This window comes from Williamsia maris, assembly GCF_024171815.1.
GTDB lineage: Bacteria > Actinomycetota > Actinomycetes > Mycobacteriales > Mycobacteriaceae > Williamsia_A > Williamsia_A maris.
Map to the genome: position 1 here is coordinate 970947 of NZ_JAMTCJ010000003.1, position 56507 is coordinate 1027453.

Sequence of the window (56507 nt, forward strand, 5' to 3'; positions counted from 1 at the left end):
GGAGCCGCTACGACGAGGTCGTGGGCATGTTCGAGGCGTTCGCCAACTCCCTCGCGGTGGGTGACGCACTCGACCCGGCCACCCAGATCGGCCCGATGGCCAGTGCGCGCCAACGTGATCGCGTCGAGGGCTACATCGCGAAGGGCAGCGGCGACGGTGCGCGACTCGTGACCGGCGGCGGTCGGCCGAGCGACCTCGACAAGGGCTGGTTCGTGCAGCCGACGATCTTCGCCGACGTCGACAACCACCACACCATCGCGCAGGAGGAGATCTTCGGTCCGGTGCTGTCGGTCATCCCCTACGGCGAGGAGTCCGAGGCGATCTCGTTGGCCAACGACACCGACTTCGGGCTCGGGGGCTCGGTGTGGACGGCCGACGACGACCACGGACTCGAGGTCGCACGCAAGATCCGCACCGGGACCATCGGCGTCAACCGCTACATGGTCGATCCCTCCGCGCCGTTCGGCGGCGTCAAGGACAGCGGAATCGGCCGTGAACTCGGGCCCGACGCCATGCACGCCTACCAGGCGATCAAGTCCATCTACCGCTGACCGCACCCACCGACCGTCAACCGATGTACCGATAAGGGAGGACTTCGACGATGAAGACCAAAGCAGCAGTACTTTTCGACGCGGGTAAGCCGTTCGAGATCCTGGAACTCGACCTCGACAAGCCCAAGGCCGGTGAGGTGCTGATCAAGTTCACCGCGGCCGGGTTGTGTCACTCCGATCTCCATCTCACCGACGGTGATCTGCCGCCCCGCTTCCCGATGGTCGGCGGCCACGAGGGCGCAGGCATCATCGAGGAGGTCGGTGAGGGCGTCACCAAGGTGAAGCCGGGCGATCACGTGGTGTGCAGTTTCATCCCGAACTGCGGAACGTGCCGCTACTGCTCGACCGGACGACAGTCCCTGTGTGACGTGGGCGCCACCATCCTGGACGGGTGCCTGCCGGACGGGACCTACCGATTCCACGCCGGCGGTGAGGATTTCGGTGGGATGTGCATGCTCGGGACGTTCTCCGAACGCGCGGTGATCTCGCAGTACTCGGTGGTCAAGGTCGACGACTGGTTGCCGCTGGAGAAGGCCGTGCTCGTCGGCTGTGGCGTTCCCACCGGATGGGGTTCGGCGGTGTACTCCGGGAACGTCCGCGCCGGCGACATCGTCGTCATCTACGGCATCGGCGGAATCGGCATCAACTCCGTACAGGGCGCGATCCACGCCGGCGCCAAGTACGTCGTGGTCGTCGACCCGATCGCCTTCAAACGCGACACCGCCATCGAGTTCGGCGCCTCGCACGCCTTCGCCTCGGCCGCCGAGGCCCAGGAGAAGATCACCGAACTCAGCTGGGGTCAGGGCGCCGACTGCGCGATCGTGACCGTCGGAACCGTGGACGAGGACGTCGTCTCGGCGGCCATCGGCGCCGTCGGCAAGGGCGGCATCGTGGTCCTCACCGGACTGTCGAACCCCGCGAACTTCACGGTGCACTGGCCCGGGATCGACCTGACGCTGAACGAGAAGACCATCAAGGGCAGTCTCTTCGGGTCGGCCAACCCGCAGTACGACATCGTCCGACTGCTCCGTCTGTACGACGCGGGTCAGCTCAAGCTCGACGAGCTGGTCACCTCTACGTACACCCTCGAGCAGGTCAACGAGGGATACCAGGACCTCCGCGACGGCAAGAACATCCGCGGCGTCATCCTCCACGACGACTGACGCGTACCGCAGGGTGGATGTGTCCCGGATCGCCGACTCGGCGGTCCGGGACACACTCATACCTGACACCTGTCCAGACAGTATTCTTGACACTTGTGCGGATCAGCGGTTCCATGGCTTGTGTGACCTACGACACGATCATCCGCAACGGCCGGTGGTTCGACGGGACCGGCGGCCCCTCGGGCATCCGGGACATCGGCATCAGCGACGGCCGCATCGCGTCGATCAGCACGACCCCCCTCGACGATTCCGGTTGCGACCGGGTCATCGATGCCGCCGGCAAGTGGGTACTGCCCGGCATGGTCGACATCCACACCCACTACGACGTGGAGATACTCGCCGGACCGTCGCTGTCGGAGTCGTTGCGCCACGGGGTCACCACGATCATGGTCGGGTCCTGTTCGCTGTCGACGATCCACGTCGACGGCACCGACGCGGGTGACCTGTTCGGCCGCGTCGAGGCGATCCCGCGCGAACACGTCATCGACGCCGTCGACCGGCACAAGACCTGGGTGAACTGCGAGGAGTACATCTCCGCGCTCGAGGCCCGCCCCCTCGGGCCGAACGTCGCGGCCTTCATCGGCCACTCGGACATGCGCGCCGCGACCATGGGTCTCGATCGCGCGACCCGAAAGGACCAGCGGCCCAACGCCCACGAGCAGACCCAGATGGAACGCTGGCTCAACGACGCGCTCGACGCCGGCTTCATCGGTATGTCGTCCCAGCAGCTGCTGTTCGACAAGCTCGACGGCGACATCTGCCGGTCCCGCACCCTCCCCTCGACCTACGCCAGGCCGCGTGAGCTGCGTCGCCTGAAGTCGTTGCTGCGCAACCGCGATCGTGTGCTGCAGTCGGGGCCGGACCTGAAGAACCCACTGAACGTCGCCTCGCAACTGGTGCAGTCGTTGGGGATCGGCCGGCGCCCACTCAAGACGAGCCTGCTCTCCGCGGCCGACATCAAGGCCAACCCGCAGGCGATCCGCATCATCGGCCCCCTCGCCCGACTGATCAACCGGCTGGGCGGCAACTTCCGGTGGCAGCATCTACCGGTCCCGTTCGAGGTCTACGCCGACGGCATCGATCTGGTGATCTTCGAGGAGTTCGGTTCGGGCGCCGCCGCATTGCACCTGAGCGACGAGATGGCGCGCAACGAACTGCTCCGCGACGAGGGCTACCGTCGCCGTTTCCGGAAGGACTACGAGAGCAGGTTCGGGACCAGGGTGTGGCACCGCGACTTCTTCGACGCCGAGATCGTCGCGTGCCCGGACCCCGCGGTGATCGGCAAGTCGTTCGGCCAGGTCGGCGTCGATCGCGGCGGCGTCCATCCCGTCGACGCGTTCCTCGACCTCGCCCTGGAACACGGGAAGGCGCTGCGGTGGCGCACGACGATCTCCAACCACCGCCCCGAACTGCTCCGGAAGATGGCCGCCGAACCGGGTATCCAGATGGGGTTCTCCGACGCCGGGGCGCATCTGCGCAACATGGCGTTCTACAACTTCGGGCTCCGGTTGCTGCGGCATGTGCGCGACGCCGAGCTCGCGGGTACGCCGTTCCTGTCGATGGAGCAGGCGGTGCACCGGCTCACCGGCGAGCTCGCCGACTGGTACCGGATCGACGCGGGCCATTTGCGGGTCGGTGACCGCGCGGATCTCTTCATCCTGGATCCGGACCGGCTCGACGACTCGCTGGACAGCTACCACGAGGAGGTCGTCGCCCAGTACGGCGATCTGTCACGCATGGTCAACCGCAACGACCCGACCGTCGAGGCCGTGTTCGTGGGCGGTGAACCGGTGTTCGTCGGCGGCGAACCGACCGAGGTACTCGGCCGCCGACGCACCGGCCGCTTCCTGCGCGCCGACGCCACGCCGGCCGCCTCCACCTCGACGAGAGCGGTCAGCAATGTCGGTTGACGACACGGTCCTGGGCCTCTGGAACGCGCTGTCGCAACGGGATTGGGAGGCCGTCAAGACCTACCTGTCCGACGACTGCATCTACATCGACATGCCCGTCGGGCCCACCCTGGCCGCCCGGGGACCCGACGACATCGTCAAGCGCCTGAAGGTGGGTCTCGAGGCGTTGGCGAAGTACGAGAACCATCCGGGCCTGGTGGTGAGCAACGGCTCCGACGTGATGTTCGAGCACTCCGAGTCGTGGGCGTGGGTCACCGGCGAGGCCGCGGAGCTGCCGTTCGTGTCGGTGCACCGGGTCGTCGACGGTCGGGTCACCCTGTGGAAGGACTACTGGGACTTCAACGCCATCCTCGGCAGTGCGCCCTCGTCGTGGATGGACGACTTCGCCGGCGCGGACGTCTCCTGGGTTTTCGACGCCACCGACCACATCTGAGAGGCCTATGGTCGAGGGATGGCACGTACACAGCTCACCCCGGGACCTGACCACCCCATCACCGTGACCCCCACCGGGCACCGCGTGACGGTGTCCGTCGGCGGTGTCACGGTCGCGGAGACCGATGCGGCGTTGACGCTGCAGGAGTCGTCGTATCCCGCGGTCCAGTACATCCCGATCGGCGACGTCGACCCCGCGTCGCTGCAGTCGTCGGACACCACGACGTACTGCCCGTACAAGGGCGATGCGTCGTACTACGACCTCTCGGTCCGCGGGACCACACAGTCCGACACCGTCTGGGTCTACACCGAGCCCTACGGCGCGGTCGCCGACATCAAGGACCACGTCGCCTTCTACCCGGATCGCGTCGAGATCACCGTCGCCGACTGACCGTCATCACCTCCGCGCGACCGGTCGGACATCGGTTGCGGGAAGGTTCGACGGCGCCATGGCGTTTGTGAGAACTGGCGCGCTCGGTACCCGGGCGCGGCCATATCCGTCGACCCAGACTTCGGGGGACCTCCATGAGTCAGACGGTCATCGTCACCGGACGCGAACGGTCGTCGAGCCAGGACGGCAGACGAGACGCGACATGGCTGATCGCCGTGTCCGCGGCGCTGTGGGGTCTCGACGGCCTGCTGCGCAAGCCGCTCACGTCCGACCTCGCCGCCGGCACGATCGTGTTGTGGGAGCACATCATCCCGATCGTCGTGCTCGCACCGTTCCTGCCGTCCGCGATCCGTGCTTTCCTGCGGCTCGGTCTGCGCGACAAGGCCGCGGTGGCGGTCATCGGCGTCGGGTCGTCGGCCGTGGCGACGGCGCTGTTCACCCGGGCGTTCGCGATCGCCGGGAGCAGCGGCGACTTCATCACCCCACTCGTGCTGCAGAAGCTGCAGCCGGTCCTCGCCATCGCCCTGGCGGTGCTGATCCTCGGCGAGCGCCTGCGTCCCCGCTTCGGGCTCTATGTGCTCCCCGCCCTCGTCGGCACCTGGCTGCTCGCCTTCGCCGACCCGCTGCACCTGAGTGCGTCCGAACTCGAGCCGGCGATGCTGGCGCTCGGAGCCGCCGCGCTGTGGGCCGCCGGCACCGTCCTCGGACGGATGGTGTCGCCGTCGCTGACACCCCGCGACCTCACCACCCTGCGGCTCGGGTTCGGCACGATCGGTGCCCTCGGCGTCGTCGGGGTGACCGGCGCGCCCGTGCTGCCGACGTGGGACGACGCGGTGGGTCTCGTCCTGCTGGCCCTCATCCCGGGGCTGCTCGCGCTGACGCTGTACTACCGTGCACTGCAGTCGACCCCGGCGTCCCGAGCGACGTTGGCCGAGCTGGCCTTCCCGGCCACCGCCGCCGTCGTCGGAGCGCTCGTGCTGGGCACCAGCCTGACCTGGTCGCAGTGGACGGGTCTCGGGGTCGTCGCCTTGACTGTCACCGCGATGGGCATCCGCGAGGCCCGCGCTTCGCACTGAGGCCACCTCGCGGTCGAGACCGTCAGCACCTGACTCAGGCCGGATCGGGGCCCTTCCGGGCGCGCCACACCGACACCGAGTCCTTCGTCGACCGGACGATGTCTCCGCCCGCGGCGGACACAGAGGTGTATCCATCAACCCCATCGCCCGGCGAGTCCACGGACCACACGATCCGTCCGGTGACGGTGTCGACCGAGTTCATCCCGGCGATGTCACCGAACACGAAATAGCGGCCGTCGGTGATGCCGGTGCGGACATAGAACGCGCCCGGCAACGGTGTCGTCCACGCGCGCCGACCGGTGCGCGCGTCCATACCGATCAGGTTTCCGTCCAGGGACGCCGCGATCAGGTTGTCGCCGACGACGGCGGGCGCGATGCCACCCGTCGATTTGCCCCAGTCGAGCACCTGGTCGCGCCACAGAAGCGCACCGGTGATCGGGTCGAACACACCGTCCCCCATCACGATGGGAACGAACGGCGCCCCGAGGACCTGAGGTTGCGCCGAGCCGCCCGGCAGGCTGAGGTCCTGGGACCGAACAACCGATCCGTTGTCGTCGAGCAGACGCTCGATCCCCTGGGGATAGGTCTCCGAGCGGAAAAGGGTGTCGCTGATCGAGGTGACGATGCCGTCGGCGGCGAAGCGCCGCACCCCGGTGTCGAGGGAGTACACCGCCGAGGCGAACCCGATGTTCTGGTCGGCGGTCGCCCGGGCGATGAACACCTTCCGGTCGGGCACCACGTCGGTGATCGACTCCCCAGGGCCGGCGTCGGTGATGGTCCGAACGGTCGCGGTCGGCGCAGCGAGGATGCCCGTGGCCAGGACGAGCGCCGTCGACGGACCGGACTCCCGGGTGCCGCTCACATAGGTCGCGTCGCCGGCCACTTCGACTCCCGAGACGGTGAAGTCCGGAGCGGCCTCACCATGAACACGCCCGGTCATGGTGTCGACGACGATCACCCGCGTCGGCGACCAGCAGGCGATCGACTTCCCGATGCGGGTTGCCGTGCAGTTCTTCACCGGACCTACCGGGCGCTTCCACGTCGGCGAGCCGTCGCTCCTGTCGATCCCGACGAGTGTCACGTCGGCGACGATGTTGAACTCGCGTGGTGGCCCCACGGCCGCGATGAGGTCCCCGGACGAGTCGAGCAGCATCCCGGACCCGTTCGTGCTGGTGTCCGGGGTCGAGACGGGCAGAAGGACCTCACCCGGACTGCTCGTCAACCTCGCCAAGTCGAGTGTCCAGAGCGGGGTCGGTCGGACGCCGAATCCGAGTGAGCGCTCGCGGTCGCTTCTGGAGCGGTCGTCATGGTTGCGACCGAGCACGAAGGTGGTCGCACCCGCGGCAATGGCCAATAGTGCGACGAGCCCGACGACCATGGCTCTCCTGGTTCTCGACGACAGTGTCGGGACTCGGGTCACGACACCGGCTCTTTCCGGGCACGCCACACCGAGATGTTGCCGCGTAGTCCGTTGACGAGGATGTCGCCGTCGCCCGTCCCAGAGATGCCGGGCGGTGTCGATTCCACGGTCGGCAGCCGGACGTTCCACAGCACCCGGCCGTCGGAGACACGCACCGAGTGCATGCCGGTGTTGTCGCCGACTATCAGGTGCGTGCCGTCGGTTGCGGTGTCACTCACGAAATAGGCGTTGGGCCAGGGCGTGGTCCACAGACGACGTCCGGTGCGTACCTCGAGGCCGACGAGCGCGCGTTCGACGGGCGAGGCGACCACCAGAACACTCCCGACCACGGCCCGGGTCGTGCTCTGCGGGCTTGTGTTCCATTCCAGGACCGGATCACTCCAGAGGCGGGCTCCGGTGTCCGGGTCGTGAACAGCGGTCCCCACAATCGTCGGAACGAACGATGCATCCGTGGTGATCGGGGACGCAAAGGCGTTGGTGGCCGCACCCGGCAGGGTCGTCACGCGCGAGCCGTCGCCCCGCAACAAGAACTTGGTCCGCCGGGCGAAACTGTCCGCCAGGAACATGCCGTTCCCGACGAACCGCAGATCGCCGTCCGCGCTGAACCGAGCCGCACCGCTGTCGAGGTCGTAAGCGGTGTTGATGTACTGCGGCACCCCACCGACGGTGTCGGACACGGTGAAGGCGTTGCTCGACGGCCGGATCTCGGCCACACGGGCATCGGTTCCGCGCACCTCGATGGTGCGCCGGAACCGCTCGACCGAGGAACCCACGGGGGCGGCGGTGAAGATCAACGTCCGCCGCTTTCCGGCGTCCTTCAGACCGTCGACGAACGCAGTGCCGTCGATGATGTCGACGTAGGAGATCGAGAAGTCGGTCTCTTCGGTTCGCAGCACCCGTCCGTTCGAGGTGTCGACGAATGCGATCCGACGGTCCGTCCAACATCCGACGACTGTCGCGGCGACGCGGTCGGTGCAGTGGTCGACCCGCCCCACCGGACTTCGCCAGTCCACTGACCCGTTCTGGCGGTCGATGCCGACCAGCGTGACGTCGCCGACCTTCGGTCCGGTGGAGAGATCCGGCTGTTCCGGTCGAGCCACCGCTGCGATGATATGTGTGGGCGAATCCATGACGGAACCGAATCCGTATGTCTGGTCCAACGTCTCGGGCGCGCTCAGCAGAACCGCACCCGGCTCGTCCGTCAAGCGCTTGACGTCGAGTGTCCAGAGCGGGGTCGGTCGAACGCCGAAGCCGAGCGATCGCATCCGGTCGGCCTCGCGGGACTGGTCGTGGTCGCGCCCGACCTTCCACGTGATGGTGGCCGAGGCAATTGTCGCCACCGCGACCAGAAGGATCACAAGCCCACGTTTGCTGTTCACAGATAGGGACGGCACCGGGGCAACCTATCCCGGGATCCCCCGGAAAGTTCGCACAAGTAGCAAACCCGGCGCGAAAACCGTTTGCCGAGCGGTGGACCGTCGCCCGAGACTGGTCGGCGATGACCCTCACCGCCACAGAGATCGAGACCTTCGTCCGCGACGGGTACGTCGCCGTCCGAGGCGCGGTGGACCGCGCGTCGATCGAGGAGTGCCGCAGGCAACTGTGGGATCTCATGCCCGAGGACCCATCTGATCCGAGCACCTGGACCGAGCCCGTGCGACGGATCGACAGCCCGGTCACCGCGCCCTTCATGAGAGCCGCGCAGTCTTCCGCTCTCACCGAGGCCTACGACCAACTCGTCGGACCGAGCCGCTGGCGGCAGCGGGTCGAGCTCGGGAACGTCGCGATTCGCTTCCCCACCGGCGGCGAGTCGAACGACACCGGATGGCACATCGACGCAAGCTATCTGCCGCCCGGAGCGAGCCGCTACTTCGTCAACGTCTCGTCGCGCGACCGCGGGTTGCTGATGTTGTTCCTGCTCTCCGACGTCAGCGCGGACGACGCTCCGACACGTCTCAAAGTCGGATCACACCAGGATGTCCCGCGATTCCTGGCGCCCCGTGGTGACGACGGGGTCGACATGTTCGAACTGTGCGGCGTGATGGACGCCGACGGCGCCCTCGACTCCCCCGACCGCGCAGAAGCACTGGCCACCGGCATCGCGGGCGACGTTTTCCTCTGCCATCCGTTCCTCGTCCACGCCGCGCAGTCGCATCGCGGCAGACAGCCGCGGTTTCTGTCCCAGCCCGGCCTGATGCTCACCGATCAGTTCGATCTGGGTAACCCTCGGAGTCCCGTGGAACGGGCCATCGTCGCGTCACTGTGATCGCCACCGTCCAATTGGCGTCGCTACGTGCCCAACCAGGGTCGTCACGTGCCCAACTGGCGTGGTTACGTGCCCAACTGGCGGAACAGGGACGGGTCAGTTCAGGGCTGCAGCAAGTACTTCCGACCACGTGGCGACGACCTGCTTGCGACGGGCGGAGTCGTCGGACAGTGTGTCGGCCAGGCCGAGGCCGCGTGCCATGTCGAGGGTGGCCTGCACCAGCCGGTGCACGGCCGGATCGTCGGTGTCGCCGGCGATTGCCTGCACGGTCATCCGGTGCGCCGCGCGGGCGAACTTCCGCTCCAACGGACGGATCAGATCGCGCAGACCCGGGTCCGACGCCGCGGCGCTCCACACCTGCAGCGCCGCCTTGAACTGCGTGCCGGTGTAGATGTCGACGGCACGGGTGACCGCGGCCTCGACGCGACCGGGTCCCTCGGGCAGCGTCTCGTACATCACCGACGCGCGGCCGGTGAGCTCGTCGAACGTCTGCTCCAGCGTCGCGGTGATCAGGCTCTCGCGGGTGGGGAAATGATGTTGTGCCGCACCACGCGACACCCCCGCCCGCTCGGCGACCACCGACACCGTCGACGCCGACCACCCCTCGGTGGCCAACACGTCGATCGTCGCCGAGATCAACCGCTCACGCGTGGCGCGCGACCGGTCCTGCTGCGGCTTGCGGATCGGGGTGGGCGGTCGCCCGGCGTCGCGGAACATCACGTCGCCGCCGGTTCACCGACAGCCCACCGCGGCGGGCGCTTCTCGAGGAACGCGGTCATGCCCTCCCGGGCCTCGTCGGAGGCGAACAGAGCCGCCGACTCCCGGGTGCGATCCTCGGCGAACCGCTCGAACTCGGCGCGGATCTGCGCGGTGGCAACCTTCTTCGACTCCCGCAGTCCCTGCGGGGAGCCCTTGCCGATGGCGTCCAGGATGTCTCGAGCGGTCGACGCCAGGGCGTCGGCGTCGGCCGCGGCAACGGTGATCAGGCCCATCGACTCGGCCTCGGCGGCGCCGAAGCGCTCGCCGGTGACGAAGTAGCGACCGACCGACCGTGACGTCATCCGCGACAGCAGCGTCAGCGAGATCACCGACGGAGCCAGACCCAGACGCGCCTCGGTCAGGGCGAAGGTGCTCGCCGGTCCGGCGACGACGACGTCACACGCTCCGAGCAACCCGATGCCACCGGCCCGGACGTGCCCGTCGACGCGGGCAACCACCGGCCGCGGCAACTCCAGGATCGTCCGCATGACCGACACCATGGCCTTCGCGCCCGCGGCCGAGGCCTCCTCCGGCGACATGCCCGAACCGAGGGCACCGGCGAGATCGGCTCCCGCACAGAATGTCCCACCGGTGTGGGTCAGCACGACGGACCGCACCGCGGGGTCGTCCCCGGCCGTGGCGAGGTGCTCGAGCAGCTGCGCGACGAGATCGGCCGAGAGCGCGTTGCGATTCGACGGCGAGTCGAGGGTGATCGTCGCGACGCCGGCCGAGGACTCGAGCGTGACCAGGGTTGTCATGGGTGACACCCTGCCATCATCGCGACCGGGGCCATCAACACGACCGGAACCATCAGTACGACTTGGGCAGACCGAGGCTGGTCTGCGCCACGAAGTTGAGCACCATCTCGCGACTCACCGGCGCCACCCGGGCCACGCGGCACAGGTTGAGCAGCGGCGCGATGCCGTACTCGCTGGACAAGCCGTTGCCGCCCATCGACTGCACGGCCTGGTCGACGATCTTCACGCACGCCTCGGCGGCGGCGTACTTGCTCATGTTGGCCGGCTCGGCGGCGCCCCAGTCGTCACCCGCGTCGTACATGGTGGCGGCCTTCTGCATCATCAGCTTGGCCATCTCCATCTCGATCTTGCCCTGCGCCAACGGATGCGCGATCGCCTGGTGCGCGCCGATCGGCGTCTTCCAGACGGTGCGGTTCTTGACGTAGTCGACCGCCTTGTCCAGAGCAAAGCGCGCCATGCCCAGGGCCGACGCCGCGGCCATGATCCGTTCCGGGTTCAGACCCGCGAACAGCTGTCCCAACGCCGCGTCGGCCGATCCGACCAGCGCCGTCGACGGCAGGCGGACGTCGTCGAGGAACAGCTGGAACTGCTTCTCCGGGTTGATCAACTCCATGTCGATCTGCTTGTACTCGAAGTTCGGGGTGTCGGTGGGCACGATGAACAACGCCGGCTTGAGCTTGCCGGTCTTCGCGTCCTCGGTGCGCGCGACGATGAGGACCGCCTGCGCCTGATCGACGCCGGAGATCCAGACCTTGCGGCCGGTCAGCAGCCAGTCGTCGCCGTCGCGCCGGGCGGTCGTGGTGATCTGGTGCGAGTTCGACCCGGCCTCGGGCTCGGTGATGCCGAACGCCATGGTGACGCTGCCGTCGGACAGACCGGGCAGCCACTGCTGCTTCTGATCGTCGGTGCCGAAACGAGCGATGATGTTGCCGCAGATCGCCGGTGAGACCACCATCATCAGCAGCCCGACACCGTTCGCGGCCAGCTCCTCCATCACGATCGCGAGCTCATAGATACCCGCGCCGCCACCGCCGTACTCCTCGGGGAGGTTGACACCCAGGAACCCGAGCTTGCCGGCCTCGGCCCACAGCTCGTCGGTCTTCTTGCCGGTGCGGGCGCACTCCATGAAGTACTGCTGGCCGTACCGCTTGCCCAGTGCGGCCACCGAGGCACGCAGCGCCGCGCGCTCCTCGGTCTCCACGAACGGATTCACGGGGGTCTCGGTCACGCGCTCAGATGTTGCGGTCATGCTGTCTCCTCGGTCGTGCTGTCACTGCTGATGACGGCGAGCACATCGCCCACCGCGAGTTGTTGTCCGGCCACGACGGCCAGTTCGGCCACCACCCCGTCTGCGGGTGCGTGCACCGTGTGTTCCATCTTCATCGCCTCCAGCCACAACAACGGCTGGCCCTGCGTCACCGCGTCGCCGATCTCGACCGCGATCCGGATGACCGATCCCGGCATGGGCGCCAGCAACGATCCCGGCTTGCCGACCGCGGACGGGTCGATGAAACGAGGGACGTCACGCAGGGTCACCGACGTCGCGTCGGAGTCCACGTAGGTCACCGCGCGGTGCTGCGCGTCGACGTACCGGGCGACGGCGAACCGCCGTCGGACTCCGTCGACCTCGAGGGTCACCGATGACGACGACGCCTCCACCAGCGACACCGACGGATCGTCGGGCAGGTCGACGGAGTCACGGCCGGCGCGGTAACGCACCGAGATCGCGGTGTCGACATCGGCTACCGGATCGGATCCGTCCGGCACGAACCGCTTGGTCTGGTACTGCGAGTGCAGGTTCCGCCATCCCGACGGGACCCCGCGCTGCACCGTGGCGCGGTCGCGGTTTGTCGCGGCACCGGATGCCGCCGCGGCGACCGCGGCGAGTCGGACCTCGGATGCGTCGGCCAGCGGCCGCGAGAGCACCGGCAGGCCGATCTGGTCGATGAACCCGGTGTCGGTGTCACCGGAGCGGAACACGCTGTGCCGCAAAATGGTGACGAGCAGGTCGCGGTTGGTGCCGGGTCCGTGGACGGTCGCCCGCGCCAACGCGCCTGCGAGCATGGCCGCCGCGCGGGTGCGGTCCGGGGCCCAGCTGATGACCTTGGCGAGCATCGGGTCGTAGAAGACCGAGATCTCGCTGCCCGCCTCGATCCCGGAGTCGACGCGGATCCCCGGTCGCTCGAGTCGGTCGAAGGTCACGTCCGCGGGCAGGTCGATGTCGAAGACCGTGCCCGACTGCGGTGACCAGTTCGCGGCCGGGTCCTCGGCGTAGAGCCGGGCCTCGATCGAGTGGCCGGTGATCGGCGGCGGGGTGTCGCCGAGCGGTTCGCCGTCGGCGACCCGGATCTGCCATTCGACGAGGTCGAGACCGGTGGTCGCTTCGGTGACCGGATGCTCCACCTGCAGACGGGTGTTCATCTCCAGGAAGTAGAAGCGTCCGGAGCCGTCGGCGAGGAACTCCACGGTGCCTGCGCCGACGTAACCGATGGCCGACGCCGCGTTGCGCGCCGCGTCGAACAGACGGTCCCGCAGATCGCCGCCGATCCGCTCGACGAGCGGTGCGGGCGCCTCCTCGATGATCTTCTGGTGCCGACGCTGGATGGAGCATTCCCGCTCCCCCACCGTCCACACGCGGCCGTGCTGATCGGCCAACACCTGCACCTCGATGTGGTGTCCGCGTTCGACGTACGGCTCGCAGAACACCGTCGGATCGCCGAAGGCCGACTCGGCCTCCCGGGCAGCGGCCGCCACCTCGGTGGTGAGGTCGGCGATGTCGCGGACGATGCGCATGCCGCGCCCGCCACCACCGGCCGACGCCTTGATGAGTACGGGCAGGTCGGAGGCGGTCAGGGTGGCCGGGTCGAGGTCGCCGAGAATCGGTACGTCCGAGCCGGACATGATCGCCTTGGCGTTGACCTTCGACCCCATCGACGTGATCGACGACGGCGGCGGGCCGATCCACGCGATGCCTGCATCGATCACCGATTGCGCGAAAGCGGCGTTCTCGGAGAGGAATCCGTATCCGGGGTGGATCGCGTCGGCGCCTGCGGACTTGGCCGCCGCGATGATGGCGTCGGCGTCGAGGTAGGTCGCCGCGGACGTCTCGCCGGGGAGCCGGACCGCACGGTCGGCGGCCGCGACGTGGGGGGCGTCGGCGTCGGGGTCGGAGAAGACCGCGACGGTGGACAGCCCCATTCGCTCACAGGTCGCGAACACACGTCGGGCGATCTCGCCGCGGTTGGCGACGAGGACCGAGGTGATCGACGAATCGTTGGTGGTCACTGTGCCGTTCACATCCGGAAGACGCCGAAGTTGGAGGTTCCCTCGACCGGCGCGGTGTCGATCGCCGAGAGGGTGATGCCCAGGACGGTGCGGGTGTCGCGGGGGTCGATGACCCCGTCGTCGTAGAGCATCCCGGACAGGAACGCCGGCAGCGACTGTTCCTCGATCTGCGCCTCGATCACCGCGCGCATCCCGCGGTCGGCCTCTTCGTCGACGGTTCCGCCGCGGGCCTCGGTGGCCGCGCGCGAGACCAGCGAGATGACCCCGGACAGCTGCGCGGCGCCCATGACGGCCGATTTGGCACTGGGCCAGGCGAACAGGAAACGCGGGTTGAACGCGCGGCCGCACATACCGTAGTGGCCGGCGCCGTAGCTGGCGCCGATCAGCAGGGAGATGTGCGGGACCGTCGAGTTCGACACCGCGTTGATCATCATCGAGCCGTGCTTGATGATGCCGTTCTGCTCGTACTCCTTGCCGACCATGTAGCCGGTGGTGTTGTGCAGGAACAACAACGGGGTGTTGCTGCGGTTGGCGAGCTGGATGAACTGGGTGGCCTTCTGCGACTCGGCGGAGAAGAGCACACCCTGCGCGTTGGCCAGGATGCCCACCGGGTAGCCGTGGACGCGGGCCCAGCCGGTACACAGCGACGACCCGTACTCGGCCTTGAACTCGTCGAAGTCGCTGTCGTCGACGATCCGGGCGATGACCTCCCGCGGATCGAACGGGATCTTGAGGTCGCCGGGGACGATGCCGATGAGTTCGTCGGTGTCGTAGCGGGGTTCGACGGGTGCGGCCAGCGGACCGGGGCCGACCTTGCGGTGGTTCAGACGGGAGACGATGCGGCGGCCGATGCGGATGGCGTCCTGCTCGTCGCGCGCGTAGTAGTCGGCGAGACCGGACTGCCGGGCGTGCATCAACGCACCGCCCAACGACTCGTCGTCGCTCTCCTCGCCGGTGGCCATCTTCACCAGCGGCGGCCCGCCGAGGAACACCTTGGACTGGTTCTCGATCATCACGGTGTGATCGGACATGCCGGGGACGTAGGCGCCGCCCGCGGTCGAGTTGCCGAATACCAGTGCGATGGTGGGGATCCCGGCCGCGGAGAGCTGGGTGATGTCACGGAACATCCGACCACCCGGGATGAAGACGTCCTTCTGGGTGGGCAGGTCGGCGCCACCGGACTCCACCAGCGAGATGCACGGGAGGCGGTTCTCCATCACGATCTCGTTGGCGCGGAACCCCTTGCGCAGGGTCCACGGGTTGGACGTGCCACCACGCACGGTGGGGTCGTTGGCGACGATCATGCACTCGACGCCCTCGACGACACCGATCCCGATGATCATCGACGCACCGACCTGGAAGTCCGAACCGTACGCGGCGAGCGGACACAGTTCGAGGAAGGCGCTGTCGGCGTCGATCAGCAACTCGATGCGCTCACGGGCCAGCAGCTTGCCGCGCTCGTGGTGACGGGCAACCTTCTTCTCGCCGCCGCCGGCGAGTGCCTTGGTGAACTCGGCGTCGAGCCCGGCCAACTTCTCCTGCATCGTCTGCGCCGCGTCGACGAACTCCGGCGCGGACCGGTCGATCACCGATCGCAGTGCCGTCACGCCTGGTACCCCAACCGTTTTGCCGCCAGACCGGTGAGGATCTCGGTGGTGCCGCCGCCGATGCCCAGGATGCGCATGTCGCGGTACTGGCGCTCGATCTCCGACTCGGCCATGTAGCCCAGTCCGCCGAACAGCTGCACGGCCTTGTTCGCGACCCACTCGCCGGTCTCGACGGCGGTGTTCTTGGCGAAGCAGACCTCGGCGATGAGGTCGTCAGAGCTCGTGACCTTCCGGTCGACGACGGCGCGCGTGTACGTCCGTGCGATGTCGATGCGACGGGCCATCTCGGTGACGCTGTCCTGTACGGACTGGCGTGCGATGAGCGGCTTGCCGAAGGTCTCACGGGTGCGCACCCACTCGAGGGTGAGGTCGAGGCAGCGTTGCGCGCTGGCGTAGGCCTGGGTCGCCAGACCGGCACGCTCGGTGACGAAGCCGGCCGCGATCTGGGCGAAGCCGGTGTTCTCCGCGCCGACGAGGTTGCCGACCGGCACGCGGGCGTCGACGAAACTCAGTTCCGCGGTGTCCGAACAGCGCCAGCCCATCTTGTCGAGTTTACGACTGACCGAGAAGCCCGGGGTGTCGGTGTCCACGACGAGCAGGGACACCCCGCCGGCACCCGATCCGCCGGTGCGCACGGCGGTGACGATGAAGTCGGCCCGGACCGCGGAGGTGATGTAGGTCTTGGCTCCGTTGACCACGTAGTGGTCGCCGTCGCGGACCGCCGAGGTCGTGAGGTGACCGACGTCGCTGCCGCCACCGGGCTCGGTGATCGCGAGGCTGCCGATCTTCTCGCCTGCGAGGGTGGGACGCACCCATCGGTCGATCTGGTCGGCGTCGCCCGCGGCCACGAGGTGCGGCAGCGCGATGCCGTGGGTGAACAGCGATGCGTAGATGCCGCCGGCGGCGCCGCGTTCGTGCAGCACCTCGCCGGCGATGGTGGCGTCGATCAGGTCGCCGCCGGATCCGCCGACCGCCTCGGGGAACCCCAGGCCGAGAAGGCCCAGCTTGGACGCCTCACGATGCAGTTCGCGCGGGATGAGTCCGTCACGCTCCCACTCCGCCTGATGCGGCAGGATGTGCCGCTCGACGAATCCACCGACCGTGCTGCGCAGTTCGCGCCGCTCCGGGGTACTCCACGCGGGTGTCGCAAGACTCATTCAGATGACCTCGAATCGATCGGGGATGTCGACCACGCGGGCGCGTAGCCATTCGCCGAGACCCTTGCCCTGCGGGTCGAAGCGGACGTTGTCGGCGACGCCGCGACCGAGGATGGCCTCGATCACGAAGTTGACCGCCAGCAGGTTCGGGAAACGGTGACGGGTGACGGTGAGGTCGGCGGTCTCGGGCAGCAGTTGCGCGAGCAGGTCGACGGTGAGGATCTCGTCGAGCCAGTCGAAGTGCTCCGGATCTCTTACCCACACACCGATGTTGGCGCTGCCGCCCTTGTCGCCGCTGCGCGCACCGGCGATCAGTCCGAGTGGCGCCGGGCTGGTCGGCCCCCAGTCACGCGCCGGGCGCGGGGGTTCGTCGACCAGGGGGGCGAGCGGTCCGCGGACCGGGCTCGGCGGGATCTGGGTGACCGTGCCGTCGGACAGGGTGACGCGGTGCTCGACGGTGTCGGCGGCGACGTACCCCGGCTCGAACACCCCGTACGGGCTGCCCTTGCCGGGAGGGGCCGTCATGCTGAAACCGGGGTAGCTGGCCAACGCCAACTCCACGGCGGCCGAGGAGAACTCGCGACCGACGGTGTCGGCGTCGCGACTCTTGCCCACGCAGCGCAGCAGCGCCGACGACTGGGCCTCGGTGACGCCGTCGGCACGGTCGGTGCGCGAGAGCTCCCAGGTGAGTTGTTCGGGCTTGGTGGCCAGCGACGACTCGAACTGCTCGGTGACCAGTCGGGCCTTCTCCTCGACGTCGAGGCCGGTGAGGATCATGGTGACCTCGTTGCGGAACCCGGCGAGGGTGTTGAGGGAGACCTTGACCGACTCCGGCGGGATCTCGCCGCGCACACCGCTGATCAACACGCGGTCGGTGCCCTGCTGTGACAACGCGACGGTGTCGAGGCGGGTGGTGACGTCGGGTCCGAGGTATCGGGGACCGGTGATCTCGTAGAGCAACTGCGCGGTGACCGTGCCGACCGTCACGGCTCCACCGGTCGCGCGGTGCTTGGTGATGACCGAACTGCCGTCGGCCGCGATCTCCGCGATGGGGAAGCCCGGACGGGACAGATCACCGATCTCGGTGAAGAACGCGTAGTTGCCGCCGGTCGCCTGGGTACCGCACTCGATGACGTGCCCGGCGACGACGGCTCCGGCGAGCTGGTCGAGATCGTCGGGCTGCCAATCGAAGTGGTGTGCAGCAGGGCCGACCGCGAGCGACGCATCGGTGATCCGACCGGTGACGACGACGTCGGCGCCGGCGTCGAGGGCCGCCTTGATGCCGAAGGCGCCGAGGTAGGCGTTGGCGGTCAGGGGCTCGCCGAGGCCGAGCTCGGGGGCGCGGGAGATGAGGTCGTCACCGTCGACATACGCGATGGACACGTCGACGCCGAGTTCGTCGGCGAGTTCGGTCAGCTTGTCCGCCAACCCCTTCGGGTTCAGCCCACCCGCGTTGGTGACGATGCGGACCTTGCGCTCGACGGCGATGGTCAGGCACTCGCGCATCTGACGGACGAAGGTCGAGGCGTATCCCCGTGCAGGGTCGCGGAGTCGGTCGCGGCCCAGGATGAGCATCGTCAGCTCGGCGAGGTAGTCGCCGGTGAGGTAGTCGAGGTCGCCACCCTCGAGCATCTCGCGCATGGCGGTGAAGCGGTCACCGTAGAAGCCGGACGCGTTGCCGACGCGCACGCAGGGAGCGGTGCGGGGTACGGCGGGGACAGAGGTGGTCATGCGGTACTCATCTCGGTCGATCGGGGCGCGCGCCCCGGTCCGGGCGGTCCGGCGAAACACTGTGCGATACGGATCCACTGCGCGGCGTCGTCGCCGTGCACGGACAGGTCGAGGTCGGCGGGTGCGCGACGTTGCGTCACCAGCCGGCAGAAATCGATGGCCGGGCCGGTCACGCGGTCGGTGGCGTCGTCGGGTCCCCAGGTCCACAGCGAACCGTCGTGGGCGGTCAGTTCGACGCGGAACTCGGCGGTCGGCGGGGTGCGGCCGTTGACGACGTAGGCGAAGTCGCGGGTGCGGACACCGATGTGCGCGACGGCGCGGATGCGCGACGTCGGCTCCACGGTGACCCCGAGTGTGTCGGCGACGTCGAGTCCGTGGGCCCAGAGCTCCATGATGCGGGCGGTCGCCATCGACGCCGCCGACATGGGCGGGCCGAACCAGCTCAGCTTGGTCCCGGACGGGACGGCGACGAGCGCGGTCGCCAGCTCGGCACGGTTCGTGCGCCACGCGGCGAGGATGTCGGCAGGCGCGTCCGCGGCGGCCAGCTCCGCGGCGGCGTCGACGAAGCCTGCGGGGTCGGCGGCACCCGGGCGAGGACGTCGACGAACGCGTCGGGATCAGCCGCGGACAGAGTGGCGACCCGGTCGGTCCAGGACAGGTGCCCGATCTGATGGGCGATGGTCCAGCCGACGGCGGGCGTGAGCGTGCGCCAGGTGTCGTCGCCGAGGTCCGCGACCAGGGCGTCGAGCGACTCCCCCTCAGCGACCATGTCGGCAACCAGGGACTCCACAGCGGTCATGGCACACAGCGTCACAGGTGTGCCAATAAAAAGCAAGCACGCATGCTTGTTTTGACAGCGAACCCGCAGGATCCCTGCGGGCGGCTCAGATCAGCCGAAGGTGAGGTCGGCGGTGGCGCGGGCCAGCAGGGTGCCGTCGGCCTGCGTGAGCACGGCCGACACCGACCCGAGCCGTCGTCCGACCCGCTCGGTGCGGGTGGTGACGACGAGCTCCCCCGCGTCCACCGGCGGCGACCGGAAGAAGTTCACCGCGAAGTCGATCATGGTGTAGTTCTGGCCCGCGGCGGTGTGCTGCTGACCGGCGAGCGAGCACGCCTGCGCGGTGATCGCCGCGATCACGCCGCCGTGCATGGTGCCCAGCGGGTTGGCCATCCACGACTGCGGCGAGCACACGACCGTCGGCCCGTCGTCCCCGCCACGAGCCGTCAGCGACAGCAGTTCGGCGATGGGGCCGCTCGAGAGTCGTTCCCGGGTGATCGCCTCGACGATCTGGCGTCCGGTCAGGGCGGGGTCGATGCGCGGCGGCAGGTCGGTGTCGGAACCCATGGTGTCCGGGACGGTCGCGCGCTCGCCGGCACCGGTGTCGGAGGCGTCGCGGCCGCGGGCGAGCAACTCGGGGTCGAAGGTGCGCGCGGTCCGGGCGTTGCGGACCAGCACCGACGCGTACAGCTCGTCGGCTGCTCCGGTGACGTCGACGGTGGTCAGCCCGAACATGTCGTGTCGGTCGCGCACGGTGGCCGTCGCAGTGAGCAGTCCGTGGGCGGGCACACGGTCGCCCGTGGTCGCGAAGGCCAGGCGCGCCTGGACGACGCCGAACTCGGGACCGGTGCGGACGACGAACGGTCCGCCACCGACGGTGTCGACGAGGACCGCGTAGGCGCTGAGCTCGATGCGACCCCGGTGATCGGTGACCGCAGGCCCCATCCGCTGCTGCAGTGTCGCGGTCGGTTCACTCGCGGCAGGTCCGCCCACGCCGAAAGCGGTCAGGGCGTTGCCGTCGATCACCCGGCTGGTCGATGTCATGGCTAAACTCCTATCGCAAACAGTTGGTCAACAGCGACGCGGGAGGTGGCGAATGAGGGCGAGAACACACTCGGTCGCGCATCTGCCTGCGACCTCCACGTTTGCGACGCTCGTGCTGACGGCGGCGTGGTGGCTGACGATGATCGGTCTCACCGGGCCGGCGACACCCCACGCGGGCGCGCTTGCGATCTCGGTCGCGCTCGGCGTCGCCGTCGTCTCGGTGGCCGCACACCCGCACATCCGTCACGCCTTCACCCACTGGGTTCTGCGCCGCGTGTCCTCCGCGCGGCAGGGGCTTGCGTTCGACGTCGCCCATCGATGGCGCGTCGTCGCTCGTTCGGTGTCCGGACCACGGACCTACGACCTCGCACTGCTCCAGATGTCGCTTCCGCGCGCACCGGGCGGGAATCCGACCACCGCCTGAACTCGGCTTTCGCTGCGGCAGGCGGTTCTTCGTGACCCCGCCCGCCACACATCGGAAGTCCACTCATGCTCTTCATCGATCATCTCTGCCTGTCCACTGACGACACCGACCTCATCACCGACCTGACGCTGCAACTCCCTCCCGGCGAGTGCCTCGCCGTGGTCGGCCCGAACGGCTCGGGTAAATCCACCCTGCTCCGGACCATCGCCGGACTTCGCAGGCCCGACTCGGGCAAGGTCCGCGTTGGCGGAATCATTGCCGACGACAGCGATCCTGCGTTCCGCGCAGCCGTGTCGGTCGAACTCGGTGACGACGCCACCTTCGCCGAACTGACCGTCCTCGAACACCTGCGCCTGATCACTGCTGCCCACGAGATCGAGGCCGCGCACGCCCTCGAGATACTCGCCGATTCCGGGATCGGCGATCTGGCCGACCGGTTCCCGCACACGTTGTCGACGGGTCAGCGGCAACGATTCACACTGTGCGCCGTGTTCATTCGCCCCGGCGACCTGATCGTCATCGACGAACCGGAGTCCGGTCTCGACACCGACGGCCGCGCGTGGGTGGCGGATCGGATCGACCGAGCGACCACAGCCGGCGCATCGGTCGTGATCGCGACCCACAGCCCTGAGCTCGTCACGCAGTGCGCCGACCAGACGGTGACGGTGGGGCGATGAGAATCGACACCGACGACCTGCCCGGAGTGGTCATGACAGGTGCCGTGGTCGCCGGACTGGGGTGGTACTTCCTACAACCCGAACGCGTGGCCGGCGTCGTGGGCGTCGCATCAGGTCTGGGCTCGCCGACCCCGGTTCTCGTCGGGTGGACCGTTGCGCTGTGCGCACTGATCGTCGGCACCGCTCTGTGGTGGTGGGGACCGATACGGGTCTCGCGTGCCGAGGCGATGTGGAAGCTGTCCGGCCCCGGTGAGCGCGGGCCCGTGCTGCGTGCGCGGCGCATGCGTGCGTCGATGGTCGCCGTCATGGGTTGTCTGGTGGTGGCGGTGGTCGCATCGATCCTGGACTGGTCGAGCGCGCCGGTTCTGCTCGGTACGGCCGCGACGTGCGCCGTCACTCTGATGACTGCGGCCAGTTGGCGTCAACATCGTTCCAGCGAGGCTCTTTTCGAGCACACCGATCGTGGAGCCCGCCGGTCGGTGGAACGGCTGCACCGCGACGTCATCGCACCGGATGACGGATTCATCGCCGCTGCGCGCCTGGCCGTGGTGACGATGGACCTCGGATGGCTCAGTACGGCGCGTGTGGTCCGGTGGGAGCGCGGAAACGCCCGGTCGCGTAGTCGCGTCCTCCCTCTGGGGCGTGCCCGCGCGTGCCTGGCCGCCGATCTCGCCCGACTGCGTCGTCGCCCTCGTGACCTCGTCGTGTTCATGGTGGTCGTCGCCGTCGGACTCGCGATGTCGCAGACGCTGTACCTCACCTCGATCGCCCCCGCTGTTGCCGTCGTCCTCGCGTATCGCGCGGGGTGCGCGGTGTCCGGCGGACTGCGCCGACTCACCGAGGAGCCGGCCCTGCGTCGCGCACTCGGCGGATCGCGTCTCGTCGTCACCGCGGTGCACAGCGTCGTCCCCGTCGGCGCCGTACTGCTCTGGTGCCTGGTCGCCTCCCTCACCTGGCACCTGTCCGTGGTCGCGCTGCTGGTGGTGGCCATCGGAGCGGCGTCCGCCGTCGTTCGCCGCGCCACCCGACCCGATCTGCCCTTCGACGCGCCGGTGTACGTCACGGGTCAGGGTGGCGCGACGCAGCCACTCCTGCTGCTCGCGATGGCCCGCGGTCCGGCGGCCGTGGTGCTCACCGGCCTGATCGCGACGGTCATCGGCTGAGTCCGGGGCGTTGATCGGTAGCAGTTCGTGTCGGTGGGCGACACGAACTGCTACCGATTGCGAGCGAGTGCGGCGCGGATCTGTGAGACGACATACTGCGGCCGGTCGGTGAGGTCGGCCCAGGTGAATCGCAGAATGGTCCACCCGTTGGCCACGAGAATGTTCTGCCGCGTCCGGTCGTGTTGGAAGGCGCGGGCGTCGGAATGGAACGCCATCCCGTCGATCTCCACCAACACTTTCTCGGCGTCGAATACGACGTCGACTGGGAAGCCGCAGACCTCCTTGTTGGCGGACCACCCGCCGATCGCGGCACCGCGTAACAACCGGACGAGTAGTCGTTCCGCCTCCGAACGGGCTCCCGAGGCCGACCGGCGCAGCATGTCACCGGTGACCTTCGAGCCACGACATCCCGGATACCGAGCGTGGGCGGCGAGTAATTGCTCGAGAGACACCCGCCCGCGCAACAACGCCGAGTCGAGAACGCCCATCCCGGTGACCGCGGCGGTGTCGAGCACGGTGAGCGGGATCGCGGTCATCAGTAGATCTGAACGTTCGACGACATCCACCGGGTCGAGATCTCGGTGGACGACCGTCACAGCGGGAACCACACCTGCGTGACGACCACGCCGGGCCGTCACGGTGACCACTGTCGGCGCCTCGTCGACGAGACGATGCCACCACGCCGCGGATGTACCCGACAGCGCGGCATGCGAACTCACCGACCAACACCCCGCGCGCATTCGGGCGCGCGTCGACACCGCGCGATCCGCGACGAAGAACACCCCACGACCCACGCGCCGCCACTCCCCTGCCACCACCCGGCGCTGCACAGCGGACCGGTTCAACCCCACCGATTCGGCCTGCGCCAGGGTGATGACGCCGTCGTGGGACGCGAGCAGTTCTCGAAGGATCACGGCTATCGGACGCAATCCGTCCAGCCACGGTTCCGACACGTCTCCGGTAGCAGTTCGTGTCGGTCAACGACACGAACTGCTACGGATTGCGCACAGCGGCGAGAGCGGCGTCGATGTCGTCGAGGGTGTACGGCGGGGTGTCGACGTGGTCGCGGTAAGCGATCAGGGACAGCTCGGGCTCGGCGTAGCGGCCGATGAAGTTGCCTGCTGCGCTGAACACCGACCCGGTGATGTCGACGGCGAGGTCGGAGACCAGATACGCGTAGATCGCGGCGACATGGTCGACCGACCCCGGATCGGCTGCGGCGGCGTGCATCCCGGGGTCGAGGACACCGCGATCACGCAGACCGTCGATGTGGGCCCGGTAGTCGTCGCCGGTCGACAGTCGGGTCTTCGCCCCCGGCATCACCACGTTCACCCGGACCCCGCTCGGCCGCAACTCGGCGGCGATCGCCAGGGCGAGGGCGTTGACGCCGCCCTTGGCCGCCGGATAGCCGCTCCCGCCGAAGATCCCCAGCGACGCAGCCGAACCCGTCAGGACGATCGCGCCCGACCCCTGCGCCGCGAACACCTCAGCGGCGGCGCGAGCCACCTCGAACGCGCTCGTCAGATGGGCGTCGATCTGGGCGGCGAACTCCTCGGAGTCGATGGTCAGGATGGTCGATCCACTGGGTTCGGCGACCCCGGCGCAGTTGATCGCGGCGTCGAGCCGACCGAAGTCCTCGCGCGCGGCATCGACCATCGCGTAGGCGATCCCGGGGGTGGCCAACGACCCGAGCACACCGGACGCGCGACCTCCCGCGGCGATGATCTCGGCGACCGCGGCGTCGAGCACGTCGGCATCCCGACCGTTCAGCACGACGGCGGCGCCCTCCGCCGACAACCGATGCGCCACCGCGAGACCGATCCCGCGGCTCGAACCGCCGATCATGGCGACCTTCCCCGACAGCGGGAGTCCGCTCACCGGTGCGACCGCGCCGCGTCCCGCACGTGGGTCGGCTCCGAGGACGCCGCGATCGACGTCGCCCATCCGTAGTCCGGCTTGCCGCTGGGGGTGCGTGTCACCGCGTCGACCACCCAGTAGGTGCGTGGCACCTTGTACCCGGCCAGTCGGGTGCGCAGATGGGTCTCGATCGCCTCGAAGTCCGGGGCACCGGTGACCGCGACCACGGCCGCGACCCCCTGTCCGAACCGCTCGTCGGCAACGGCGATCACGATGGCGTCGATGACGGCGGGATGCGACTTCAACTCGCCCTCGACCTCCTCGACGAAGACCTTCTCACCCCCGGTGTTCACCACCTGCGAGCCCCGGCCGAGCAGGGTGATCGCACCGTCGGGTTCGAGTCGCGCCCGGTCGCCGCTGACGACCATCCGGACGCCCTCGTGTTCGCGGAAGATGCTCGCCGACTTGGTCTCGTCCTTGTAGTAACCGATGGGTAGGTAGCCGGTCTTGGCGAACCACCCCTCCCCCGGCTCGGTCAACGGCGCATCGTCGTCGTCGATCACCGTCGCGCCACGCCCGGCCGGGACCCGCGGGCCTCCGGCGTGATCGCTGGTGGCGAACGAGGTGTCGGCCGCCGAATACACCCTGATCCCACCGAAACCGGTCTCCGACGAGCCGATCGAGTCGCTGATCGCGACGGTGGGGGCCAGACCGAGCAGTCGTGCCTTGAGGGCCGGGGAGAACAGCGCCGCACCGGAACTGACCGCGAGCAGGCTGGACACGTCGACCGTTCGACCGGCCGCGGCGCGCCCTTCGAGTTCGTCGATCAGCGGACGGCCCATGGCATCCCCGGTGATCACCATGATGGCGGGGCGACACGTCTCGACGACCTCCCAGACACGGGCAGCGTCGAACCGGGGCTCGAAGATGACGGTGTTGCCGGAGAACAGCGCACCCAGTGTCGGCATGAGCCCCGAGACGTGGATCAGCGGCGGCAACATCAGAAAGCGCATGGGGTCGGCACTCTCACCCGCACGGGCCGACTGCGCGTACTCGTCGGCCATCAGTTCGCCGGAGTAGAAGTCGACACCGCCCCCGAGGACGCGCCACATGTCGGCCTGCCGCCACATCACGCCCTTGGGCGCCCCGGTCGTGCCGCCGGTGTACATCAGGAAGAGATCGTCGTCGGCGCGCTCCTCGAAGTCGCGATCGGACGAACAGTCGGCCAGCGTCTCCTCGAAACGTTCGTCGACGACGACGACCGGATGCTCGGTCGCCGCGCGGGCGGCGTCGGCGTACCGGGGCTGGGTGAGCACGGCGACGACATCGGCGTCGTCGTAGACGTAGGCCAGTTCGTCGCGCACATAGCGGTAGTTCACGTTGACCGGGACCGCCCGGAGCTTGAACGCCGCGAGAAACCCCGCGAGCGTGTCGACGGCATTGTGCATGTGGATGCCCACGTGCGACCCGCCACTGACTCCGCGGTCGATCAGCAGGTGTGCCAACCGATTCGACCGGCGCTCGAGATCGGCGTAGGTGAACTCACGACCGGAGCCACCGTCGACGACCGCCACCCGATCGGGCACGGCATCGACGGCGTGCTCGAACAGATCGGCCAGGTTCTGTGCCACGACAACGCTCCTTGGAAATGAGACTTGGGGAGATCAGACGGGTGAGATGGACAGCGGTATCACCGAATTGGGGATGCCACGATCGGCGAACGAGAAGGTCGACCCGCCACTGAACCGGACGATGGCGACCTCCTTGCGTTCCCGCTGCTCGGGGCCCCACCCGATGTCGACGATGAGGAAACCGTCGTCGACGCGGGCGCCTTGGATCACCCAGTGCGGGTTCACCGCGGTCGCGATCGCCTGGATCGGCAGGAGATGGTCGGGGTCGACGTGGACGACCCAGCTGTCGTCGGCGACCGCGTCGCTGCCCTGCGGGATCCGTACCGACACCACCGCGTCGGTGCCGTCACCCTCCGCGACCACCCCGAGGCCGACGTACTGCTCCGGCCCGAGTGCGGGATGCAGCGACAGCACGCGGGCCAGACCCGCTGCATCGTCGGCGATCCCGAGCGCGGCGGAGATCCGCTCGGCGGTGAGGCCGGCGATACCGGTCATCGCCTTGATCACCAGGTCGCGGGCGTGTTCGTCGTCGGTCCGTCGCGACACCGCTCCCATGAACCCCATCACCAGCAACTGGTGCTGGATCGCCACCTCCTCGGCGGTGCGCACCAGGGTGCTGTGCGCCCAGTCGCGGAACTGCAGGTCGTCGAGCAGGTCGCCGGAGTAGTCGTTCCACCCCTCCTCGGAGAGATCGATCTGCGACAGCACGATGTCGGCGGCCCGTGTGGCGAACATCGTGTGGGTGTAGTCGGGCAGCTCGAGTTCGTCGCGATCCGGTTCGATGGTCACGAGCCACTCACAGTGCGGGGTGCGGTTTTCCGGACGACGGGGCGGCCGATGAACCGGCCGGATCCGGGCACGTCGATTGGTGGCGATGGCGGTCGCGTCGAACGTCGGGTCCTCGATGTCGTGACACATCGCGGTCACGTAGTCCTCGCCCATCGGCTCCACGTCCATGAGGGCGCCGCAGTGGTCGAGCACGAAGCTCCCGTGATACTCGTCGGTCACCGAGTAGCGGAAGTCCATGAACTGCGGCGGGGCGCCGATGTCGAGCTGCAGACACTTGAACATGTCCACCACCCCGTCCCCGTCGACGCCCATCGCCCGACGCATCCGCGCGGTGTAGACAGGGCTCGCGGCCATCCACTCCTCGATGGCGACCTGGGCCATCACGTCGCGACCGAAGTCGCCGATGATGTGCGCCATTGCGCTGCGATCGATCAATTGTCCCGCCAGCAACAGCTCGGGTACGAGTACGGCCAATTCTTTCTGCGACAGTTCGGAATACGACACGTCAGACAGTCCTCACCACATCGGTACGGGGGTCTTGCCGAGCGGGTACCAGCCCGGTAGCCGCTCCTTCGCGTTGGCGACGCGGTTCATGCGTGCACTCATGCCGTCGGTGAGAACACCGTCGGTGATCATCTCCATGAACAGTGCGACGACGTTGCCGTAGTCGAAGAAGTCCCGCTGCCAGCGGAACTGGAAATCGCCGCCGTACTTGAACCAGCTGCCCTGGATGCCTTCGAGGGCGTAGCGGGTGCCGTCGGGGCGGGTCGCGTCGAAGACCTGCTTCCACAGGCCGAGCATGTCACCGGTCTTCTCGTCGATCACCCACGACTGGTACGGATAGGTCCACCCGTCGAGTCCGTCCATCTCGAAACCGATGGCGAAGTCGCGGATCTCGTCCCGACCGACGGCCATGAAGTCGTCCTTGGGGCCGTAGTTCCAGCCGTATGTGGCGTCGGGTGTGTAGAACTCGGCGAGGTTGCGCCAGTCGCCGGCCTTCTCGCCGTCGACGTTGGCCTGGAGCCAGCGCTCCACCATCTCGTCGAGTTCGGATCGATCAAAAGCCATGGGGGAAAGACCTTTCTAATCTTCGATGATTCGGAGAGCCTGCGTGGGGCAGTACTGGACGGCGCGCTCGACATCGTCGCGCTCGCTGTCGTCGGGTCGTGCCTGCCGCAGTTCGACGTGATCGCGGAACGCCTCGAAGACCTCTGAGGCCTCCATCTCGCACACCCCGTGGCCCTGGCAGAGGTCCAGGTCGATCTCGATCCTCACCGCGTCCTCCTCCGATACGTGACCCGGCACGGTTGCTGGAGCTGAACGACCATCTTGGAGTGGTCGTTGCGGTAGGAATCCGACGGTTGCGCCATCTCGAACTCGTAGTTCTGCAGCAGCACTGAGAAGATCGCCTTGAGCTGCATGATGGCGAACTGCGCACCGACACAACGGTGCCGACCGGCACCGAACGGGATCCACGTCCACCGGTTGGCGATGTCCTCCTGGCGCGGCTTCTGGTATCGCTCGGGGTCGAAGTCGTCGGGTAGCGGGAAATCCTCGGGCAGGCGGTTCGAGATCGCCGGTGAGACCGCGATCGACTGGCCGGCCGCGATCTCGACGCCCTCGATGTGGATGTCGTTCTGCACCACCCGCATGAGGATGATCAGCGGAGGATGTAGGCGCAGCGCCTCTTTCAGAGCGGCCTCCACCTTCGGCATCTGCCGGGTGTGGGCGAACGTGTACTCCGGACGCTCGCCTGCGGGGGTGTCACCGTAGATCTCGTCGAGCTCAGAGACCACCTGCGACATGTAGTCGGGGTGACGTAGCAGCTCGATCAGCGTCCACGCGGCGGTGCCCGAGGTGGTGTGGTGCCCCGCGAACATCATCGAGATGAACATGCCGGTGATGGTGTTGGAGTCGAAGCCCACCGACACCAACACGTCCATCAGGTCGCGATCCTCCTTGCTCTCCGGAGGATTCGCGACCCGGTCGTTCATCACACCCTGGATGAACTCCTGCAGTTCCTTGCGGGACTCGTCGCGTTTGCGGAAGCTCTCGATGTCGGCGTTGTAGTCGACGTAGGCGATCGGGTCGGTGCCCTTCTCCAGGTCGTGGAAGAGGTGGGCGATGTGACCGTTCAACTGCTCACGGAACTTCCGGCCGATCAGGCAGGCCGAGGACGTGTAGAGGGTCAGTTCGGCGAAGAACTCCAGCAGATCGATCTCGCCCTCGTCACCCCAGTCGGCGATGATGCGCTCGACCTCGTTCGGGATCGTGATGGCGTGCTGCTTCATGTGCTGCGCCTTGAGCGCGGAGTTGTGGATGGCCTGCGACCGCTCCTCGGGACTCGCGTCGAACACGACACCCTCACCGAAGATCGGCGTCATGAACGGGTAGGCCGCGGCCTGGTCGAGGTCCTCCTCGGGCGCTCGAAAGAACTCCTCGTTGGCGGTGGCCCCGGTGACCAGGACGACCTCACGGTCGGCCAGCTGGAACGTGCCGACATCGCCGCATTCCTCGCGGATCCGCCAGAACAGGCCGATGGGGTCGGACGCCAGTTCGTCGAGGTGTCCGTGTTCTCCCTCGCCCCCGGACACACGGGCGGGTCTGGTCAACGTCATGAGTTGTCTCCTTGCTGGGGCTTGTCGTCGGAAGGGGCGAGGATCGGCGCCTCGGCCTCGACTTCGACCAGGCGCATGTGCGAGCCGCGCGGCATGGTCACGATGGTGGTGATGGCGGTCGCGAGATGGACCGGTTTTAGGAAGAACCCGTGGCGGGCGAACCCGAAGGCCACCCAGTCGTTCAGCATCGCCGCAGCGGTCTCGGCATCGAAGTTGGTGCCCATCCCGGTCATGGTCTGACCGGGGCGGACGAGACTCGCCCGTACGCCGGTGCCCTCGAGTTCCTGACGGGCCACCAGGGCCAGCGCCTCGACGCCGGCTTTGGCCGCCGCATAGGCACCCATGTGTGGCCGTGGGTCGGCAGCGACGTCGGAACTGATGAACACGAAATCGCCACGGCGGCGGTCGATCATCTCCGGGATGACGCGTCGATACAGACGTTGCGCGCCCAGAAGATGGATGGTGACCTGGTTCGCGAACTCCTCGTCGGACATCTCGAATGTGCGGCCCGGCCACAGATCACCCGCGCCGGACACCACGACCTCGAGTGCTCCGAGTTCGGCCTCGGCCTTGGTGACGCACTCGTCGATCGAGGTGGCGTCGGTGATGTCGAGCGGCACCGCGATCGCCTCCCCACCGGCGGCGATGATCTTCTCGACGAACTCCTGCGACTTCTCGACGCGGCGGGCGCCGAGGGCGACGGGGTGTCCTGCGGCGGCGAGCATCACACCGGTGGCGGCACCGATGCCGGACGATCCGCCTGCGACGAGGACGGGGCGTCGGTCGGGATGCCCGGGATAGCGCGGCATCAGCGGGCCGTCACGGTCATCGGGAGATTGGCGAACCCACGGACGTTGACCGAGTGCACGCGGACCGCGCGATCGAGATCCAGTTCGATCTTCGACGAGGATCGCACGATCTCGGCCAGCGCGACGTTGGCCTCCAGACGGGCGAGGTGGGCGCCGAGGCAGAAGTGGGTTCCCAGACCGAAACTCGTGAGAGCCTGCGAGCTGTCGCGGCCGATCTGGTACGAGTCCGGGTCGTCGAACACCTCGTCGTCGCGGTTGGCCGAGCCCAGGAGCAGCAGCACGCGCTGGCCGGCCGGGATCGTGTACCCGCCGTATTCGACGTCGTCGAGGACACGTCGCAGCACTATCTGCGTCGAGTTGTCGTAGCGCAGCGTCTCCTCGGTCCACGCCGGGGTCGCCTCGGGATCGGCGAACACCTTCGCGAACTCGTCCGGGTTGACGTATCCCCAGTAGATCGCGTTCGCGAGGAGTTTCGTGGTTGTCTCGTTGCCCGCGACGATCATCAGGATCAGGAACCCGATGATCTCGTCGGCGGTCAGTCGGGTCGGCTCGCCGGTCGTCTCGTCGACCACCTCGGCGTCGAGGAGGACCGAGACCATGTCGCTCCCCGGGTTCTTCCGCCGATCATCGATCAGGTCCGAGTAGTACTGAGCCAGGGCGAAATAGGCATCGACGGCCGCCGGGGGGACGTCGTAGACCCCCTCGTCGCGATGGATCAGGTCGTCGGAGAGCTGTCGCAACCGGGCCCGATCGGCCTGGGGCACCACGAGCAGTTCCGACACCACATCCATGGGCAGCAGACCGGCGAAGTCGGAGACGTAGTCGAACTCCCCCTTCTCCAGGCACTCGTCCCAGTGCTGATGCGTCAGTTCGGTGATGCGCTCGGTGAGCTGGTTTACCCGGTTCGGCGTGAATCCCTTCGACACCAGCTTGCGGATGCGCATGTGCTTCGGATCGTCGAGCGCGAGGAACGACATCGACAGGTGCGCATCCGGACCGTAGGCCGCGGGGTCCATCGACACGCCCCAGCTGTTCGACAACCGTGGCGTGTCACGGAACGCCGCCCGCACGTCGGCGTGCTTGGAGAACGCCCAGAAGTCCTTCTCCGCGTTGTAGTACACCGGGGCCTCGTCGCGCAGGCGGGCGTAGGTGGGGTACGGGTCTTCGTGGAAGGCGTAGTCGTACGGGTCGAACGGGACCCGGCTCTCCATACCGGCGGTGTCGGTACCCGTGGTCACGACAGATCCTCCAGGAGGAGCTTCGCCGCGTCACCCAGGCGGTCGGCCATGTCGGAGTAGGACCCGTAGCCCATACCGGCGCGCACCAGCGCACCGGAGTAGAGCATCTCGAGGAGTTCGATCCGTCGGTCGTCGGAATCCATCGGCACGCCCAGCGCGGTCGCGAGACGTTCCCGGATGAAGCCGCCGACCCGCAGACGCAGGTGCTCGACGTCGGGGTCGGTGCCCAGCAGCGCGACCGTGACAGCGCCGGCGAGTTGGTCCTCTCCGGCGACCACGAGCGCAACGTGACGCAGCACGTCGGCGGCGCGTGCCGCGGGTGGCGACGACGGGTCCGGCTCGGGCACCGAATTGACCAGCATGCGCCAGAAGAGCTCGGCCACGATGTGGTTCTTGGAGCTGAAGTAGGTGTACGCGGTCGCGGGTGCGACGCCGGCGCGCTTGGCCACCGAGCGGATGGTCATGCCCTCGAAACCGTCCTCGCCCAACACCTCCCGCGCCGCCTCGGTGAGCTTGGCGACGGTCTCGGCCTGCTGATTGGTCAGCCGCCGACGCGTGGACTCATGGAACGTGGGACCGGATTCACCGAATGCGGGGGTGGACATGACGGTCACGCTACATTAGCTTTGAACGCGAGTCCAGACACGTGTCCAGATAGGAGTTCGATTCATGGTCCAGCCCGAGGTCGAGGTACGGAAGCTGAGGCCGGTCGAGAGTTCGGACCTCCTGATCGACGGAGAACTCCGGCCCGGATCCGGTGGCACGTTCGAGATCGTCAACCCGGCCACCGAGCAGGTCATCGGCCTCGCCGCCGACGGCACGGCCGCCGACATGGATGCCGCGATCGGGGCGGCACGAACGGCTTTCGACACCACCTCGTGGTCACGCGACCACGCCTTCCGGGCACGGTGCCTGCGCCAGCTGCGAGATGCGTTGCAGGGCCACATCGAGGAGCTGCGCGAGATCACGATCGCCGAGGTGGGCGCTCCCGCGTTCCTCACCAGCGGGCCTCAGCTCGAGGGCCCGATCGCCGACCTCGGCTACTGCGCCGATCTCGCCGAGAACTTCGCCTGGGAGACCGACCTCGGCCGCGCCGAACCCATGGGCATCCCGAACCAGCGGATCATCAAGCGCGAGGCCGCCGGCGTCGTCGGGGCGATCACGCCGTGGAACTTCCCCCACCAGATCAACTTCGCGAAGATCGGCCCGGCGCTGGCCGCCGGCTGCACCGTCGTCCTCAAGCCCGCTCCCGACACCCCGTGGTGCGCGGCCCTGGTCGGCACGGTCATCGCCACCGAGACCGACATCCCCGCCGGCGTGATCAACATCGTCACCTCCAGCGACCACGCCGTCGGCGCGCTCCTGTCGACCGATCCTCGCGTCGACATCGTGTCGTTCACCGGCTCCACCGCCACCGGCAAGGCCGTGATGACCGCCGCCGCAGCCAGTCTCAAGAAGGTCTTCCTCGAGCTGGGCGGAAAGTCGGCCTTCATCGTGCTCGACGACGCCGATCTGAAGGCGGCCTGCTCGATGGCCGGGTTCAGCGTCGTCACCCACGCCGGTCAGGGGTGCGCCATCACAACCCGCCTGCTGGTCCCGCGCGAGCGCTACGACGACGCCATCCGATACACGCGAAAGTCCATGTCCGGCCTCGAGGCCGGGGACCCGACCGACCCGGGCACCATCTGCGGCCCGGTCATCTCGGCCGTACAGCGCGATCGGGTGGAGTCCTACATCAGGCTCGCGCAGGAGGAGGGCGGGACCGTCGAGGTCGGCGGCGGGCGACCGGAGAAGCACCCGAGGGGATTCTTCGTCGAACCCACCCTCATCTCGGGCCTGGACAACTCCGCACGCGCCGCGCAGGAGGAGATCTTCGGTCCCGTACTCGTGATCATCCCGCACGACGGTGACGACGACGCGATCCGCATCGCCAACGACTCGCCCTACGGGTTGTCGGGCGCGGTGTGGGGCACCGACCCCGACCGGATCGCCCATGTCGTCGACGGTGTGCGCACCGGGACCATGAGCGTCAACGGCGGCATCTGGTACGGCGCCGACGTCCCCTTCGGCGGCTACAAGCAGTCCGGCATCGGACGCGAGATGGGCGCGCTCGGGTTCGAGGAGTACCTCGAGACCAAAGCCGTCGCGACCCCGGCCTGACCGGCCTCCCACCATGAACACCACAGCAGAGAAGGACAATTCATGAGGTTCGAAGGAAAGACCGCCATCGTCACCGGAGCCGCGGGCGGCATCGGCGAGGGTTATGCCCGCGCACTGGCCGCCGAGGGCGCCAACGTGGTTATCGCCGACCTCTCCGACGAGGCGGGTGAGAAGGTCGCCGCCGACCTCGGTGGGCTCTACGTCCACACCGACGTCGCCGACGAGGACTCCGCGAAGGCCCTGGCCCAGGCCACCCTCGACGAGTACGGCCAGATCGACTATCTGATCAACAACGCCGCGATCTACGGCGGCATGCAGCTCGACTTCCTCATCACCGTGCCGTGGGACTACTACAAGAAGTTCATGAGCGTGAACCTCGACGGGGCGCTCAACGTGACCCGCGCGGTCTACGGCCACATGAAGCCGGGTAGCGCGATCGTCAACCAGTCCTCCACCGCGGCATGGCTCTACAGCGGTTTCTACGGACTTGCGAAGGTGGGCATCAACGGTCTCACGCAGCAACTCGCGACCGAGCTCGGCGGTTCCGGGATCCGGGTCAACGCGATCGCGCCCGGGCCCATCGACACCGAGGCCACCCGATCCACCACACCGGGCAAGATGGTCGCCGACATCGTCAAGCGGCTGCCGCTGTCGCGGATGGGCACGCCGAAAGACCTCGAGGGCACCTGCCTGTTCCTGCTGTCCGACGAGGCCTCGTGGATCACCGGGCAGATCTTCAACGTCGATGGCGGACAGATCATCCGGTCATGACCGCCGCAGATTCGGACACGACGTTCCCCATCGGGTTCATCGGTCTGGGCAACATGGGTGCGCCCATCGCCCAACGATTCGTCGCGTGGCCGGGTGGCCTGGTGGTCTGCGATGCCCGACCCGAGGCGACCGAGAAGGTGGTCGCAGCGGGCGCCACGGCCGTGGCGACGGCCGCCGAGGTCGCAGCGACCGCACGCGTCATCTCGATCACCGTCCTCGACGACGCGCAGGTGCGGTCGGTGATCACCGGTCCCGGCGGGATACTCGAGACCGCGACGGCCGGAACCGTGATCGCCGTGCACTCCACCATCGCGCCGGGCACAGCGGTCGAACTCGCCGAGATCTGCGCCGCACACGATGTCGACCTCGTCGACGCACCGGTCTCCGGCGGCGCCCCCGGTGCCGAGCAGGGCCGGCTCGCCATCATGGTCGGCGGACCACGTGCCGCGTACGAGAGGGTCAAGCCGGTGTTCGCGCTGGCGTCGGACATGACCATCCACGCCGGTGAGATCGGTGCCGGCACGCGGATGAAGTTGGCGCGCAATCTCCTCCACTTCATCTCGTTCACCGCGACCACCGAGGCCGCCCGCCTCGCCGAGGCGGCGGGCATCGATATCGTCAAGCTCGGCAAGGTGGTGCGCCACACCGACGCGATCACCGGTGGAGCCGGCGCGATCATGCTGCGCGAGACCACCGCCCCCATCGCCGACGACGACTTCTGGCACTCGGTGTTCACCCATGTGCGCGGACTCGGCGAGAAAGACGTGGCCCTCGCGCTCGACCTCGCCGAAGAACTCGACGTCGATCTCCCCCTGGGCCGTATCGCACTCGAACGGCTCGGTGACGGACTCGGCGTCGGCCCGGGCGAGATCGCGACCCACCACCAGAACGGAGTTCCCCGATGACCGAGATGAGCGAACAGCGCCGCAAGGGCCTGGACAAGATGGCCGAGGTGTACGGCTTCGACCTGTCCGACGGGCCCGGGGACTACTTCGCCCACACCGCCGACCACCTGTTCGGCGAGGTGTGGACCAGGGAGGGACTCACCGTTCGCGACCGGCGACTGCTCCTGCTGGGCGCGCTCGCCGCATCCGGCCTCGACGACGTCGCCGAGATCCAGGCCGGCGCCGCGTTGGGCAACGGGGAGCTCGAACCCGATCAGCTCCGCGAGATCGCCCTGTTCCTCTGCTACTACATCGGGTGGCCGCTCGGCACGAAGCTGAACTTCACGTTCGGCAAGGTCATCGGCAACTTCGAGAAGAATCGTTGAGGCAGTTCGTCTTCGAGGACATCACGTCCGAGGAGGTGGCCCGGCGCACCGGTGTCTACACGCCGCTGACCGATTCGGTGCGGCAACTTCTCGACGCCGCCATTCGCACCGAGGTCGATCCCGACACCATCCGCGCGGCCGGCGAGCTGATCGACCGTGCCACCGCCATGCTGCGTTCGGCGCAGACCGACGGCCCGCACGGTGTCCGCTACACGGCCGACGGCACCGGGATGCCCTGGGGCAACCCGGCGATCGGGATCCGCAATGCGATCGCACCCCCGATGGTGGTGACGCGCGACGGTGATCGCCTTGTCGCCGACGTCGTGCTGGGGGCGGCCTACGAGGGTCCGCCCGGACTCGTCCACGGGGGCATCTGCGCGCTGCTGCTCGACCACATCCTGGGCGAGGCGGCGAGCGCGATGACCGGCACGCTGACGCTCCGCTACCAGCGCGCCACACCGCTCGGCGCAGTACATCTCGAGGCCGAGGTGGTCGCCACCGCAGGCCGGAAGCTGACCGTGCGGGGGTCGATGTCGGATGCCGACGGCATCACCGTGACCGCCGAGGGCATCTTCATCGCGCCCCGACTGACCATGACCGAGCGACCCGACGACAGAGAAGGACCCTGATGACGACCGAACTCCCCACCCGCTGTCCATTCGGTGCCGGTTGGGATCTGACCGATCCCGCGTTGCTCGAGAACGGTATGCCGCACCACGAGTTCACCCAGATGCGCGAGACCAAACGCATCTTCTGGATCGACCAGGATCCCGAGGTCGGCCCGTTCCGCGACAACGGGTACTGGGTCGCCACCCGCCACGAGGACATCCGGGCCATCTCGAAGAACTCGACGGATTGGTCGAGCAACACCCAGGGCGCGGTGATGCGACTGCCGGACATGATGACCCCGGAATTGCTCGAGTACACGAAGGCCATGCTGATCAACCACGATCCGCCCGAGCACACCCGCATGCGCAAGGTGGTGTCGCGCCTGTTCACCCCGCGCGCGGTCAACGCGCTGCACGACATCCTCGACGCGCGTGCCCGCGAGATCGTCTCCGCCGCGATCGCCAAGGGCCCCGGCAACTTCGTCGACGACGTCGCGGTGGATCTCCCGCTGTCCGCGATCGCCGACCTCATCGGGGTGCCCGCCGCGGACCGGGAGAAGTTGTTCACGTGGACCAACGCGGTGATGAACACCGACGACCCCGACTACGGCGACATCGACGCCGCGGAGGCCAACGCCGCGCTGCTCGGCTACGCCTACGCCATGGCCGAGGACCGTCGGAAGAACCCGGCCGAGGACATCATCACCACCCTGGTGAACGCCGATGTCGACGGTGAGGCGCTCGACGAGGCCGAATTCGGCTTCTTCGTCATCCTGATCGCCGTGGCCGGCAACGAGACCACCCGCAACGCGATCACCCACGGCATGAACGCGTTCCTCGACCACCCCGAGCAGTGGGAGCAGTTCAAACGCGACCGGCCCTCCACCGCCGCCGACGAGGTGATCCGCTGGGCCACCCCGGTGCATTGCTTCCAGCGCACCGCGATCAACGACGTGGTGCTCGGCGACGTCACCATCCGGGCGGGCGAGCGGGTCGGGATGTTCTACAGTTCAGCGAATTTCGATGACGAGGTGTTCGAGAACCCGAACACGTTCGACATCACCCGGAGCCCGAACCCACACCTGGCGTTCGGTGGCAGCGGGGCGCACTACTGCGTCGGGGCGAACCTGGCCCGCATGGAGGTCGACATCATGTTCAACGCCATCGCCGACCTCGCGCCCGACATCACCAAGCTGGCCGACCCCACACGCCTGCGATCCGGCTGGATCAACGGTGTGAAGGATCTCGAGGTCAGCTACGGCCGATAACATCGGCGCGGTGAGCGAATGGACACCCAGAGACCGCTCCGCCCTCATCGTCATCGATGTCCAGCAAGGGTTTGACGACGCAGGGTGGTGGGGACGGCGCAACAATCCCGACTGCGAGGCCAACGTGGCGGCACTGGTCCATCGGTGGCGCACTCTGGGTCGCCCGCTGGTGTTCGTGCAACACGACTCCGACAACGAAGCTTCTCCGCTGCACCCGTCCAACCCGGGGAATGCATTCAAGGGCGTGGTCGCGGGCTCCCCTGATCTGCTGGTGCACAAATCGGTGAACTCCAGCTTTCATGGATCACCGGACCTGAACGCCTGGCTCACCGACGAAGGCATCGAGCAGATCGTCATCTGCGGGATCACGACCAACCACTGCTGTGAAACGACGGCCAGGGTCGGCGGGAATCTCGGCTACGACGTGGCCTTCGTGCTCGACGCAACGCACACGTTCGACCGCAACACACCCGACGGGGAGCACATCGACGCCGAACTGCTCGCACTGATCACCGCGACGAATCTGCACGGCGAGTTCGCGACGGTGGTCGCCACGGCCGACCTTCTGCGCTGAGGCCGGTCAGCGCGCCCGTGCCGCGATCCGGGCCTGCACCTCGGGTCGGCGCAGCGGCGGAACCGTCCGCGGCGGCTGACGTCGGGCCGGCAACGCGTCGAGCAACGTGGTGGTCGCCGCGGTCACGGCCGCCACCGCGGCCTCGAACGCCTCGACGTTGGCCGGCGACGTCTTCGCGACACCGCTGACCTTGCGGACGTACTGACGCGACGCGGCCTCGATCTCGACCGACGTGGCCGGCGGCTCGAGGCCCCGCAGCTCGGTGATGTTGCGACACATGATGTCTCCTCGCAGTGATTCGAGCCCGAGGTCAGTCGGCGATGTGGATGACCGCCTTGCCCAGGATCTTGCCGTTCTCCAGGTCCGACAACGCCTGCGGCAGATCAGCGAGCGGATAGGTGACGTTGACCGGCGGTCGCATTCCCGCGGAGATCATCGTCGTCAGCTCGGTGTGCAGCTCGCCGGGTACCGCCGGATGCGTCCGAATGTACTCACCCCAGGCCGCCCCGACCACGGAGATGTTGCGGAAGAGCACCCGGTTCAGCTTAACCGAGGGAATGCCGCCCGCGGCGAACCCGATGACCACGAACCGGCCGTCGGGCGCCACCTGACGCAGTGCCTCGTCGAACACCTCGCCACCGACCGGGTCGATCAGCACATCGACGCCGAGACCGTCGGTCAGCTCCTTGATCCGGTCGCCCCACCCGTCGGTGAGCGCGACGACCTCGTCGGCCCCGACCTGCCGCAGCATGTCGCCGGCTCCGGCGCGGTGCACGATCGCGATGACCCGCGCACCCAATGCCTTCGCGACCGCGATGGTCGCGACACCGACGCCGCCCGCACTGCCGAGGACACCCACCGTCTCCCCCGCACGCAGGTTCGCGCGGAGCTTCAACGCGAAGATCGCGGTCTGGAAGTTGATGCCCATCGCGGCGCCCTCGTCGAAGCTCAGTCCGTCGGGGATCGGCAGCAGTTGTTCGGGTGCGGCGACGACCTTCTCGGCGAAGCCACCGACGACCGACATCACCAGCACCCGGTCACCGGCGGAGTACCCCGATCCGTCCGGTGCCGACGTGACGACGCCCGCGACCTCGGTGCCGGGGGTGAACGGCGTCGGCAACCGCAGTTGGTACTTGCCCTGACTCATCAGCAGGTCGGGGAAACACACCCCGCACGACTTCACGTCCACCGCGACCTGCCCCTGCGCGGGGGTGGGGTCGTCGACGTCGGTCAGGGTCAGCCCACTGGGCCCGGTCTCTTCGGTGAGAATCTGCGCCTTCATGTCCGCCACACTAACGGCAGTACTCGTCGGGGTCAGGCGACCCGCCTTATAGGATCATCCGATGGACCAGACCCAGCTCAGCGCCGCGCACGATGCACCCGGATTCATGCCGGAGGACGAGGCACTCGCGCTGTATGAGGTTGCCGGACAATATCTGTCGAAGTCCGACGCCGTCGGCATCGGCGTGGAGATCGGCACGTACTGCGGCAAGTCCACCGTCTACCTCGGGGCCGCCGCACAGCCGGTCGGCGCCACCGTGGTCACCATTGATCATCACCGCGGATCCGAGGAGCACCAGCCGGGCTGGGAGTACCACGACACCGCCCTCGTCGACCCGCACACCGGCACCCTGGACACCTCCGCCCGGTTCCGTCGGACCATCTACGACGCCGGCCTGGAAGACACCGTTATCGGCATGCTGGCCCGCTCGACCGACGCGGCCAAGGTGTGGGGCCGGCCGGCCGACTTCGTGTTCATCGACGGTGGACACAGCAGCGAGGCGGCCGACAACGACCTCGCGGGCTGGGCACCCTGGGTGCGTGTCGGCGGTGCGCTGCTGATCCACGACGTGTTCCCCGATCCCGCCGACGGCGGTCGGCCCCCGTTCGAGATCTATCAGAAGGCACTCGGGTCCGGAGATTTCGTCGAGGTAGCGGCACACGGCTCGCTCCGGGTGCTGGAACGCATCCGCTGAGCGCAACTGACTTCGTCCGTTCTGGTGCGCACCTCCGGCACAGAGCCGGAGGTGGCCTCGTGAGCGGCAGATCGTCGTCGAGCCACTAAGTTAGCGGGCATTCTGCACGAACCCGTCCTCGACGTGCTGGTTCCGCAGTAGCGTGGCGGCATGGAAGAACCGTTCCCCCGACACCTCGAACCTCTGGTCTCCCAGCGACACACCTGGGTCAACCAGGTGCGTATGCACGCGGTCATGCGCCCCGACGAGCCGGCGCTGCGCTTCCTGGGCGCCGCCACCACCTGGCGTGAGCTCGACACGCGGATGAGTCGTCTCGCCGCGGCATTGGACGCACGTGGGGTGAGCGCCGGCGACCGCGTCCTGGTGCTGACCCTCAACCGCCCGGAGTTCTTCGAGACGGTCCTGGCCGTCAACGCACTCGGCGCGATCGCGGTCCCGGTGAACTTCCGCATGGCCCCGCCCGAGGTGGTCCACCTCGTCACCGACACGGGTGCGCGCGCGATCGTCCACGAATCGGTGTTCGATCCCCTCATCGCCGCGGTCGGGGCGCTGCCGGGTGGGGCGACGGAGCTGCGTGTCCGCATCGGCGGGGCCGACGGGGACGCGCTCGACTACGACGCGCTCGTGGCCGAGGACCGCGAGCTCCCGCCGGTCGACGTACCGGAGACGTCGCCCGCGGTGATCATGTACACCTCGGGGACAACCGGGGCGCCCAAGGGTGCGGTGCTCACCCACATCAACCTGCAGGCGCAGGCTTATCACAACCTCGTCGCACCGGGAGTCGTCGATCACGAGGCCGTCGCGGCGGTCGCGGTGCCGGTGTTCCACATCGCTGCGCTCGGTGTCATCTCGTCGTGCCTGCTCGACGGCGTGTGCACGATCATCCTGCCGATCGGCCAGTTCGACCCCGCGGCGACGCTCGACGTCATCGAGCGCGAGCGGATCACCACGATGTTCATGGTGCCCGCGCAGTGGCAGCTGGTGATCGCCGAACAGCGTTCCCGTCCACGTGATCTCGCGCTGCGATTCCTGTGGTGGGGCGCGGCGCCCGCCTCGCAGACGCTGCTCGCGGCGATGGCCGACACGTTCCCGGAGGCGACCATCTGCGCGGTCTTCGGTCAGACGGAGATGTCGCCGGTCACCTGCACCCTCACCGGCGAGGACACCCACCGCAAGATCGGTTCGGTCGGCCGGGTGATCCGCACCATGGCCGCCCGGATCGTCGACCCGGACATGAACGACGTCGCCCCCGGTGAGGTCGGAGAGATCGTCTACCGCGGCCCCAATCTCATGAGCGGCTACTGGAACCGGCCGGAGGCGACCGCAGATGCGTTCGCGGGCGGGTGGTTCCACTCCGGCGACCTCGTCCGCGCCGACGACGAGGGCTTCGTCTACGTGGTCGACCGTGCCAAGGACATGATCATCTCCGGCGGAGAGAACATCTACTGCGTCGAGGTGGAGAACGCCGTGGCCGCGCACCCGTCGGTGCGCGAGGTCGCCGTCATCGGCCGTCCGGACGAGAAGTGGGGCGAGGTGGTCGTCGCCGTCGTGGCCACCGCCGCCGACACCGAGGCGCCCACCGTGCCGCAGATCCGCGAGTTCCTCGACGGTCGGCTGGCCCGCTACAAGCACCCCACCGAGATCGTGCTCGTCGACGAGCTGCCCCGCAACGCGGCAGGCAAGGTCTCCAAACCCCATGTGCGACAGGCGACAGGAGTCCTGCGATGAGACTGACCGACGAACAGCGCGAGTTCGGCGCGGCGGTCGACGCCTTCTGCCGACGCGAGGCGGGCAGCCGCGACCAGCGTGACGCGCTGACCGACGGCGGCGCCGAGGCCCACAGCGACACCCTGTACCGGAAGCTGGCCGATCTCGGCTACCTCGGCATCACCATCCCCGAGGAGTTCGGCGGCGCGGCCGGCGACGCCACGGACATGGTCATCCTGCTCGAACACCTGATCAAGAACCTCGCCCCGGTCGGCGGGATCGGGCCGACGATCATCACCGCCGCGGCCTACGAGAAGTTCGGCACCGACGAACAGAAGAAAGCGATCCTGTCCGGTGTCGTGGCCGGCGACTCACTGTCGATCTCGATGTCGGAGCCGGGTGCCGGATCCGACGTCGGTGCGCTGACGTGCAAGGCCGAGCGAACGGCGTCGGGGTGGCGGGTCAACGGCCAGAAGACCTGGTGCTCGAACGCGCACTTCGCGAGCACCATCCTGCTGGTGGCGCGGACGTCGTCGGACGGCGGCAAGCACGAGGGCCTGACCATGTTCAGCGTCCCGGCCGGGACCCCCGGGCTGACCATCTCCGGCATCGACACCCTCGGCGGACGCGAGGTGAACGACCTCTACTTCACCGATTGCGAACTGCCCGAGGATGCGGTGGTCGGCGAGGTGGGACAGGGCTGGGGTCAGCTGATGGCCGGGCTCAACACCGAGCGACTCATCCTCGCCGCGATGCAACTCGGTGCGGCACAACGGGCGTTCGACGACACCCTGACCTTCGTCACCGAGCGGCATCAGTTCGGCCGCCCGGTCGGCAGCTTCCAGGCGTTGCGACACCGACTGGCCGACCACGCCACCGAGATCGCCTGCACCAAACTGCTCGTCTACGACGTCGCCGCGCAGGTCTCGGAGAACCCGGCGGCGCTGCTGCCCCGGCAGGCGTCGATGGCGAAACTCAAGGCCACCGAGACCGCCAAGGCGATGGCGATCGACGGGATGCAGATGATGGGCGGGTACGGCTATGCCACCGAGTTCGACATGGAGCGGATCATGCGGTCGTCGATCATCTCCACCGTCTACGGCGGTACCAACGAGATCCAACGCGACATCATCGGCAAGACCTACGGGCTCTGAGTCAGACGAGAGCCCGCCCGTGGCGTACCCGCAGGCGCATGTCGGCCAGCAGCGCACGGTAACCGAGGCCGCGCAGCGGCCCGGGGACTGCACGCGCGAGGAGGTGGTGCGCGCGCATCAGCGCGGCGAAACGGTCGTCGTCCCGGTCGCTCCAGGACAGCCCCATGATGTCGCGGAACCGTGGCGCCAGCATGCCCACGGTGACGAATCGGTGGTAGCGCGCGACCGGACGAGGAACGGGCACGAAGGAAAGATCGATGATCCCGCCGAGGTATTCGCGCAGGCGTTCGTCGAGCAGCGTCAACTCGTCCACCCGCGCGACCCACAGGTCGTCGAAGTCCTCGACGGTGGCGGGCCACATGTCCGGGGTCACCTGCAGCGTCGTCGCCAACGGGGCGCTCTCGGAGTAGAAGACCGCACGCTGCCGCGCCGACATCGCGCCCCGCAGGATGAGATGGGTGTCCTCGAACCCGACATAGAGGCACATGGCCACCCAGAGCTGCAGGTTGCGATCGAATGCGTTGTACCGCACAGGGCTGGCCTCGGTCGAACGGACTTGCCGGTGTTGACGATTGACCGCCGTGCGGTAGACCTCCCGGTCGGTGTCGGAGCCCAGCACGGCCACTGCGAGGTAGGTGAAGGTGGTGCGGGCCCGCTTGATCGGGTGTTCGGTCACCGCGCCGGAGTGCACCCGGGACTCGACGACCCCATGGCCGACGGCACGATCGCTGAGCTGCATGACCACGTTGGCCGCGCCTGCGAACGCCGACATCGTCTCGAGCGAGTCCGCCAGTCGCGTCACCGTTCCCGTGGGGCGCGGCGCGGTGTGCACACGGATGCGGTAGCCGGCGTCGACGAGCCACTCGTAGGATCGTCGAGGCTTCTCGGTCCTCGGTTGCGTCGCTTCGGTGCTCACAGTGGACCTCCTGCTCGACGGCAGGTCCGACGCTACCGCAGCAGCGTCGCCGTGGACAGAACATTCGTTAACTTAACCGGCAGGGGTGACCGATGACCGAGCCCGTACAACGCCGTCGACCCCGGGATCGAAGGGCCCAGATCGAGCGGGTCGCCGCTCTCGAGTTCGCCGATCGCGGGTTCCTCGCCGCGAGTGTCGACGAGATCGGCGCGGCGGTCGACGTGTCCGGTGCGGCGCTGTACCGCCACTTCCCCAGCAAGTACGCGCTGTTCCGCCACGTCATCGACACCTACACCGACGTGTTCTGTGCCGCACTGGAGTCCGCGGTGTCCGATGCCGACGCACCGCCCCGCGATCGCGTCGACGCCATCCTCCGCAGCGCGCTGCGGGTGTCGGTGGACCGCCGCGACTCGGGGTCGATGTTTCGCTGGGAGCAGCGTTTCCTCGAGCCCGCCGACCGTCGCCGGGTGCGGGACCGCCTGAACCACGCACTCCTGCCCATGCGGACGGCCGCCGCCGAGTTCCTCGCCGGACTCGACGCGGACGAGATCGAGTTGCGCTGCATCGGCGCGATCGCGGTGATGGGGAGCGTCACCGCGCATCGGACCCGCCTCGCGGTCGGTGAGATCGAGGGCGTCCTGCTGCCTGCGGCGTGGCGGGTGCTCGACCGCCGCGCCGACGCCGGCGGCCTCGCGCCGGTCTCGCACACCTCCGCCGCGACACTGGGCACCGACCGGGAGAACACCATCCTCGTCCACGCGGTGGATCTGTTCTTCGAGAGGGGTTTTCACGCGGTCGCGATGGCCGACGTCGCCGCCGCCTCGGCGATCGCGCCGTCGGGGATCTACCGCTACTTCGCGAACAAGGACGAACTCCTCTACCGGGCATTCCTGCGTGCCGGCGACCTCAATGCCGAGGCCATCGCCGAGGCCTCGGCCGTCGCCGACGACCCGTCGGCCGCCCTCGACGCGCTCTGCGCGGCCTACATCGGACTGTGTTTCTCGGGTAGTCGTCTGATGACGCTGTACTTCCGGGAGGCAGGCAGCCTGCCCGCCGACTCACGACGCCGGCTCGCCGCGGTCCAACGCCGACAGGTCGACGACTACGTGCGACTGCTCCGCGCGGTCGAGCCCGCGGTCACCGTCGCGCGGGCGCGATTCCTGGTGCACGCGGGTATCGCGGTCATCTTCGATGTGGGACGCAGCCGGAGGTTCACGCTCGCAGCGGATTTCCAACACCTCACCCACGCGTTGTTCACGGCGGTGCTGCGCCCCTGACCGGTCAGGCGAGTCCGAGCTGGCCCGCCCGCTTCGCGAGATAGCCACGCGCCTTGTCGATGTCGTCGTCCGGGACGCCGTAGAGCACCAGGGTGACGCCGAGACCCTCCCAGCGCGCCAGCTTCTCGGGATCGGGCCTGCCGTCGAGCGCGACGATCTGCGGCGCACCGTCTCGACCGTGCTCGGCCCAGATCTTGTGCAGCAGGCGGATCGAGTCGTCGATCTCGGTGTCGGCGGGGGTGGTGAGCCAGCCGTCGGCGTTCTTGGCGATCCAGGTGAAGTTCTTCTCGGTGGCACCCGCACCGACGATCACCGGGACGCCGGGCTGCTGGGTGGTCTTGGGCCACGCCCACGACGGCCCGAAGTTCACGAACTCGCCGTCGTAGGACGCCTCCTCCTCCGACCACAGGGCCCGCATCGACTCCAGGTACTCGCGCAACATGGTCCGGCGCCGCTTCGGCGGGACCTTGTGGTCTCCGAGTTCGTCGAGGTTCCACCCGAACCCGACGCCGAGGGTCACCCGTCCGTCGGAGAGGTGGTCGAGCGTCGCGATCTGCTTGGCCAACGTCAGCGGATCGGACTGCACGGGCAGCGCGACCGCGGTGCCGAGTCGGATGCGTGTGGTGACCGCAGCGGCGGCGCTCAGCGACACCCACGGGTCGAGGGTGCGCATGTAGCGGTCATCGGGTAGCGAGGAGTCCCCGGTCTGCGGGTGCGCCGCGTCGCGACGGGTGGGGATGTGACTGTGCTCGGGGACGAAGTACGCAGCGAATCCCGCCTCCTCCACCAACGGCGCCAGCACCGCGGGACGCAGTCCCCGATCGCTCGTGAACTGCACGATTCCGTATTCCATCGCCTGCCGACCTCCGCTGCCACACCAGGCAAGACGCCTGACTGGACACCAGTCTAGGCATTTGTGCAGTCACAGGAAAGACCCGGTACCTCCGAGGCGGGGACGGTGACGTCGACCAGCGGGTCGGCGTCACGGAAGATCCCGTTCGCACTGCTGGTCCGACTCAGCGCGTCCGCGGCCAACACCACCGCGGCCGAGGTCCAGCAACTCTTCTCCACCGGCCACCGCTTGCCGTCGGAGAACACCAGACCGGTCCAGTACGACCCGTCCGGATCACGCAGGTGCTGCATGTCGGCGAACAACCGCGTGGCGTCGGCGTCGTCGCCCAGGCAATTCATGGCCAACACCAGCTCGCATGTCTCGGCGCCGGTGACCCACGGGCGGTGATCGACACAGCGGATGCCGAGATCGGCGACGACGAACTCGTCCCATCGATCGGCGATCAGTTCCTGACCGGCGCGGCCGCGGACGGCGCCGCCCAACACCGGGTAGTACCAGTCCATCGAGTGATCCGACGGCGGGGCGAAACGGTCGGTGTGGGCACGCAGCGCGTGACCGAGTCGCAGTTGTGCGTGTCGCCAGGCGGGTGCGGGCTGCTTCATCTCGTCGGCGATCGCGGCGGCACAACCCAGGGCCTGATGGATGCTGGCACTGCCGGTCAACATCGCGGCGTCGAAGACGGATCCGTCGGCCGGGTCGAACGCGACGCCCGAGGTGGGCAGCGGATACTTGCCGCCCCACCGGATCTGGCCACCCGGAGCCTGGAACCGCACCACCAGTTCGATGGCCGACCAGACGGTCGGCCACAGGCGTTCGAGGAAGCGCGTGTCACCGGTGATCAGGTAGTGATGCCAGACGCCCACCGCGAGATAGGCGCAGAAGTTCGCGTCGGTGTTGGCGTCGGCGACGGTCCCGACGACGGTCCGGATGGCCCACGAACCATCGGGACGCTGTGTGCGACGGGACCATTCGTAGGCCGCCTCCGCCTCCGGGTGACGTCCGGTGACCGACAGGGCCATCGCCGACTCGATGTGGTCCCACGGATCGGTCTGGCCACCGGGGAACCACGGCATCGCGCCCGTCGGCTCCTGCATCGCGGCTATCGCGGCACCGGTCTTGTCGCACTGGTCCTCGGTCAGCACGCCCGGGACATGCGGCACCCGCCTCACGCGTCTCAGGCGGGCTTGTGCAGGTAGAGCACCACGGACTTGCCGACCAACGGGTTCAGCGCCCGCTCGGTGAGCCGTGTGGCAGCGGGGGCGCTCATCATGTCCCACACCAGCAGCTTGTGGTACGCCTTCACCAGCGGGTTGTCGTTGTTCTCCACGCCCACAGCACATTTGAGCCACCAGTACGGGGCGTGCAGTGCGTGCCTGTGATCGGTGCCGACCACCTCGAGGCCCGCCGCCGACACCTTCGCCGCGAGCTCGCTCGCCTTGTAGATCCGGACGTGGCCACCCTCGTTCGCGTGGTATTGATCGGAGAACGCCCAACAGACCTTCTCCGGCCAGTACCGCGGCACGGTCACCGCGGCGTGGCCGCCGGGCGCGAGCACGCGGGCCATCTCGGCGATGGCGTCGGTGTCGGCCGGGACGTGCTCGAGGATCTCCGACATCAGCACGACGTCGAATGCGTTGTCCGCGTACGGGAGATGCAGCGCGTCGCCGACCTCGGTGCGCGCCTTGGCCGATGCGGGGACCTGCTCCTCGGCGATCATGGCGTCGAACATCTCCGACACCTCGGCCATGTCCGAGTCGGACTGGTCGAAGGCGATGACATCGGCTCCGCGGCGGAACATCTCGTAGGAGTGCCGTCCCTGCCCCGCACCGATGTCTATCGCCTTGGTCCCGGCGGTCACCCCGAGACGGTCGAAATCAACGGTCAGCACGGAAATCTCCTTCGTGGTTCGAGCTCTGTGGAGCAGAGCTCTGCTCATTCAACACGTGTTCGTAGTGGGCCGCCGTCTTCACCGCGACCGCCGACCAGCTGAAGCGCGACTCGACGCGAGCGCGACCGCCCGCGCCCAGCCGGGCCCGCAGGTCGGGGTCGTCGAGCACGCGGCCGATGGCGGCGGCGAGGGCATCGGAGTCCATCGGCGGGACCAGCAGGGCGGCCTCGCCGTCGGGTCCCGCGACCTCGGGGATCGCGCCGGCGGTCGTCGCGACGAGCGCGTTCCCACAGCTCATCGCCTCGATGACCGGGAGCGAGAACCCCTCGTACAGCGACGGGACGCACGACACCTCGGCCGACGCGATGAGCTCACCGAGCTCGTCGTCGGACAGGCCGGAGACGACCTCGACCCGGTCGGCGATGGCGAGTTCGTCGATGAGTTTCGCGCTGGGCCCCTCGGGGTTGAGCTTCGACACCAACACGAGGTGCACGGGCCGCTCGGCGCTGAGCTTGGCGATGGCCTCGAGCAGGTACGACACCCCCTTGAGCGGCGCGTCGGCACTGGCCACACAGACCACGCGACCCGACACCCGCTCGGCGGGCGGCCGGAACACCTCGGTGTCGACGCCGAGGGGGATTGTCTCGATGCGGCCGGCGGGGATGTCGAATGCCTTGCGGATGTCGACCTCGCTGCTGCGCGAGACGGTCAGGATCTCCGGGATACGTCGGGCGACCTTGCCCTGCATGCGGGAGAAGCCGTGCCAACGGATCGCGGTGAGCTTGCGCCAGCCCTTGGCCGCCTTCACCGCGAGGGTGCGGTCGCGGGTGATCGGGTGGTGGATCGTCGTGATCACGGGCATGCCGCGCCGCTGGATCGCCAGGAGGCCGTAGCCCAGGCTCTGGTTGTCGTGGACGACGTCGAAGTCGTCGGCGCGGCCCTTGAGGATCCGGGCCATCCGTAGGCTGAACGTCAGCGGTTCCGGGAAGCCGGCGGTCCACATCGTCAGCACCTCGAGCACGTCGATCCAGTCCCGGATCTCCCGCGGACGCGGGGTGCGGAACGGGTTCGGCTCGCCGTACAGGTCGAGGCTGGGCACCTTCGTCAGACGCACACCGGCGTCGAGCGATTCCTGGTCGAGGTCCGGATAGGGCTGCCCGGAGAACACCTCGACGTCATGGCCCAGCAGCGCGAGTTCGCGGGCCAGATGGCGCACGTAGACGCCCTGCCCACCGCAGTGGGGTTTGCTCCGGTACGACAACAGCGCGATCCGCACCCGATACCTCTTCTGTGGTTGGTCGGCTCCGGCCTGGAGACGAATGACGTCGGTGAACTCGCGCTACCGCTGCCGAGCTCAGCCGGCTGCGGCGCCCTCGAGTTCGTGGATGCGGACGAGCTTGACCCGTCGCCGACCGGCTTCCTTGCCCGCGGACTTCTCGGTCGCGTCGATGCTCTTCCAGCCCGACGCGTCGATCCGGTTGGCCCCACGTCCGGCGATCAGGTCGGCGACCTTCTCCCGCGACGACGCCGGCTCGGCCAGGCTCCCGGCGATGAAGTCGGCGAGCACCGCATGCGCGGTCTCCTGACCGTCGAGTCGGTTCATACCGATACCGCCGGTGGCGCCACGCTTGATCCAACCGGTCACGTACACACCCGAGATGGTGTCCCCGTCCGGCGCGGTCAGCACGCGACCGTCGGCGTTGGGCACGACGCCGTGGCTCTCGTCGAACGGCAGGTCGGTCACCGGCACACCGCGGTAGCCGATGGCGCGCATGACGATCGAGGTCTCGATGTCGAAGGTCTCCTCGGTGGGCGCGACGGCCACGCGCTCGCCGTCGACCAGTTCGTTGCGGACACAGGTCAGCTTCGACACCGCCCCGGCCTCACCCTCGGACCCGTCGGCACTGAGCTCCAGCGGCGACACCAGGAAACGGAACACCACACGCTTCGGGGCACCGGTCTCGCCACGCTCGGCGAACTCACGGGCGATGCGGACCTTCGTCGCGATCGTCGAGTCCAGCGAACCGTCGCCCAGACCCTCCTCGCTCGCCGCGTCGAGGGTGAGTTCCGCGTCGTCGATGATGACGTCGACGTCGGGCAGGTCGCCCATCGCGAGGAACTCGGCGTTGGTGTACGCCGCCTGCGCGATGCCGCGACGACCCAGCAGGACGACCTCGGTGACCTGGCTCGACCGCAGACGCTCGATCGCGTGATCGGCGATGTCGGTGCGGGCGAGGGTGTCGGGATCGCTGAGCAGGATCCGCGCACAGTCGAGGGCCACGTTGCCGTTGCCGACGATCACCGCGCGCTCCGACGACAGGTCGAAGTCGAGGTCGGCGTAATCGGGATGGCCGTTGTACCAGGCGACGAACTCGGTCGCCGGGATCGAGCCGGGCAGGTCCTCACCCGGGATGCCCAGGCGCTTGTCGGTCGAGGCGCCCACGGCGTACACGACGGCCGAGTAATGCTCCAGCAGCTCGTCGTGGGTGACGTGGGTACCGACCTCGACGTTGAGGAAGTACTCGAAGGTCTTCTTGTTGGCCGTGGCCGCGAACTGCTTCTCCACCCCCTTGGTGGACGGATGGTCCGGCGCGACGCCCGCGCGCACCAATCCGTACGGGGTGGGCAGGCGGTCGAACATGTCGACACGGACCGCAGAGTGACGCACGAGTTCCTCGGCGGCGTAGAACGCGGCCGGTCCGGCGCCGACGATCGCGACGTGCAGCGTCTTGCCCTGCGGCAACGGCGGCTGCTTGCGCGGCGGCACCAGACCGCCGGAGACGTCGTGGTCGTTGTAGTAGTCGGCGTTGATCTGGAGGTACCGCTCACCCTTGTCGTCGAGCTGGTCGTCGGGGAAGATCGCCTCGACCGGGCACTCGTCGATGCAGGCACCGCAGTCGATGCAGGTGTCGGGATCGATGTAGAGCATCTCCGCGGTGCGGAACTCGGGCTCGTCGGGCGTGGGGTGAATACAGTTCACCGGGCAGACGCTGATGCAACTCGCGTCGTTACAGCACGGCTGGGTGATCACGTGCGCCATAAGGCAGTTACCTCGGAGGACTCGAACGATCCACAACGGTGGAACGTGTTCTAGTTATGTACGTTTTCTTCACTCTAACCACGCCCGGGAAAAGTTCCCAAGTCCCGTGAGCGTCATGGTGAAGCCTATGCTGCCGGGGTCGAAAGGATTCACTTGCCCGAGGACCCCTACCCGTTCGATCCCCCGATGCAACCGCGGCTGTCGAAGGCGCAGTTCTTCGAGACGAACTATCGGGTGCGCACCGACGACGTCGACCAGGAGATGCGGGTGCGTCTCGACGGAACCGCCCGGTATCTGCAGGACATCGCCAACGACAACATCGAGGCAACCGATTTCCACGACTCCGATCCGTTCTGGATCGTCCGTCGCACGGTCATCGACGTCATCGAACCGATCAGCTGGCCTGCGACGGTGACGTTGCAGCGGTGGTGCGGGGCGCTGTCGACGCGGTGGACGAACATGCGGGTCCGGGTGACGGCCGAGCACGAGACGAACCGGTTCAACCCGCAGATGCGGCCGCCGGGTCTGATCGAGACCGAGGCCTTCTGGATCAACGTCAACGACAAGGGCATGCCGTCGCGCATCACCGACGAGGCCTTCGGGATGCTCGCGGCGATGACCGACGAGCACCGGCTGCGGTGGAAGACGATGAACCCCGAACCGGCGCCGGAGCCCGGCGAGACCGATCGGGTGCACGTGCTGCGCAGCACCGACTTCGACCCGTTCAAGCACCTGAACAACGCCGCGTACTGGGAGGCGGTCGAGGACGAGCTCCTCGCCCACACCGATCTGACGGCGCGTCCGCACCGGGCGATCATCGAGTACCTGCGGCCGATCACGCCGGGTGCGCAGATGACCATCCGTCGTCGCCGCGACGGCGACCGGTTGTCGATGTGGATGATCGTCGACGATCAGACCGCCGCGACGATCAGCGTGACCGCGACCGCATGAGGACTACTGCCCGCCGCCGAGGACCAGTTCCATGAGCTTGGTCGGCGCCGCGCACGGGTCGCCGGACGCGCCGGTGGCCCGGGGTTCGACCCACCAGGTGTAGACGCCCCGTGCGGGTGAGTTCGCGGTGACGCCGCAGGCCGCGGGTCGCCGCGGATCGCGTTGGGTGAACGCCGCGGTGCTCGAGATGCGGACGTTCTCGGTGGTGTAGCCGAGCTTGCGCGCGACGTCTTTTTCCGCACGTTGGTTCCCGGACTCGAACCAGTTGAACGTCACGCCCGTGGTCACGGCGCCGGAGACCACCCACCGGCAGATCGCGCCGTTGAAGCTGGACTGCGCGGCCTCGCCCCCGACCGCCTTGGCGATCTGGTCGGTGGTCAGCAGGGTGCACTCGAGGAGCAGCTTGTCGAACTGATCGGTGTCGACGTTGCCGTCGGTCGATCCGGACTGTGCACCGCCGCCGAGCGGGACGGCCTCACCGTCGACCGACCGGCTGCAACTGCTGAGCACCAACGCGAGCACCGCCACGAGGACGGCCAGCGCGACCGGGACGCGGCGGCTCATTTCGCCCGCTCGACCGTAGTGGTGGACAGCTTCTTCGCGGCGTCGCACACCTGCTCGGTGCTGCGGTCGGCCTCGCCGGACGCGGTGACGCCGTAGCTCACCGACCACTCGAAGAAGTCGGCCCCGAAGGCGATGCCGATCTCGCAGATCCCCGGCGAGGAGGCGATGAATCCCGTGTGGCCGTCGATGGTGAGGTCGGTGGTCGATTCCCGTGACAGCTGCTCGGTGGCCCGCTCGCGTCCGATCGGGCTCCCCCGATACCAGTTGAAGGAGAACTGCGGTCCGAGCTGGTCGGCGCTGGTGACCCACTCGCAGCCCGACGAGTTGTTGGTGACGTTCGTCAGTCCCTGGGTGTCGACGATCTGGGAGACCTCGGCGGTGCTGACGCCGCCGCACTCACCGAAGAACGGTCCCGACCCGGCCGCCGCGCCGGTCGTCGGGGTACCGGACCCGCTGTCGTCGTCGCCGGAGTCGGAGCAGCCGGCGAGCAGGAGGGCGAGGACGGCGAGCAGCGCGATGACACCCGCCGCGGCGCGCGGCGTCGGAGTCGGTGCGTGTCTGCCGGGTGCGAGTCCGTCCACAGGCGCAAGTGTAGGGCGCGGTGACGGGTCAGAGGTCCCGTCCGTCGGACATGTCGCGTCCGTGCAGGCGGTCGGTCTCCCGCCGTTCACGTTTGGTGGGCCGACCCGCGCCGCGGTCGCGGACCGGGATCGATGCGATGACCTCCCTCGGAGGCGGCGGCGGACTGCGGTCGATCATGGCCTCGGCGGCGACGGGCGGTCCGACCCGTTTCGACAGCACCCGCGCGACCTCGACGATCCGCTCGCGACCGGCGACGCGCAGACGCACCTCGTCGCCGATGGCCACGTGCTGCGCGGGTTTCGCCGGGGTCCCGTTGACACGGACGTGCCCGGCCCGGCAGGCCGAGGCGGCCGCCGATCGGGTCTTGGTCAGGCGCACCGCCCAGATCCAGCTGTCGACTCGGGTGCTGGGTTCGGACATCCGACCAGAATAGTTCGCCGGTCGAGATCGTCGATCGCTCGCGGATCGGGGCGGGGTGGGCTACCGTCGAGCCACCAAGTGGGTCATCTGACCCACTTCGATTCGCGAGGAGTCCGACCATCACGCGCATACCCGTCGACGAACGTCGCAGCCGCCTCGTGGCCGCTGCGTTCGGAGTCGTCGCGCAGAGCGGTGTCGAGGCGGCCACGACCCGGCGGATCTGCGCGGCGGCGGGCGTCTCGTTGGCGAGCTTCCACTACGTCTTCGAGTCACGGGACGCCCTGCTCGAGGCATTGGTGGTCGCCGGTCTCTCGAGCGAGGACTCCGCGGTGCACGCGGTGTTGCGCACTCCGACGACGGACGGTGCGGACCCGGGCGACGTCGAGGACGTGCTGCGCGGCGGCCTGCTCGGGTACCTCGACAGCGTGGTGGCCGACCCCGCGCGCGAACAGGCACTGCTGGCGCTCGCGCACTACGCGCGGCGCACACCGGGGCTCGACTCTTTCGCGGCGCAGATGTACATGCGTTACTACGATCTCGCCGCACAGGCGCTCGGTGCGGCGGCGGAGGTGACGGGCGTCCGGTGGCGGACTCCGCCGCGGACCCTGGCCCCACTCGTGGTGGCGTCGACCGATGGACTGACCCTGGCCTACCTCACCACCGGCGACCTCGACGTCGCGCGTCAGATCGTCGAGGCCTGCGTCGCGATGCTGCTCACCCACATCGAGGCGCCGTGACCGCGGCACCGGCGGTCGCGGCGCGGGTCAGCACCCGCTGGATCGCCCTGTTCGCCCTCGCCTGGCTGGGCATCTGGATGGCGCAGCTGACGCCGTTCCAGCTGAGTCTGCCGAGTCAGATCAACGACCGACTCGGCATCGGCGAGACCGTCAGTGACACCAACTGGCGACACAGCGTGACGACATTCGGTGTGGTGTCGGGCATCTCGGCCGTCTTCGCGCTCATCGCGTTCCCGCTCACCGGGTCGCTGTCGGACCGGACGACCGGGCGCTTCGGCCGGCGTCGGCCCTGGATCCTCGGCGGCGTCGTGCTGTTCGCCGTCGCCCTGGTCGTGCTGGGCACCCGGTCCGGGCTCGTCGGCATCACGATCTGGTGGTGCGTGGCGATCACCGGTTTCAGCGCCGCGTCGGCCGCGCTCACCGCGATGATCGGCGACCGGGTGCCGGTGGCGCAGCGCGGCGTGGTGTCGAGCTGGGTGTCGGCACCGCAGGCCATCGGGGTGATCCTGGGCATCGGCCTGATCGCCGCCCTCGGATTGTCCACCGGCTCCGGCTATCTCGTGGTCGCAGGGCTGCTCGTCGTCTGCGTCGTGCCGTTCGTGGTGACCGTCGACGACCCACCGCACACCTCCCGTGTCCACGGGCGGCTGACCGTCGCCGCGGTGATCGGCGAGCTCTGGATCTCGCCGCGGGCACACCCCGACTTCGGGTGGACGCTGGGTGGTCGGGTACTGGTGAACCTGGGCAACGCACTGGGCACCTCGCTGCTCCTCTACTACCTGCAGTTCGGGCTGCGCGTACCGGACGCGGATGCAGATCTGTTGCTGCTCACCGGGATCTACATGGTCTTCGTGATCACCGCGGCGATCGGATCGGGGCTGGCCAGCGACCGTCTCGGTCGGCGTAAACCGTTCGTGCTCGCCGCTGGCGCGCTGCAGGGCGTGGCCGCACTCGTCATCGCGGTGGCCGCGTCGGTGCCCACCACCATGGTCGCGGCCGCGCTGCTCGGCGCCGGCTTCGGCAGCTTCCTCGGGGTCGACCAGGCCCTCGCGACCCAGGTACTCCCCGACCCGGAACACACCGGAAAGGATCTCGGCATCATGAACATCGCCATGGCCGTCCCGCAGGCTCTCGGACCCCTGCTCGGCGCGGCGACCGTCGCCGTCTCCGGCGGCTTCACCGCCCTGTTCACCGTCTCCGCGGTCCTCGGCATCGCCGGCGGCCTGTCGGTGCTGCGCGTCCGGTCGGTCCGATGAGCTGGGCGTCGATCGACCGCGCGACCGCCGACCTCGACGGTCCGGTCGTCGTCCTGGACCGGACCGCGTTGGAGGCCAACATCGCGGACCTGCGTCGCCGTGCCGCCGGGGTCCCGATCAGGGTGGCGTCGAAGTCGATCCGGGTGCGCTCGGTCATCGACGACATCCTGGGGCGTACGGGATTCGCGGGGGTGTTGGCCTACGACATCGACGAGGCGATCTGGCTCGCGACCGCGTCGGGGATCACCGACGTCCTGATGGGCTACCCCACCGCGCGGCGCGCCTCGATCGCTGCGCTGGCGGCCGACGAGGTCGCAGCCGCACGCGTGACCCTGCTGGTCGATTCCGTCGACCACCTCGACCTGATCGACGCGGCCGCCCCACCGGGCCGACGCAACCCGGTCCGCGTCGCCATCGACCTCGACGCGTCGTTGCGCGCTCCCGGGCTCGGCCACATCGGTGTCCTGCGCTCGCCCGTGCACACGGTCTCCGAGGCGACCACGCTGGCCCGGGCGATCGTTGACCGACCGGGCGTGGATCTCGTGGGCGTGATGTCGTACGAGGCGCAGGTGGCCGGGGTCGGCGACGCGATCAGTGGCGGCTTGCGCAGCGGAGCACCGATGCGCAACAGGATGATCCGGACGATGCAGTCCGCATCGATGACGGAACTGCGCCGACGCCGTGGTGCCGCGGTCGCCGCGATCCGACAGATCGCCGACCTCGAGTTCGTCAACGGCGGCGGCACCGGCTCACTCGAGGCCACGGCCGCAGATCATTCGGTCACAGACATCGCCGCGGGCAGTGGGTTCTTCGGTGGGCACCTGTTCGACAACTACTCGCGCTTCCAACCGTCCCCCGCGCTGGCGTTCGGCCTGCAGGTGGTGCGCCGACCGACCCCCGGGGTCGTGACCTGCCACGGCGGCGGATGGATCGCGTCCGGGCCGCCGGCATCGGACCGGCTCCCGCGACCGGTGTGGCCCGAGGGGCTGGCCTACGAGCCC

56 protein-coding genes and 1 pseudogene (2 of these 57 cut by a window edge) are annotated in these 56507 nt (G+C 68.4%); 25 read left to right on the forward strand and 32 right to left on the reverse strand.

The window, feature by feature from the left end; all coding sequences use genetic code 11:
• From LX13_RS17710 to LX13_RS17735, 6 genes are all read left to right on the forward strand, one after another.
• On the forward strand, positions 1 to 551 hold the 3' end of the coding sequence (locus LX13_RS17710; protein WP_253662575.1) for an aldehyde dehydrogenase. It extends 913 nt beyond the left edge of the window; the window shows 551 of its 1464 coding nt (coding positions 914-1464); the start codon falls outside the window, past its left edge; the stop codon is at positions 549 to 551.
• A gap of 50 nt (positions 552 to 601) precedes the next feature.
• Positions 602 to 1714 (forward strand): NDMA-dependent alcohol dehydrogenase, encoded by a 1113-nt coding sequence (locus tag LX13_RS17715; protein ID WP_253662576.1) that lies wholly within the window; start codon positions 602 to 604, stop codon positions 1712 to 1714.
• Between the two features lie 113 nt (positions 1715 to 1827).
• Positions 1828 to 3624 carry an N-acyl-D-amino-acid deacylase family protein gene (locus LX13_RS17720; protein ID WP_253662577.1) on the forward strand — a complete coding sequence of 599 codons (1797 nt, stop codon included), beginning with the start codon at positions 1828 to 1830 and terminating at the stop codon, positions 3622 to 3624.
• On the forward strand, positions 3614 to 4057 hold the full coding sequence (locus LX13_RS17725) for a nuclear transport factor 2 family protein (RefSeq protein WP_253662578.1): 444 nt from the start codon (positions 3614 to 3616) through the stop codon (positions 4055 to 4057). Before LX13_RS17720 ends, LX13_RS17725 begins: the two co-directional genes overlap by 11 nt.
• 18 nt (positions 4058 to 4075) lie before the next feature.
• On the forward strand, positions 4076 to 4447 hold the full coding sequence (locus LX13_RS17730; RefSeq protein ID WP_253662579.1) for a DUF427 domain-containing protein: 372 nt from the start codon (positions 4076 to 4078) through the stop codon (positions 4445 to 4447).
• A gap of 134 nt (positions 4448 to 4581) precedes the next feature.
• Positions 4582 to 5523, forward strand: coding sequence for a DMT family transporter (locus LX13_RS17735; RefSeq protein WP_253662580.1), 942 nt, complete (start codon positions 4582 to 4584; stop codon positions 5521 to 5523).
• A gap of 34 nt (positions 5524 to 5557) precedes the next feature.
• On the opposite strand, the gene LX13_RS17740 is transcribed toward LX13_RS17735, so the two are convergent.
• Together LX13_RS17740 and LX13_RS17745 are read right to left on the reverse strand one after the other, a co-directional pair.
• Positions 5558 to 6901, reverse strand: coding sequence for an outer membrane protein assembly factor BamB family protein (locus LX13_RS17740; protein WP_253662581.1), 1344 nt, complete (start codon positions 6899 to 6901; stop codon positions 5558 to 5560).
• A gap of 38 nt (positions 6902 to 6939) precedes the next feature.
• Complete coding sequence (locus LX13_RS17745) at positions 6940 to 8301, reverse strand: outer membrane protein assembly factor BamB family protein (RefSeq protein WP_253662582.1); 1362 nt, start codon at positions 8299 to 8301, stop codon at positions 6940 to 6942.
• Positions 8302 to 8441: 140 nt separating this feature from the next.
• Between LX13_RS17745 and LX13_RS17750 the strand changes: the two genes are divergently transcribed.
• Positions 8442 to 9209, forward strand: a complete 768-nt coding sequence (locus LX13_RS17750; RefSeq protein ID WP_253662583.1) for a phytanoyl-CoA dioxygenase family protein — start codon at positions 8442 to 8444, stop codon at positions 9207 to 9209.
• Positions 9210 to 9305: 96 nt separating this feature from the next.
• Here the strand turns inward: LX13_RS17750 and LX13_RS17755 are convergent, their stop codons facing one another.
• The 9 genes and pseudogenes from LX13_RS17755 to LX13_RS17795 form a co-directional block, all read right to left on the reverse strand.
• Entirely contained in the window at positions 9306 to 9926 is a 621-nt protein-coding gene (locus LX13_RS17755; protein WP_253662819.1) for a TetR/AcrR family transcriptional regulator, read from the reverse strand.
• On the reverse strand, positions 9926 to 10726 hold the full coding sequence (locus LX13_RS17760) for an enoyl-CoA hydratase family protein (RefSeq protein ID WP_253662584.1): 801 nt from the start codon (positions 10724 to 10726) through the stop codon (positions 9926 to 9928). Before LX13_RS17760 ends, LX13_RS17755 begins: the two co-directional genes overlap by 1 nt.
• Positions 10727 to 10778: 52 nt before the next feature.
• Positions 10779 to 11975, reverse strand: coding sequence for an acyl-CoA dehydrogenase family protein (locus tag LX13_RS17765; protein ID WP_253662585.1), 1197 nt, complete (start codon positions 11973 to 11975; stop codon positions 10779 to 10781).
• Complete coding sequence (locus LX13_RS17770; protein ID WP_253662586.1) at positions 11972 to 14011, reverse strand: ATP-binding protein; 2040 nt, start codon at positions 14009 to 14011, stop codon at positions 11972 to 11974. The genes LX13_RS17765 and LX13_RS17770 overlap by 4 nt, the downstream gene beginning before the upstream one ends.
• A gap of 8 nt (positions 14012 to 14019) precedes the next feature.
• On the reverse strand, positions 14020 to 15618 hold the full coding sequence (locus LX13_RS17775) for an acyl-CoA carboxylase subunit beta (protein WP_253662587.1): 1599 nt from the start codon (positions 15616 to 15618) through the stop codon (positions 14020 to 14022).
• Positions 15615 to 16775: an acyl-CoA dehydrogenase family protein gene (locus tag LX13_RS17780; RefSeq protein WP_253662588.1), complete on the reverse strand. Its 1161-nt coding sequence runs from the start codon at positions 16773 to 16775 to the stop codon at positions 15615 to 15617. The genes LX13_RS17775 and LX13_RS17780 overlap by 4 nt, the downstream gene beginning before the upstream one ends.
• The gene (locus tag LX13_RS17785; protein WP_253662589.1) at positions 16776 to 18506 is read right to left on the reverse strand and encodes an acyclic terpene utilization AtuA family protein; all 1731 of its coding nucleotides are present in this window, start codon (positions 18504 to 18506) and stop codon (positions 16776 to 16778) included.
• Positions 18503 to 19305: pseudogene (locus LX13_RS17790) on the reverse strand (TIGR03084 family metal-binding protein). The gene LX13_RS17785 and the pseudogene LX13_RS17790 overlap by 4 nt, the downstream one beginning before the upstream one ends.
• A 90-nt stretch (positions 19306 to 19395) precedes the next feature.
• Entirely contained in the window at positions 19396 to 20328 is a 933-nt protein-coding gene (locus LX13_RS17795) for a PaaI family thioesterase (RefSeq protein WP_253662590.1), read from the reverse strand.
• 52 nt (positions 20329 to 20380) lie between these two features.
• On the opposite strand from LX13_RS17795, the gene LX13_RS17800 reads away from it, so the two are divergent.
• The 3 genes from LX13_RS17800 to LX13_RS17810 all read left to right on the forward strand — a co-directional run bounded on the left by LX13_RS17800 (position 20381) and on the right by LX13_RS17810 (position 22592).
• Positions 20381 to 20752, forward strand: a complete 372-nt coding sequence (locus LX13_RS17800) for a hypothetical protein (RefSeq protein ID WP_253662591.1) — start codon at positions 20381 to 20383, stop codon at positions 20750 to 20752.
• A gap of 65 nt (positions 20753 to 20817) precedes the next feature.
• A complete protein-coding gene (locus tag LX13_RS17805; protein ID WP_253662592.1) occupies positions 20818 to 21429 on the forward strand; it encodes an ABC transporter ATP-binding protein in 612 nt (203 codons plus the stop codon).
• Positions 21426 to 22592, forward strand: coding sequence for a DUF6297 family protein (locus tag LX13_RS17810; protein ID WP_253662593.1), 1167 nt, complete (start codon positions 21426 to 21428; stop codon positions 22590 to 22592). Before LX13_RS17805 ends, LX13_RS17810 begins: the two co-directional genes overlap by 4 nt.
• 50 nt (positions 22593 to 22642) lie before the next feature.
• On the opposite strand, the gene LX13_RS17815 is transcribed toward LX13_RS17810, so the two are convergent.
• The 10 genes from LX13_RS17815 to LX13_RS17860 are packed head-to-tail and all read right to left on the reverse strand — an operon-like array spanning position 22643 to position 32139.
• A complete protein-coding gene (locus LX13_RS17815) occupies positions 22643 to 23545 on the reverse strand; it encodes a DUF559 domain-containing protein (RefSeq protein WP_253662594.1) in 903 nt (300 codons plus the stop codon).
• A 40-nt stretch (positions 23546 to 23585) separates the two neighbouring features.
• Positions 23586 to 24437 (reverse strand): SDR family NAD(P)-dependent oxidoreductase, encoded by an 852-nt coding sequence (locus tag LX13_RS17820; RefSeq protein ID WP_253662820.1) that lies wholly within the window; start codon positions 24435 to 24437, stop codon positions 23586 to 23588.
• A gap of 29 nt (positions 24438 to 24466) precedes the next feature.
• Positions 24467 to 26080, reverse strand: a complete 1614-nt coding sequence (locus LX13_RS17825; protein WP_253662595.1) for an AMP-binding protein — start codon at positions 26078 to 26080, stop codon at positions 24467 to 24469.
• A gap of 33 nt (positions 26081 to 26113) precedes the next feature.
• A complete protein-coding gene (locus LX13_RS17830) occupies positions 26114 to 27373 on the reverse strand; it encodes a hypothetical protein (RefSeq protein ID WP_372499936.1) in 1260 nt (419 codons plus the stop codon).
• 12 nt (positions 27374 to 27385) lie between these two features.
• A complete protein-coding gene (locus LX13_RS17835; protein WP_253662596.1) occupies positions 27386 to 27937 on the reverse strand; it encodes a nuclear transport factor 2 family protein in 552 nt (183 codons plus the stop codon).
• 15 nt (positions 27938 to 27952) lie between these two features.
• Positions 27953 to 28144 (reverse strand): ferredoxin, encoded by a 192-nt coding sequence (locus LX13_RS17840; protein ID WP_253662597.1) that lies wholly within the window; start codon positions 28142 to 28144, stop codon positions 27953 to 27955.
• Entirely contained in the window at positions 28141 to 29487 is a 1347-nt protein-coding gene (locus LX13_RS17845; RefSeq protein WP_253662598.1) for a cytochrome P450, read from the reverse strand. Before LX13_RS17845 ends, LX13_RS17840 begins: the two co-directional genes overlap by 4 nt.
• On the reverse strand, positions 29484 to 30296 hold the full coding sequence (locus tag LX13_RS17850) for an SDR family oxidoreductase (protein ID WP_253662599.1): 813 nt from the start codon (positions 30294 to 30296) through the stop codon (positions 29484 to 29486). The genes LX13_RS17845 and LX13_RS17850 overlap by 4 nt, the downstream gene beginning before the upstream one ends.
• Positions 30296 to 31534: a cytochrome P450 gene (locus tag LX13_RS17855; protein ID WP_372499937.1), complete on the reverse strand. Its 1239-nt coding sequence runs from the start codon at positions 31532 to 31534 to the stop codon at positions 30296 to 30298. The genes LX13_RS17850 and LX13_RS17855 overlap by 1 nt, the downstream gene beginning before the upstream one ends.
• Complete coding sequence (locus tag LX13_RS17860) at positions 31531 to 32139, reverse strand: TetR/AcrR family transcriptional regulator (protein ID WP_188489189.1); 609 nt, start codon at positions 32137 to 32139, stop codon at positions 31531 to 31533. Before LX13_RS17860 ends, LX13_RS17855 begins: the two co-directional genes overlap by 4 nt.
• Before the next feature lie 64 nt (positions 32140 to 32203).
• Between LX13_RS17860 and LX13_RS17865 the strand changes: the two genes are divergently transcribed.
• From LX13_RS17865 to LX13_RS17895, 7 genes are read left to right on the forward strand one after another with little or no spacing between them, the layout of a single operon-like run.
• Positions 32204 to 33694 (forward strand): aldehyde dehydrogenase, encoded by a 1491-nt coding sequence (locus LX13_RS17865; protein WP_253662600.1) that lies wholly within the window; start codon positions 32204 to 32206, stop codon positions 33692 to 33694.
• Between the two features lie 42 nt (positions 33695 to 33736).
• Positions 33737 to 34465: an SDR family oxidoreductase gene (locus LX13_RS17870; protein WP_253662601.1), complete on the forward strand. Its 729-nt coding sequence runs from the start codon at positions 33737 to 33739 to the stop codon at positions 34463 to 34465.
• On the forward strand, positions 34462 to 35370 hold the full coding sequence (locus tag LX13_RS17875; RefSeq protein ID WP_253662602.1) for an NAD(P)-dependent oxidoreductase: 909 nt from the start codon (positions 34462 to 34464) through the stop codon (positions 35368 to 35370). The genes LX13_RS17870 and LX13_RS17875 overlap by 4 nt, the downstream gene beginning before the upstream one ends.
• Positions 35367 to 35735: a carboxymuconolactone decarboxylase family protein gene (locus LX13_RS17880; RefSeq protein WP_253662603.1), complete on the forward strand. Its 369-nt coding sequence runs from the start codon at positions 35367 to 35369 to the stop codon at positions 35733 to 35735. The genes LX13_RS17875 and LX13_RS17880 overlap by 4 nt, the downstream gene beginning before the upstream one ends.
• The gene (locus LX13_RS17885; RefSeq protein ID WP_253662604.1) at positions 35732 to 36364 is read left to right on the forward strand and encodes a PaaI family thioesterase; all 633 of its coding nucleotides are present in this window, start codon (positions 35732 to 35734) and stop codon (positions 36362 to 36364) included. The genes LX13_RS17880 and LX13_RS17885 overlap by 4 nt, the downstream gene beginning before the upstream one ends.
• Entirely contained in the window at positions 36364 to 37611 is a 1248-nt protein-coding gene (locus LX13_RS17890) for a cytochrome P450 (protein WP_253662605.1), read from the forward strand. Before LX13_RS17885 ends, LX13_RS17890 begins: the two co-directional genes overlap by 1 nt.
• Before the next feature lie 10 nt (positions 37612 to 37621).
• Complete coding sequence (locus LX13_RS17895) at positions 37622 to 38185, forward strand: cysteine hydrolase family protein (RefSeq protein ID WP_253662606.1); 564 nt, start codon at positions 37622 to 37624, stop codon at positions 38183 to 38185.
• Positions 38186 to 38191: 6 nt separating this feature from the next.
• On the opposite strand, the gene LX13_RS17900 is transcribed toward LX13_RS17895, so the two are convergent.
• Positions 38192 to 38464: a DUF2277 domain-containing protein gene (locus tag LX13_RS17900; protein WP_253662607.1), complete on the reverse strand. Its 273-nt coding sequence runs from the start codon at positions 38462 to 38464 to the stop codon at positions 38192 to 38194.
• Between the two features lie 31 nt (positions 38465 to 38495).
• Complete coding sequence (locus tag LX13_RS17905; protein ID WP_253662608.1) at positions 38496 to 39467, reverse strand: NADPH:quinone oxidoreductase family protein; 972 nt, start codon at positions 39465 to 39467, stop codon at positions 38496 to 38498.
• Positions 39468 to 39528: 61 nt separating this feature from the next.
• On the opposite strand from LX13_RS17905, the gene LX13_RS17910 reads away from it, so the two are divergent.
• The 3 genes from LX13_RS17910 to LX13_RS17920 all read left to right on the forward strand — a co-directional run bounded on the left by LX13_RS17910 (position 39529) and on the right by LX13_RS17920 (position 43022).
• On the forward strand, positions 39529 to 40161 hold the full coding sequence (locus tag LX13_RS17910) for a class I SAM-dependent methyltransferase (RefSeq protein WP_253662609.1): 633 nt from the start codon (positions 39529 to 39531) through the stop codon (positions 40159 to 40161).
• 150 nt (positions 40162 to 40311) lie between these two features.
• A complete protein-coding gene (gene fadD5 / locus LX13_RS17915) occupies positions 40312 to 41889 on the forward strand; it encodes a fatty-acid--CoA ligase FadD5 (protein ID WP_253662610.1) in 1578 nt (525 codons plus the stop codon).
• Positions 41886 to 43022, forward strand: a complete 1137-nt coding sequence (locus LX13_RS17920; RefSeq protein WP_253662611.1) for an acyl-CoA dehydrogenase family protein — start codon at positions 41886 to 41888, stop codon at positions 43020 to 43022. The genes fadD5 and LX13_RS17920 overlap by 4 nt, the downstream gene beginning before the upstream one ends.
• A gap of 1 nt (position 43023) precedes the next feature.
• On the opposite strand, the gene LX13_RS17925 is transcribed toward LX13_RS17920, so the two are convergent.
• A complete protein-coding gene (locus tag LX13_RS17925) occupies positions 43024 to 43938 on the reverse strand; it encodes an oxygenase MpaB family protein (RefSeq protein WP_253662612.1) in 915 nt (304 codons plus the stop codon).
• 92 nt (positions 43939 to 44030) lie between these two features.
• Between LX13_RS17925 and LX13_RS17930 the strand changes: the two genes are divergently transcribed.
• Positions 44031 to 45215 carry a TetR/AcrR family transcriptional regulator gene (locus tag LX13_RS17930; protein ID WP_253662613.1) on the forward strand — a complete coding sequence of 395 codons (1185 nt, stop codon included), beginning with the start codon at positions 44031 to 44033 and terminating at the stop codon, positions 45213 to 45215.
• 4 nt (positions 45216 to 45219) lie between these two features.
• Here LX13_RS17930 and LX13_RS17935 read toward each other — a convergent pair whose 3' ends face one another.
• From LX13_RS17935 to LX13_RS17955, 5 genes are all read right to left on the reverse strand, one after another.
• Positions 45220 to 46068 carry an LLM class F420-dependent oxidoreductase gene (locus LX13_RS17935; RefSeq protein WP_253662614.1) on the reverse strand — a complete coding sequence of 283 codons (849 nt, stop codon included), beginning with the start codon at positions 46066 to 46068 and terminating at the stop codon, positions 45220 to 45222.
• A 53-nt stretch (positions 46069 to 46121) separates the two neighbouring features.
• Positions 46122 to 47237 carry a prenyltransferase gene (locus LX13_RS17940; RefSeq protein WP_253662615.1) on the reverse strand — a complete coding sequence of 372 codons (1116 nt, stop codon included), beginning with the start codon at positions 47235 to 47237 and terminating at the stop codon, positions 46122 to 46124.
• A 5-nt stretch (positions 47238 to 47242) separates the two neighbouring features.
• Positions 47243 to 47956, reverse strand: a complete 714-nt coding sequence (locus LX13_RS17945) for a class I SAM-dependent methyltransferase (RefSeq protein ID WP_253662616.1) — start codon at positions 47954 to 47956, stop codon at positions 47243 to 47245.
• A complete protein-coding gene (locus LX13_RS17950; RefSeq protein WP_253662617.1) occupies positions 47943 to 49232 on the reverse strand; it encodes a glycosyltransferase family 4 protein in 1290 nt (429 codons plus the stop codon). The genes LX13_RS17945 and LX13_RS17950 overlap by 14 nt, the downstream gene beginning before the upstream one ends.
• Before the next feature lie 78 nt (positions 49233 to 49310).
• The gene (locus LX13_RS17955) at positions 49311 to 50996 is read right to left on the reverse strand and encodes an FAD-dependent oxidoreductase (protein WP_253662618.1); all 1686 of its coding nucleotides are present in this window, start codon (positions 50994 to 50996) and stop codon (positions 49311 to 49313) included.
• A gap of 186 nt (positions 50997 to 51182) precedes the next feature.
• Between LX13_RS17955 and LX13_RS17960 the strand changes: the two genes are divergently transcribed.
• Positions 51183 to 51947, forward strand: a complete 765-nt coding sequence (locus LX13_RS17960; protein WP_253662823.1) for an acyl-[acyl-carrier-protein] thioesterase — start codon at positions 51183 to 51185, stop codon at positions 51945 to 51947.
• A 3-nt stretch (positions 51948 to 51950) separates the two neighbouring features.
• Here the strand turns inward: LX13_RS17960 and LX13_RS17965 are convergent, their stop codons facing one another.
• The 3 genes from LX13_RS17965 to LX13_RS17975 are packed head-to-tail and all read right to left on the reverse strand — an operon-like array spanning position 51951 to position 53513.
• Positions 51951 to 52511, reverse strand: coding sequence for a DUF3558 domain-containing protein (locus tag LX13_RS17965; protein WP_253662619.1), 561 nt, complete (start codon positions 52509 to 52511; stop codon positions 51951 to 51953).
• A complete protein-coding gene (locus LX13_RS17970; RefSeq protein WP_253662620.1) occupies positions 52508 to 53092 on the reverse strand; it encodes a DUF3558 domain-containing protein in 585 nt (194 codons plus the stop codon). The genes LX13_RS17965 and LX13_RS17970 overlap by 4 nt, the downstream gene beginning before the upstream one ends.
• Before the next feature lie 28 nt (positions 53093 to 53120).
• Positions 53121 to 53513, reverse strand: coding sequence for an RNA-binding S4 domain-containing protein (locus tag LX13_RS17975; protein ID WP_253662621.1), 393 nt, complete (start codon positions 53511 to 53513; stop codon positions 53121 to 53123).
• 158 nt (positions 53514 to 53671) lie between these two features.
• Between LX13_RS17975 and LX13_RS17980 the strand changes: the two genes are divergently transcribed.
• The 3 genes in view from LX13_RS17980 to LX13_RS17990 are tightly spaced (each overlapping or abutting the next) and all read left to right on the forward strand, a layout consistent with a single transcriptional unit that may run on beyond the window.
• Positions 53672 to 54250, forward strand: a complete 579-nt coding sequence (locus tag LX13_RS17980) for a TetR/AcrR family transcriptional regulator (protein WP_253662622.1) — start codon at positions 53672 to 53674, stop codon at positions 54248 to 54250.
• Positions 54247 to 55506, forward strand: a complete 1260-nt coding sequence (locus tag LX13_RS17985) for an MFS transporter (RefSeq protein ID WP_253662623.1) — start codon at positions 54247 to 54249, stop codon at positions 55504 to 55506. The genes LX13_RS17980 and LX13_RS17985 overlap by 4 nt, the downstream gene beginning before the upstream one ends.
• Positions 55503 to 56507, forward strand: the 5' portion of a protein-coding gene (locus tag LX13_RS17990) for an alanine racemase (protein ID WP_253662624.1). It continues 198 nt past the right edge of the window; only the first 1005 of its 1203 coding nucleotides appear in the window; the start codon lies at positions 55503 to 55505; its stop codon lies off the right edge, out of view. The genes LX13_RS17985 and LX13_RS17990 overlap by 4 nt, the downstream gene beginning before the upstream one ends.

Excerpts from the sequence above, each read along its gene's own strand:
- LX13_RS17720 (WP_253662577.1), top strand. The coding sequence starts at position 1,828 with ATGGCTTGTGTGACCTACGACACGATCATCCGCAACGGCCGGTGGTTC.
- LX13_RS17850 (WP_253662599.1), bottom strand. The coding sequence starts at position 30,296 with ATGCCGCGCTATCCCGGGCATCCCGACCGACGCCCCGTCCTCGTCGCA.
- LX13_RS17805 (WP_253662592.1), top strand. The coding sequence starts at position 20,818 with ATGCTCTTCATCGATCATCTCTGCCTGTCCACTGACGACACCGACCTC.
- LX13_RS17735 (WP_253662580.1), top strand. The coding sequence starts at position 4,582 with ATGAGTCAGACGGTCATCGTCACCGGACGCGAACGGTCGTCGAGCCAG.
- LX13_RS17955 (WP_253662618.1), bottom strand. The coding sequence starts at position 50,996 with ATGGCGCACGTGATCACCCAGCCGTGCTGTAACGACGCGAGTTGCATC.
- LX13_RS17725 (WP_253662578.1), top strand. The coding sequence starts at position 3,614 with ATGTCGGTTGACGACACGGTCCTGGGCCTCTGGAACGCGCTGTCGCAA.
- LX13_RS17870 (WP_253662601.1), top strand. The coding sequence starts at position 33,737 with ATGAGGTTCGAAGGAAAGACCGCCATCGTCACCGGAGCCGCGGGCGGC.
- LX13_RS17920 (WP_253662611.1), top strand. The coding sequence starts at position 41,886 with ATGAGACTGACCGACGAACAGCGCGAGTTCGGCGCGGCGGTCGACGCC.
- LX13_RS17810 (WP_253662593.1), top strand. The coding sequence starts at position 21,426 with ATGAGAATCGACACCGACGACCTGCCCGGAGTGGTCATGACAGGTGCC.
- LX13_RS17800 (WP_253662591.1), top strand. The coding sequence starts at position 20,381 with ATGAGGGCGAGAACACACTCGGTCGCGCATCTGCCTGCGACCTCCACG.
- LX13_RS17715 (WP_253662576.1), top strand. The coding sequence starts at position 602 with ATGAAGACCAAAGCAGCAGTACTTTTCGACGCGGGTAAGCCGTTCGAG.
- LX13_RS17765 (WP_253662585.1), bottom strand. The coding sequence starts at position 11,975 with ATGACCGCAACATCTGAGCGCGTGACCGAGACCCCCGTGAATCCGTTC.
- LX13_RS17750 (WP_253662583.1), top strand. The coding sequence starts at position 8,442 with ATGACCCTCACCGCCACAGAGATCGAGACCTTCGTCCGCGACGGGTAC.
- fadD5 (WP_253662610.1), top strand. The coding sequence starts at position 40,312 with ATGGAAGAACCGTTCCCCCGACACCTCGAACCTCTGGTCTCCCAGCGA.
- LX13_RS17730 (WP_253662579.1), top strand. The coding sequence starts at position 4,076 with ATGGCACGTACACAGCTCACCCCGGGACCTGACCACCCCATCACCGTG.
- LX13_RS17905 (WP_253662608.1), bottom strand. The coding sequence starts at position 39,467 with ATGAAGGCGCAGATTCTCACCGAAGAGACCGGGCCCAGTGGGCTGACC.
- LX13_RS17900 (WP_253662607.1), bottom strand. The coding sequence starts at position 38,464 with ATGTGTCGCAACATCACCGAGCTGCGGGGCCTCGAGCCGCCGGCCACG.
- LX13_RS17865 (WP_253662600.1), top strand. The coding sequence starts at position 32,204 with ATGGTCCAGCCCGAGGTCGAGGTACGGAAGCTGAGGCCGGTCGAGAGT.
- LX13_RS17880 (WP_253662603.1), top strand. The coding sequence starts at position 35,367 with ATGACCGAGATGAGCGAACAGCGCCGCAAGGGCCTGGACAAGATGGCC.
- LX13_RS17740 (WP_253662581.1), bottom strand. The coding sequence starts at position 6,901 with ATGGTCGTCGGGCTCGTCGCACTATTGGCCATTGCCGCGGGTGCGACC.
- LX13_RS17930 (WP_253662613.1), top strand. The coding sequence starts at position 44,031 with ATGACCGAGCCCGTACAACGCCGTCGACCCCGGGATCGAAGGGCCCAG.
- LX13_RS17780 (WP_253662588.1), bottom strand. The coding sequence starts at position 16,775 with ATGAGTCTTGCGACACCCGCGTGGAGTACCCCGGAGCGGCGCGAACTG.
- LX13_RS17860 (WP_188489189.1), bottom strand. The coding sequence starts at position 32,139 with ATGTCCACCCCCGCATTCGGTGAATCCGGTCCCACGTTCCATGAGTCC.
- LX13_RS17875 (WP_253662602.1), top strand. The coding sequence starts at position 34,462 with ATGACCGCCGCAGATTCGGACACGACGTTCCCCATCGGGTTCATCGGT.
- LX13_RS17845 (WP_253662598.1), bottom strand. The coding sequence starts at position 29,487 with ATGACGTTGACCAGACCCGCCCGTGTGTCCGGGGGCGAGGGAGAACAC.
- LX13_RS17785 (WP_253662589.1), bottom strand. The coding sequence starts at position 18,506 with ATGACCACCTCTGTCCCCGCCGTACCCCGCACCGCTCCCTGCGTGCGC.
- LX13_RS17935 (WP_253662614.1), bottom strand. The coding sequence starts at position 46,068 with ATGGAATACGGAATCGTGCAGTTCACGAGCGATCGGGGACTGCGTCCC.
- LX13_RS17760 (WP_253662584.1), bottom strand. The coding sequence starts at position 10,726 with ATGACAACCCTGGTCACGCTCGAGTCCTCGGCCGGCGTCGCGACGATC.
- LX13_RS17960 (WP_253662823.1), top strand. The coding sequence starts at position 51,183 with ATGCAACCGCGGCTGTCGAAGGCGCAGTTCTTCGAGACGAACTATCGG.
- LX13_RS17820 (WP_253662820.1), bottom strand. The coding sequence starts at position 24,437 with ATGATCGGCGGTTCGAGCCGCGGGATCGGTCTCGCGGTGGCGCATCGG.
- LX13_RS17795 (WP_253662590.1), bottom strand. The coding sequence starts at position 20,328 with ATGACATCGACCAGCCGGGTGATCGACGGCAACGCCCTGACCGCTTTC.
- LX13_RS17975 (WP_253662621.1), bottom strand. The coding sequence starts at position 53,513 with ATGTCCGAACCCAGCACCCGAGTCGACAGCTGGATCTGGGCGGTGCGC.
- LX13_RS17965 (WP_253662619.1), bottom strand. The coding sequence starts at position 52,511 with ATGAGCCGCCGCGTCCCGGTCGCGCTGGCCGTCCTCGTGGCGGTGCTC.
- LX13_RS17755 (WP_253662819.1), bottom strand. The coding sequence starts at position 9,926 with ATGTTCCGCGACGCCGGGCGACCGCCCACCCCGATCCGCAAGCCGCAG.
- LX13_RS17890 (WP_253662605.1), top strand. The coding sequence starts at position 36,364 with ATGACGACCGAACTCCCCACCCGCTGTCCATTCGGTGCCGGTTGGGAT.
- LX13_RS17835 (WP_253662596.1), bottom strand. The coding sequence starts at position 27,937 with ATGGCTTTTGATCGATCCGAACTCGACGAGATGGTGGAGCGCTGGCTC.
- LX13_RS17910 (WP_253662609.1), top strand. The coding sequence starts at position 39,529 with ATGGACCAGACCCAGCTCAGCGCCGCGCACGATGCACCCGGATTCATG.